We start from the raw sequence: 57,671 nt of genomic DNA on the forward strand, positions 1-57,671 counted from the left end.
ACAATTTTTTTCATGTTGTAGTGCTGGCCGCCACAAATTTTGTTACATAAAATCTCGTACTCGAAATTTGGTTTATTCAATTTTATGCGCATTTCTGCGGTAGTAATGGTTGGCTTAAATTTAAAAAAGGTAGGCAAGCCCGGTACCGCGTTCAATTGTACACGGAAATGTGGCATATAAACGCTATGGATAACATCCTGAGCGTGTATGTTTAACCTGATTGATTTACGCACCGGTATAACCATGGTATCGGCCTGTAAATCGTCGTAACTGTATTTATCCTTAAAGTTGATACCTAATTTATTTATACCGGTTACCAGTTTATAGTTGGTGGCACCTAAACGGGCATCTTTACCGGGGTAACGCAGTTCCCAGGCAAACTGGTGGCCTGTAATATCGATATTGATAGAAGCCGGCTCGCCTTTGGCATCAACGTTATCGGTGATTTTTTGCCAGGTAAAGAAACCGAATATAACCAGTATGGTTAAAACAATAGCCGGGGCAATTGTCCATACTTTTTCAATAGTATTGTTGTGCGGTAAGAAATGGCCGCGGCGTTTTGCATTATAACGGTACCTGAACAGGAAGGTGAACAGCAGGATCTGCGTAATTACAAACACTATCATGGTTAGCACAGTGGTTGTCCAAAACATTTCGTCTATCTTAACACCATGCTCTGATGCAGCATCGGGCAGTATCATGGCGCCGTGAACTTTAAATTCCCAGTACGCGGCGTATCCGCCTGCAATAAGGAATATAAGGCAGCAAATGCCCATTACATTGTTCCAGTTTATAGGCTCTTTACCTTGTATTTGCTGGGTTAGGTCAAATACCCTTAGTATTTTACCAACAATTCCAATAACAAAGCATACGATAAGGAAAAGAAGGATATAGTAACCGGCAGTAGCCAAACCGTTATCCTTAACTGCATCGGCAGCAGGCGATGCGGTAGCCCCGGCTGATTCTGTACCCTGGGCAAAAAGCATGCTTGTGCCCAAAAGCATAAACACAGCTAAAAGCGAAAGTATTTTTTTAGAACTAATTAAATTTTTGAATCCCATTTTATTGGTTATTTGAATTGCTGTATCCGGTTGCAAATTTAACAATTATTATATGTGATGATGCAGGCTCTCTTCTAGGAACGGGTGTTTTTTAGGTATCAGCGAAGTAAACTTGCTTAACTGGGTAAACACTAAATAAGTAAAGGTTCCTGCAAATCCTACAAACACGCCTATTTCTTCAACACCAAAACCTGCGCCTTTAGGGCCAACAGTACCCGGCATTATCATCAGGTAATAATCAAGCCAGTGGCCCACTATCAGTACAATACAGGTCCATTTCATGCGTACTTCTAAACGCTTTGCATCACGCGACATTAACATCAGCAACGGGGCCAGGAAGTTTAGCGTAATATTTACCCAAAACCACCACTTAAATTCGGGCTCCCACCTGATATAAAAGTAAGCCGACTCTTCGGGAATGTTTGCGTACCAGGTAAGGAAGAACTGCCCAAACCATACGTATGTCCAGAAGATAGAAAAACCGAAAATGATCTTACCCAGATCGTGCAGGTGATCTACCGCTAACCAGCCCATATAGCCTTTTTTGCGCACATATATAATAATAAGCGCTATCATGGCAACGCCCATTACGTGTGCCGCGGCAAGGTTGTACCAACCAAACATGGTAGAGAACCAATGCGCTTCTAACGACATGATAACCCCAAAGGCAAATAATGGGAACGTAAAGCCAAACAGTACTAAAAATATAACCGATAGCTTAAAGTTCTTTTTATAATTTACCATGTTACCGGTAGTATCTTCATCGTTAGAGTTTTTAGCTATCGACCAGCCTAAAAAGCTGTACGACCCTAATAAAACGATCAGTAACGCATAAAACGACGGGATGCTTAGGAAAGCAGATTTACCCGCTATTATAGCATCATAATTTTCGCTGCCCATTATGGTAAGGCCGTGTGCGGCCCAGTGTGCATATAAATATGGTACAAGTTCTTTTTTACCGTCTTCACCAACAATTTCGTGGGTTTGGAACAACCCTGCAGTAACTACTATAAGTAAAATAAGGCTTGCAAATGGCAATACTTTAGCCAGCGCCTGCGGCACCCTTAATAAAGCAGCCGACCAGCCAGATTGCGATACGTACTGGTACGCGCTAAAGAATACACCACCAATGCAGATACAAACAAAGTAGTACGACATTAGCAATAAGTTGCTGTATGTACGCTGGATGTGCTCGCCGCCTTCAAATACAAAACCAAAAGCTATAGCTAAAACACCAATTACAATTGCAACCAGGCTAAATGTTTTCAGTTTGCCGGTGAATTCAAATCTTTCTTCAAAACTATTATGAGTTTTCATTAAAATTAATTCTTATAAATTTTGTAAATGGTGTACATACATAACTATCTTCCAGCGTTCTTCGGGTGCAACTTGCGACGCGTAAGAACCCATCGCATTAACACCGTAAGTTATAGTATGATAGATTTTCCCGTCTGTAAGATCTTTCATTGCGCCACCGCGAGACGACTGCCCTTTTGAGTATGACGGCGGCGGCGGGTAACCGTGCTGAACTACCAAACCATCGCCCTGCCCGGTTATGCCATGGCATGGCGAGCAAAAAGTTGTAAATAACGCCTTACCTTCTGCTAAATGTGCAGGGGTTTGTGCAATAAGGCTGGTTACTTCAAGGCCTGCTTTTTCGTAACCATCTTTAGTGTTCGGGTAATCAAAACGTTTAAACCCGATAGGTGTAGTACCGGCCGGCGGCAACTGTGCTGTTTTACCGTCCTTAAAGTTTGGATTGGCCTGGTCAGGGTCAAACGCGGTATGCTCGTACATATTGGGAGCGTATTCCCAACCGGTACTGCGCTTATCCTTACACGATGTAATTACTATCGATGCAGCGATAACGAAAACCGTTGTGCCCAATATTCTAAATTTATTCATAGCTAACATATTTCCTTTCGTTATGCTTTACTTCTACTGCTCCTGCTTGTTTTAATAAATTGGTTATATCCTCATGCGGAACGTTCCCTTTAGCGCTAACCGCTATAACAAAACGGTCGTCGGTTGCGCGCAGGTCCATTACACGCGGGGCGCGGCCCGGGAATAAATGCGTTGCGGCAAAAAAGGTTATCGTCATACCAAAAGCGGTAAATAAAATGGTCCACTCAAAGGTAAAAGGTACAAAGTTTGGTATGGCAAAGCTTGGCTTACCACCTACGTTCATTGGCCAATCGTGTACCAGCATGTAATAGATCATGCTGAATATTACGGTACCGCCAAGGCAACCAAAGCAGAATGCCGCGTAACCTAATCTCGAATCTTTAACACCCATTTTGGCTTCGATACCGTGTATAGGCATCGGTGTGTAAACATCGTAAATAGGGATACTATTTTTCTGCAGATTATCGATACCCTGCATCATATCGTCAGGATCATCAAAAAGGCCTAATATAAATTTAGTGTTGCTCATTTTTATACTTTTTCGTAATCAGCCATGTCTACGCTATCATACTTAGTTAACGACTCTTTGTAATATTGAACTTCGGCCGGTTCAAGGTGGCCTTCGTCAATAAGTTTTTTCTTGGCCTGCTCGCTCGATGATTTTAGCAGTAATTTCACCTCGGCAATTGCAACCGATGGCAACACCCTGATAAATAACAGGAACATGGTAAAGAATATACCGATAGAACCGATGAATACGCTCACATCTACCCAGGTTGGATAAAACATTGCCCAGCTCGACGGAATATAATCGCGATGCAGCGAGGTTACGATGATCACGAAACGCTCGAACCACATCCCAATGTTCACGATGATAGAGAAGCCCCACGAAAGCGCTATATTGGTACGTACCTTTTTAAACCACATTACCTGGGTCATGATAACGTTACAGCCGTACATCATACAACCGGCCCACCAGTATGGCCCTATAAACCTGTTAAGGAAAGTATATTGCTCGTATTCGCTGCCAGAGTACCAGGCGATGAAGAACTCGGTAAGGTACGCCACACCTACAATTGAACCTGTTAACAAGATGATCTTGTTCATCGATTCGATGTGGAACATGGTGATGTAATTTTCTAAACCCAATACTTTACGGGTAACCAGCAACAGTGTTTGCACCATCGCGAAACCAGAGAAGATAGCCCCTGCAACAAAGTACGGAGGGAAAATGGTGGTGTGCCATCCCGGTACCAGCGAGGTGGCAAAGTCAAATGATACAATGGTGTGTACCGATAGTACCAGTGGCGTTGCTATACCTGCAAGTATAAGTGATACGGTCTCGAAACGCTGCCAGGTTTTTAAAGAGCCTGTCCAGCCGAAAGACATGATCGAATAGATACGGCGGCGTAAGCCTGTTGCGCGGTCGCGGATGGCTGCAATATCGGGTAGTAAACCTGTGTACCAGAATAATAATGATACCGAGAAATATGTTGATATCGCGAATACGTCCATCATAAGTGCCGAGTTCCAGTTTACCCATAACGAGCCGTACTGGTTTGGCAGTGGTAAAGTAAAGTAAGCTAACCACGGGCGGCCCATGTGCGCAACAATGTACGTAGCCGCGCAAATTACCGCGAAGATGGTCATCGCTTCGGCCGAGCGGTTGATGGAGTTACGCCAGTTTTGGCGGAACAATAGTAATACAGCAGAGATAAGCGTACCGGCGTGACCAATACCCACCCACCATACGAAACCTGTAATATCCCAGGCCCAGCCAATTGTTTTATTTAAGCCCCATGCGCCTAAGCCAAACCAAAAGGTATAGCTGATAGCTACTACCCATAACAGCGAGCCTAACGAGGCCACTGTAAAGCCTATCCACCAGGCTTTATTGGGTTTATTTTCAACAGGCAACAATATATCGTTAGTAATTTGGGCATAGGTTATATCCTTGCCCGTCATTAACGGTTCCCTGATTATCGATTCGTTGTGAGATGCCATATGTTATATATCTCTTGTATAATTAAGCCTGTAATTCAGATGATGTATTCCTAACTTTTACCTGGTAACCAATACCCGGTTTTACGTTTAGCTCTTCCAGCACGTAGTAGGTACGCTCGCTTTGTAAAGCCTTGTAAACTTCAGATGTTTTATCGTTACGGTTACCAAATACTATAGCGTTTGCCGAGCAGGTTTGCTGGCAGGCAACTTTAACCTCGCCATCCTTAAGCGGGCGTTTTTCTATCTTAGCCTGTAATTTACCTGCCTGGATACGCTGTACGCACATCGAGCATTTTTCCATAACCCCACGGAAACGGGTAGTAACATCGGGGTTAAGCACTAATTGTGTGTGCTCGTTGTTAAGGTAGTTATCAAAGCGCGAATCGTTCCAGTAGTTAAACCAGTTAAAGCGGCGCACTTTGTATGGGCAGTTGTTTGCGCAGTAACGTGTACCAACGCAACGGTTATATGCCATTTGGTTCAATCCTTCGCTGGAGTGTACGGTAGCTAATACCGGGCAAACAGTTTCGCAAGGCGCGTGGTCGCAGTGCTGGCAAAGCATTGGCTGGTGAACCACAGTAACGTTATTAAGATCATCAAGCTTAGCTATCTCTCTTTCTTTGGTTACCGCGTTGCCGTTACCATCATCGTTATAGCTGTAATACCTGTCAATACGTATCCAGTGCATTTCGCGGCGGCGGCCAACTTCGTCTTTACCAACAACAGGGATGTTATTTTCTGCGCTACATGCTACAACGCAAGCGCCGCAACCTGTACATGCATTTAAATCGATAGCCATAACCCAGTCGTAAACAGGGCGCGCGTGTATTTCGTCATCCTTAGATCCTTCCCACAGATCGTATTCTTTGTGCTCGCCATGGCTTCCGCTGTTTACCGATGCATCTTTTTTGTATTCGGTAAAGGTAGCTTCGCGGATGATGTTACGGCCCTCGATAGAGTGGTGCGTTTGTGTTTGCGAAAGCGGGAATATATCACCGGTGCCGTTAAGGTTTGCTATAGCGGCAGTCTGGAATGTTCCGTTACTGAAGGTATAAAAAGGATATGCGTTTTTACCAACGTTGTTACCAACCAAACCGGCTGCTGTACGGCCGTAACCAACAGCTACCGATACGGTACCCGGGGCTTGCCCTGGCTGCGATAAAACCGGTAATGATATTTTGTAACCGTTCGCCTCTATTTCTACCACTTCAAATTCATCAAGGCTTAACCTTTTGATATCTGACGGAGACATGGCGGCGTAATTGTCCCAGGTAACTTTCGATACCGGATCCGGCAGTTCCTGCAACCAGGGGTTGTTGGCCTTTTTACCATCGCGCATACCAACAGACTGGTAAACCTGCAGCTCAAATTTATTATCGCCGGCAACTAATTTAGCGCTTTGGCTTTGTATGGTTTGGGCTACCGCGTTAAGGTCCTGGTTAAAGGTGTATGTACCGGCGGCAACAGGGGCTGCTAAAACAAACCCGGTTTGCAGCAGGGTTTCCCAACCGGCCTGGCCCGATAAGCCGCCTTTGGCCAACAAATTGGTGTTCCAGTTATTTCTAACGTATGTGTAATAATCTTTAACCGCGTTATCGCTCCATACCAGCAGGCTTTGCTCGGCCTGGCGGGTATTGTTAACCGGGTTAATGGTTGGCTGCATAATAGTGTAATAACCCTCAACAGAGCTATCATCGCCCCACGACTCTAAATAGTGATGGTTTGGCGCTACCACATTACAAAGCGTAGTGGTTTCGTCGGCATGGTCAGATAATGACACTTTCAAACGAACATTCTTCAACGCGTCCTTAACAGCATCAGCCGAGTGGTAATCATAAGCAGGGTTGGCATCAAGGAATATCGCCGCGCCTACCGTTCCATTTTTAGCCTGGGTTATAAAGTCAACGATCTCGCCATCGTTACCGGCATACTGGCGCGATGGGTTATCAAGGTTGATAGTAGTACCGTAGCTTCCTAACAAGGAGTTAATGGCATTTACCAATACCTGTGCCGCAACATCGTTTGAACCGCAAACCACAAGGGCTTTGCCTTTTGCTGCTTTAAGTTCGGTTGCTACTAAAAGTATGGCTTTATCTGCGTTGGCAGTTGTTAATTTTTTTGAACCCGGTAACGTTGTGCCCGATAAGGCATTGTAAAGGTTAACCAGTGCCGGGCCTTCTTCTGATGGCTTAATGGCTACACGTACATCTGCGTTTGTACCGGTCATGCTCATGCCGGTTTCAAACTGGATGTGGCGCGACATCTTTTTAGCCTCAAGCGATTTGTTGTTCCTGTTTGATACGTACTGGCGGGTAAATTCCTCGCCCGATATCCAGGTACCCAGGAAATCGGCGCCAAAGCTTACAATGATATCTGCTTTATCAAAATTGTAATGTGGCAATACCGCTTTACCAAAGCTGTTTTGGTTAGCTTTTATAATACCGGTATACGATACCGCATCATAGCTTACGTGTTTTGCAGTAGGGTATTTTAATATAAAATCGGCAATAACCGCCTGGGTAGACGGGCTGTGGATGGTTGATGTAACAATGCTTATTGTTTTACCGCTTGCGGCAATAGCAGCAAGTTCGCTTTTCACAAAGGCATCAACGCTTCCCCAGCTGCTGTCGTTACCGTTTTGCTGCGGGTCTTTAATGCGGCTGGTATCGTAAAGTTCAAGTACCGATGCCTGCGCCTGCGCGCTTAAGCCACCTTTTGATAAAAGATCGTTAGGGTTACCTTCAACCTTAATAGGGCGGCCTTCGCGGGTTTTAACCAGTATCGCGCTGCCATCATAAGTTGATGAGTAGTAGTTGGCAACACCCGGCGTTACCTCTTCGGGCTTTATCAGGTATGGGATCGATTTATGTACGGGTACTTTTTGGCAAGCCGCTAAAGTAACAGCACCTACACCAAAGCCAAGCGCCTTTAAAAAGTCGCGGCGAGGGGTTTTAGCCGATAAGCCACCTCCGCTTAAAACCTCTTCGATAGGAATAGGTTCAGCAAATTCGTGTTTATTTTTCTCAACAAATTCTGGTGTTTTGTTCAGTTCTTCTAAACCTTTCCAGTATTTTTTATTGCTATCCATTTAAGTTATATAAACTGTAATGTTGTGTTCTTTTGAATTATTAATAATGGCACTTGCCGCATTCAATACCGCCTAAAACAGCCGCGGTAACCTTCTCGCCCTTTTTAATTTTATCGTGGGCAGCAAGTATGCTATCGTAGTAAGCGTTACCTTTTCCGTTAACCTCGGTACGTTTGTGGCACTGTATACACCATTTCATGGTAAGCGGCGAGTATTGGTATACTTCCTTCATTTCCTGAACCTGGCCGTGGCAGGTTTGGCATTTAATGTTACCCACCTTAACGTGTTGCGAGTGGTTAAAGTAAGCCAGATCGGGCAGGTTGTGCACGCGCACCCACTGCATTGGCTTAGCTTTAGTGCTATCGTATTTAGCGGTGTTAGGGTCGTAACCTAAAGCATCGTAAATTTTATGGATCTCAGGAGATTCTGTTTTAACCGATTTGTGGCAGTTCATACAAACGTTCAGCGATGGTATCGAAGCGTTTTTAGATTTGAACGCGCCGGTGTGGCAGTACTGGCACTCTAACTTCATTACACCTGCGTGCAGTTCGTGCGAGTATTTAATGGGTTGTACCGGCTGGTAACCCTGGTGAACGTTGGTGTTCCACATGGTTACCCAGCTAAAGCTGCCCATTGCAATGGTACCGCAAAGCACTATAAAAAACACAAGTTTTTTATTCTTAAGCAGCTTTTTTACGGTAGCTAAACGGTTAGCTTTTGCTTCCTCATCGGTAGTTTCTTCTTCTTCCGGCAGTAAGCCTTGTTTGTTTAACAGTAAACGCTCAAGTGTTGCAATAACCTTGTTTAATACCAGGATAACAATGAAAGCGATAAGGATAACACCTATAAGGCTCCATACAACCAGGCTGCTTGGGCCGCTTGGTTCGGTAGGGACTGGAGGTTTTTTACTGGTATCGTCCTGCATTTTTTTCCACTCGGTACGTACGTAAGTTATTACGTTACCTACATCGGCATCGCTAAGCTCTTCAAACGAGGTCATGGTAACCTGGTTAAATTCGTTGAAGATCTTAACCGCTTTCGGGTTTTTAGCAGCAACTAACGCCTGGCTGTTTTGTATCCATTTGGTTAGGTATGCATCATCTGTTTCAGATGTTAACTGCGGGCCTAAGGCCGGGCCGGTTAAACGCGTCTCTATTTTATGGCACGCGGTACACTTGGCCTTAAATATAGCTTCACCTTTTGCTGCATCTGCCTGCGCCTGGGCTGTTAGCCCATAAACAACCAAACCGGCAACCAGTAAAACCGACCTTGAAAACTGTTTAAAAATCAATGAGATATTTCTCATAAAAGGTATTTATGCTAAATAATTTTATATTAAAGTGTTAAACGGACGTAGAGCTGTATGTTTTTGCCACTTTTTCAGGCACAAAAGTATAACTTATTACAGTATCGCTGACAATATAATGACAGCAATATCTAATTTATAATCGTTCTAAATTATTGATAAAAGCCCTTTAAATACCCCTGAAGGCATTTTTTGTATATTATTGATACTTAAGCACAAAAGATATTATTTGTAATACTTTTAAATGCGGGTTATTGTTTTAGCATCCGGGCAAATATCAAACGCCGAAATTAGGAGTTAGCTTAAAAGTACAATAAACTTTTTAAACGGCTGATAACAGGCCCCTATAATTTAGCCACCTGTTACAAAATTACCACCGCGGATATTAACATTTGTACCATAACTTAGCTATTGACCATTATTAAAACCCCCGGCTTTTATGAATATCACAAACAACACCTTTTTACTGCGCCTGGTAGTTGCCGTAATCCTTTTAATGCATAGCATCCCCGGGATGTTTGATAACGGCATTAACAACTTTGGAAAATTATACCTTAACGAAGCTGGCTTTGCCCCTATTGGCCTGCCCCTGGCATGGGCAATAAAACTATCGCATATTGTATGTGCATTTTGTTTTTTGTTTAACCGGTACGTAAAGCCTGCGGCCATTTTAACCATCATCATATTAATTGCCGGGATAGTTATGGTTCATTTGAAGGAAGGATGGTATGTTGTAGGCGGCGGCCGTAACGGCATCGAATTTAATGTGCTGCTGATAGCAGTACTGGTAACCGTGATGTTCCCTGATGGATTTAAAAAGGCAACAGTAGTATAAACACGGTTATTGTATCGCATAAAAAAGCCCATTTCGAAATTTATTCAAAAGGGGCATTTTGGTCTCTATAAGTTAATTATTGCTTTAGTATCCAGGCAAATATCAACGGCACAACTATAGTTGCATCGCTCTCAACAATAAACTTAGGGGTGTTGATATCCAGTTTGCCCCAGGTAATTTTTTCGTTTGGCACCGCGCCCGAGTACGAACCGTATGACGTAGTAGAATCGCTCACCTGGCAAAAGTAGCTCCAGAAAGGGATATCCTGCATTTCCATATCCTGGTAAAGCATAGGTACTACGCATATCGGGAAATCGCCGGCTATACCACCGCCTATCTGGAAAAATCCCACGCCTTTACCTCCCGAATTTTTAGGATACCAGTCGGCCAGCCATGCCATGTATTCGATACCGCTTTTCATGGTGGTGGCCTTTACCTCGCCCTTTATAACGTACGATGCAAAGATGTTACCCATGGTAGAGTCTTCCCAGCCCGGTACAACAATTGGCAGGTTGCGTTCGGCAGCTGCCAGCATCCACGAGTTTTTTGGGTCTATTTCGTAATATTGCTCCAGTTCGCCGCTCAGCAGTATTTTGTACATGAATTCATGCGGGAAGTAACGCTCACCTGCGGTATCAGCATCTTTCCAGATCTTGTAAATATGCTTCTGCAACCTGCGGAAGGCTTCTTCTTCGGGGATACAGGTATCCGTTACGCGGTTGTAATGGTTCTCTAACAGGTCCCACTCGTCCTGCGGACTAAGATCACGATAGTTAGGTACGCGTTTGTAATGCGAGTGCGCTACCAGGTTCATGATATCTTCCTCCAGGTTGGCGCCTGTACACGATATAATATCAATTTTACCCTCGCGGATCATTTCGGCAAGCGAGATGCCTAATTCGGCGGTACTCATGGCACCTGCAATGGTCACCATCATTTTGCCGCCTTCGGTTAAATGCGTTTCGTAACCTTTGGCTGCGTCCATTAATGCCGCTGCATTAAAATGCAGGTAATTTTTCTCGATGAACTGAGATATAGGGCCTCTTGCTGTGCTCATATTGTTTGCTCTTTATTATTCTGCAAAACTAAGTATTTTGCGCACATCAGAATTTTAAATTACAAATTCGGTAAAACAAGCGCTTTAAATTTACCTTTGTTACAAAGCGGAAAGCCAAAAGCAGAAAGCCAAAAGCAAAAATATCCTGGAAAGCTTTCAGCTTTAGTCTTTAAGCTCAAGAAGCTTATTACATGAAAAAATTTATCACTATCATACTACTTTCCGTGCTTATCCAGCCGGTTTTTGGGCAGGTAAAGCTATTGCCAAAATTCATCCGCAAAATGTATTTTGAAAAAGATACCACCAAAAAAGCCAGCTTTGTGGTGCTGCCGGTAATAAGTTCGGCCCCCGAAACAGGACTGGAGGCGGGTGGCTCGGCACTTTATTCTTTTTATACCGATACGGCTGGCAACGATACCCGTGTATCAAACATATTTGCTTACGCCACCCTCACCACCAAAGGCCAGAGCCGTTTAAACCTGAGCACCAGCTACTGGGCACCACATAACAATTATCATTTTACCGGGCAGGCTGGCTATATTAATTTCCCGTTTGATTTTTATGGAATAGGTAACAATACCCGCAAGGCCGATGCCGACCGCCTGGGCCAAAAACGTGTACGGGTAACTTTTACCGGCGAAAAAAAGATAAGCAGCAACATTTACATAGGCCTTGTTGGCGGCGGCTATGATTACCGCTTTAACGACCAGGAAAGCACCGGCATCTTCGCTACCGACCCAGGCATTGAGGGTAAACATGGGGGTACTATCCTGTATGTAGGCCCAACTTTTATATTCGATAGCCGTAACAATAATACCTATACTACCAAAGGCAGCACCTTAACCAGTTATTTTAATATCATGAATGGTGTAGGGGGCAACAGCGGTTACAGTGGCGGTTTCCTGAATGTAGAGTTTACCCAGTTTTTTGCGCTAAGCAAAAAGTTTGTTTTGGGGTTTGATATCCAAAGCCAGAACATGACGGGCAGCCAATCGCCGTTTTACCTGTTGCCCGCCCTGGGCAGCGACGAGATGATGCGCGGCTATTACAACGGCCGTTTCCGCGACCGCAACCTGATAGCCGGACAAACCGAACTACGCTACCGTATGAGCGAACGTTTTGGTATTGTAGGCTTTATAGGCACCGGCGAAGTATTTAACAAAGAGTTTAGCGCCAGCCAGCTAAAGCCAAATTATGGCGGCGGACTGCGTTACTTCTTCGACGTGCAAAAAGGCCTCAGCATCCGCGTAGACTATGGCGTTGGTGAAAAACGCCCCGGCGAAAGCAGGCAAAGCGGTGTATATGTGGGATTAGGGGAAGCGTTTTAGTTTAGCAGCATATAGTTCATAGATCATGGTTCATGGTAGCTGCTGCTATGATTTATAAACCAATCGTTTTATGTTCCCACTATGATCTATGAACCATCAACCATGAACTCCCTTACACTCGTATCTTAAAGTCTTCCTTCGCCTGCCCTGGCTTAAAGAAAACCAGGCCTATCCAGTAAAGGTCAACCGTGGCGGTTACATCGGGATGGGCTTTTATTTGCGCCCAGGCTTGTTTCATGCCCTCGCTCCAGTAAATATCATCAAATATCAGCATGGTGTTTTCGTGCACTTTGGGCAGGCACCATTCAAAATACTTAAGGGTGGCATCGCGCTGGTGGTTGCCGTCGATATATACAAAGTCAAGCTTATCCAGCCCGGCAATTACATTGGGCAGGGTATCGTCAAAGTTGCCGGTAATAACATTAATATCCTTAACCCCTGCCCTGTCAAATACATCTTTAGCAACACCCGCGGTTTGGGGGCAGCCTTCCAGGGTAAAAATTTTGGCATCGGGTGCGGCGGCATGCAGGTACAGGGTGGTTATGCCCAGGCAGGCACCTAATTCTACAATGTTTTTGGGCCTGGTGAATGCCGCAAGCCGATAAAGCAATTTGGCCAGCTTAGGCGGTTTTAAGGCATTCAGCGTAATGGCGCTTATTTTTTTCTGTTTATTGTTGTTTACATGCGAGCCTGCGCCCAGGTCGGTAATGGTGATGTGGCGGTCATCTATCAATAGCTGGTCGCGCTGCTGTTCAATACTATCATATATCGGATAGGGCTTTTTATCATAGATAACCTCATCTACCAAACGGTACACAAACGGCGAGTGCAAACCATGACGGTTTTTTGACTTAAGCCTGTGCAACAGAAAATCCTTTGCGAACGTTAAATTGAACATAGCTGTAAAAATATTAAAACGTTTAGTATTTTAGCATTAGAGAAATGATTAATCCTACAGAAGTTAATTCACTCATTCGTTTACTGGACGACCCCGATACCGAAATATACGGGCACGTTCATCAAAAGCTGCTCTCGTACGGCCCCGAGGCCATCCAATACCTCGAAGATGCTTTTGAACAAGCCTTTGACCCCGTACAGCAGGAACGCATTGCAAACCTGGTGCACGAGATCCAGTTTGGCATCGTAAAAAACGACCTGAAGCTTTGGCATCAGAGCGGTGGCTTCGACCTGCTGCAAGGCATCCTGATCATTAACCGCTACCAATACCCCGACCTGGATGAGCAAAAGGTTATTAACCAGATAGAATCTATTAAACGCGACATCTGGATACAGATGATGAACGAGGCCAGCCCGGTTGAACAGGTTAAGCTGATGAACCACGTATTTTACAGCATCCATGGGTTCAGCGGCAATACCACCAACCACCGCGACCCGCAAAACAGCTACATAAGCCAGGTGCTGGAAACCAAAAAAGGCAACCAGATCTCGCTGGCCATTATTTATTCCATCATAGCCCAAAAGCTGGATATCCCGGTTTACGGGGTTAACCTGCCGCAGCATTTTATACTGGCCTATTTAGATGAAAACCCCGAGACCGAGTTTGAGGGCGGCATCCTGTTTTACATAAACGCTTTTAACAAAGGCTTCATTTTTGGGCGGCGCGATGTGGATATGTTTTTAAAGCAGCTGAACCTGCAGTTTGATAAGCAGTTTTACGAGCCTTGCTCAAACGCCGAAATTATTAAGCGTGTACTGCGCAACCTCATCAGCGCCTATGAGCACTTGGGCTCGGCAGAAAAGGTTGACGAACTGAACGAATTACTGGTGATATTGAACCCTCCAAACTCCTAAAAAGGTGTCTTTTTTTACGAGATCCTTAACGTTAGCAAGGTGATATCATCAATGGGTTTACCTTTTACAACGTGGTTTATATGGCCCATCAGGGCTTCGTTAAACTCATCCGGGTTTAGCTCACCATTCAGCGCCACAAATTCCAGCAGTTTATCCTCGTCCCAATTCTTCAAATTTTGCGAGTCGTAATCCATCAGGCCATCGGTATAATTAAATATCAGGCTGCCCGGCTCAATATCTATTTCGCCCTCGTTTAAAAAAGGTAATTCGTCAAATGCGCCTATCATGGTTGTGCCCAGCTTAAGCGGTACCGCCTCCCCTTCGGAGTATAGTATGGTTGGGTTGTGGCCGGCATTTATGTAATTAAGCTTCCGGGTCTTCTCGTTATACTTGGCCAAAAACAGCGTAATAAAGCGCTCGCCTTTGGTATTATTTATTACAATTTTATTCAGCCGCTCCACAACCGAGGTAAGGTCCTCTTCAATCGCTGCCAAACCGTGCAGGCTGGCCTGGAAATTTGCCATCAGCAAAGCCGCCGATATTCCCTTGCCCGATACATCGGCAATACACCATAAAAATTCATTTTCGTTGAGGCGAAAAAAGTCGAAATAATCGCCGCCTATATCCTGGTGCGGCAGGTATTTGGCGCCAACCTCTACCCCTTCTTCTTTATGTTCCCTTAGGGGGATAAGCATGTTCTGCACTTCAACAGCCAGCTCCATTTCGCGCTGAAAGCGCTCGGCCTGCAAACGCTCGCGGAAAAGCTTCTTATTCTCTAACGCCACCACAATTACGTTGATCAGGGTCTGGATAAAGTTCAGGTCGTTGTTAAGCATATCGCCCGAGGTGTTGAAATCGCCAATAAGCGCGAATGCCAGGGCTTTATTTTTGTGGTATATGGGGATAAAATAATTATATCGGCACAGCACATTATCGGCATGGCCCGTTAGCTCGGCCGGCGATCTTATTTTGTTTAAATGCGCCCAGGTTTGGTTTAGTGTAACAGCGGTTTCTATATCCCCGCCATATTTGGAGATGCAGCTATACGCGCCGTCCTTCTCTATCAAAAAGCGAAACTTGCCAACCTGTAAGTAATTTTTAAGGATAACCTCCAGCATTTGTATCAATGTTGGGGTTGGGGTGTTTTTGTTAATAGCCCTGGTAACTTCCAATAACGAGTTTAACTCCGACTGCCTTTTAAGCAGCAGCCTTATCAATTCGTCTTCGCCAGAACTATCGTTGTTATTTTGCATTGAGTTTTAGGTAGCCTAAAATAGCTAAATATTCTTTTTTTAGTGTAGCACAGTTCCTTTTTTTTGAGCAGATATAAAAATAGGGCACATTTACCTTACAATGCGGCCTTTCCAGGCATATTTACGGGTGTTGCCAATAAGGCCAACGTACACAAAATAAACAATATGTATAGGGATAAGAATTACAAGCAGGCCAACCAGGTTCGATCGCTTAAAAAACGCGGTTATGGGTAACAAAAAACCAACTTCAATCACATATTTTAACAGGAACTGAACTAAAAAAAGCTTTAAATAAAAGATATTATAGAAGCCCAGCCCGGCATTTACCAGCAGCGAAAGGTTAAACAGCCAGATGCAAACCGCCAGCGCCACCACTTTTTTATCTTTATACCGGGTTGATTTTGATGCCCAGCGCCTGCGCTGCTGCAAAAACTCCTGCAGGGTATGCTTGGCATGAGTAAATACTATCGCTTCGCGGCTTTTAAAAAACCCGATTTTTTCAGGATAAACCTCCGCTACCTTTTGCAGCAGCAGTTCGTCATCGCCCGATGCCAGGTCGTCTATCCCTTTAAACCCGCCCACTTCATAAAAAACATCCTTGCGGTAAGCAAAATTGGCCCCGTTACAGGTTGATGCCCGGCCGTTGCCTATAAATGCCGCGCCGATACCTATCAGGTACGAAAACTCCAGCGTTTGCAGGCGCTCAAATAACGATACCTCTTCAAAATAGGTTACCGGCGATGATATCATTACCGCTTGCTGTGTTTCGTAATACCCCACAATCGACGAAAGCCACTGGCTGCCCATACGGCAATCGGCATCGGTACAAACCATTAACTCCCCGGTTGATAATGCAATAGCTTCGGCAATGGCCTTTTTCTTATAGGAGTTTAGCGGCTTATCTTCGTTTAGCTGTAAAAGCTTTACGCCATGCGTGGCATAGCTGCGTATAATGGCGGCGGTATCATCGGTAGAGTGGTCGTCTACAATAATAATTTCGGTTAGGTGTTTAGGGTAATCCTGCCCAATAATATCATCAATGGTATAACGGATGCGCGCTGCCTCGTTACGGGCGGCTATAAGTACGGTTACTTTTGTGTTTAAAGGCGCGTTGCCAGTTGCGGGGCGCTTTAATGCCGCCCAGCCCTTTATTAAGTAGGCAACAACCAGCAGGTACAGGCCTGTTAGCAATAAGGAGATGATACTATGCAGTGCGGTCAAAAAATTTCAGTTTAAAAACAAATACCGAACCTATAATGGCAGGGATAATAAGGTTTATCAGCCATATGGATGATACCGCTGCAATAATAGCTATTTGCTGGTTGGTTACATATAAAAATAAATGCATGGCGGTAAAGCTGCGTACGCCGATGTCAAGCAGGTCTAACGATGGCATGGCCGATTGAATGAACAGGAAAACAAATACAGTCATCATCATGCTGTAAAACGGGATGCCGGGCAGCAGCAGGTGTATCACTAAATAATATTGCAGCGAGAATACAAAAAAGCGTGCCAGGCTGTATCCAAAAACTACCCAAAGCTCGTTGGTATTATACCTGCCCATTATATCGAAAAAGCGGTTGTATTTCCTGAGGAATTTGATGCGGTTAAGCCAGGTAACCAGCCAGCTTATATTGAAATAAAAAAGCAGGAACAGCCCTAAAAAAACAAGGGATAATGCCACTATACCTAAATACAACCACATGTTTACAGGTAAGAAATGATAAATGAACCATAACGAAGCAAGGATACCCACCAGGTTAGTTATCACGTTTTGCGCAAATGCACCCACCGCCATGGCAAAAACCCCGTGTATGCGTTTACGGTTTGGCAGGAACATTACACGGCCGCCATACTCGCCTATTCTATTTGGGGTAAAGATAGCCCAGGTTAGCCCGCAAAAAACGGCTTCTACAGCCACCCATACCGATATAGCGGTTAATTTTTTTGCCAGGTACTGCCATTTCAGGCTTTCTAAAAACCAATTTAAAACCATCAGCAACACCACAGCCGATAAGGTATAAATAACCCGGCCGGTGCTTATAACCGCTGTTAATGATTCAAATTGTTTAAGGCTCTCATTTTTGCCCGAAAACTTGTTGTATATAAATAAAAAAGCTAAAACAAGTATGGTTGCTTTAATAAGGTGCGAGAATATTTTTTTGGCGGAGGCTGTCAATCTTAAAATTTGTACAATGTTACAAAAAGCAAGTTAAAAGCCGGGAAGCAATAAGGCTGTATGCGATAGATATTTTATCCATGCTTGTAAAATGTGATAGCAGTATTGGTAAGTTATGCAAATTACAATATTCAGATGGTTTTGTTTAACATGGGAATTTTTAGATGCAATAAGCGTTATGTATTGCATGTGGCTTAGATCTAAAAAGTATTTTATCTGTTACAATATTCAATTGATCGCGGCAAATCCATACCGAATAGCGATATTTCTAAACTAAAACTGATAACGATGATCTTACAAAAGAATGCCTTTTTGCTGGCCTTAAGTTTTTGTGCTGCAATTACGGCTTGTAACGCGGCAACACCCGTACAGCGCGATACCACGCTGCCCCCTGTAGAAACACAAACCCCCAACAGCACTTATAAACCGGCTTTTAAAGGCCAAACCCGCATAGGCGGTGTAAAAACCAAAACACCGGTTGTGGTAAGCATTATCAACAGCCAGTTAAAAAATCCCTGGGGCATTCATGTACTGCCTGACGGCCGTTTCCTGGTGACCGAAAAAGCCGGCACCATGCGCATTTTAAAGGCAACCGGCGAATTTGACAAACAGATAGCCGGTTTACCTGCCATCTTATTTCGCGGCCAGGGTGGTTTGCTTGATGTTATCATCGACCCTGCATTTGCTGCAAACCGAATGATCTATTGGGGATATGCCGAACAAGCGGAGGGCGGATCCTTACTGGCAATAGCCAAAGGCAGGTTATCGGCAGATGAAAGCAAACTGGAGAACGTAACTGTAATATACCGGGCCAGGCCTGCTTATAAAGGCACTTTACAATATGGTTGCCGCATTGTATTTGATAAACAGGGTAACCTTTTTGTAAGTACCGGCGAACGCAGCGGCAACGATATCCGCATGAAGGCGCAGGACCTGAGCGCGGGCATTGGCAAGATAATTCATATCACCAAAACAGGCAAAGCCGTGGCGGGAGGCCCTTTTGCCGGGAAAGCCAATGCGCTGCCCGAGGTTTATGCATACGGCATCCGCAACCCGGATGGTTTGGCCTGGAACCCGGCAACAGGCGAACTCTGGGAAGCCGAGTTTGGCCCGCGCGGGGGCGACGAGATCAACATTATTAAACCCGGCAATAATTATGGCTGGCCGGTGGTTACCTATGGCATAGAATACAGCGGCGAAAAGGTAGGCGACGGTATACAGCAAAAAGAAGGTGTTACCCAACCCATTTATTATTGGGACCCAACCATATCGCCGGGTGGTATCACTTTTTATACAGGCAATATAGCCGAGTGGAAGAATAACCTTTTTGTTGGCGGCTTAAGCGGCGCGCATATTGCCAGGCTGATAATCAGGAACAATAAAGTGGTAGGCGAAGAGCGTTTGCTGCGCGATAAAAACGAACGCTGGCGAGCCCTTGTAACCGGTAAAGACGGCGCTTTATACGGCCTGACCGATAGTGGGAAATTGTATAGAATAGCGAAGAAATAATTTAGATACCCAAGGCTGATGTTTCATCAGCCTTTTTTGTTGCACATGGTTTTCAAAGCAATCGCCCGGCTCCGGCCGGGTGATGACTATTTGTAGGCCTCTGGCCGCCTGGTTGATAATTTTAAGACTGCGGCGGGACGCCGTGTAATATTGATCGCTCGGCCGGAGCCGGGCGACTGCAATAGAGCCCATCATATATCAAAGGAGTTATCGGGCAGCTTAAATTCCCTCCTTGGGAAAGGGGTGCGATGGCCTGTGTTGTGGCAGGGAGGGGTTTATAAGCTAAGTATATCGCATAAACCCCTCCCTACAGCCTCCCGTAGGGAAGGAATCGCTCAGTCCAACGACTTTAATTTAATCCTGTCTATTCATGGGCTATACCCTTGGGAGGGAATCATATGATTATTTAAACATGAAATGGTGGCAGTATTGTGTCACCATTTAAACCTTTTGATACCTGATTATGAGGCATTTACAAAAAAGCATGCTGCATGCGCAAACGTGAACGTGAACATTTTGGGCGCGTATTGGCCCCAGGTTTGCATGTATGGTTACCCCAATATCTCCTTAATATCCTCTGCCGTAAGCGACTTAATGAAACTGTCTTCGGTGGTGATAAGGGCGCGGGCAACGCTTAGTTTGCGCTGCTGCAGTGCCAGGATCTTTTCTTCAACCGTATCTTTGGTGATGAATTTATAAATGAAAACGTTTTTGGTTTGGCCGATGCGATGCGTACGGTCTATGGCCTGCTGCTCTACCGCCGGGTTCCACCATGGGTCAAGTATAAAAACGTAGTCGGCTTCGGTAAGGTTAAGGCCAACACCCCCCGCTTTTATCGAAATGAGGAACACCCTTGTCCTGGCATCCTCCTGGAACTGCTTAACCACATCGCCCCGGTTTTGGGTACTGCCATCCAGGTAAACGTAAGGGATATCCTCTTTATCAAAATGGTTGCGGTATATGCTAAGCTGTTTTACAAACTGCGAAAAAATAAGCACCTTATGCCCGCCATCCAAAACATTGGTAAGCGTGTGGGTAACATTCTCGAACTTGCCGCTGTCGCCTTCGTATTCCGCATCTATCATGGCCGGGTGGTTGGCTATTTGCCGCAGTTTTATCAGTCCCTGTAACACCTGGATTTGGGTTTTGGCGTAGGTGCCGTCCTCAATACTGCGCAGCAACTCGTTTCGGTATTCCGATTTTACCTTGTCGTACACCTCGGCCTGCTCTTCGCTCATCTTGCAATAAAAAAGGTTCTCGGTTTTGGGCGGCAACTCGGTTGCTACCTGCTCCTTGGTACGGCGCAGTACAAATGGTTTGATGATAGCCTGTAGCTTGCGGGCTTTCTCTTCATCCTTTTTCTTTTCTATCGGCGTTACAAACTCGTTCTGGAAAAACTGCTGCGCGCCCAATAAGCCGGGGTTGATGAACGACATTTGGGTCCACAGATCATTAACCGAGTTTTCTACCGGTGTACCGCTCAGGATCAATTTAAACCTGGATTTTAGCTGCCTTACCGATTGGAACGATTTTGACGACGGGTTTTTGATGTTCTGGCTTTCGTCCAATATCACATAATCAAAAAAGTAGGCCTTAAACATTTCAATATCTATCCGGCTGATGCCATAGGTAGTTATCACCACATCGTAATTGGCAAACACTTCTGCCGATTTGTAGCGGAACGCCCCCGTATGCACCATTAGCCTCAACTGCGGGGCGAACTTTTTGGCCTCGTTTAGCCAGTTATATATCAGCGAGGTGGGCATAATTACCAGCGAGGTAGCCTTGCTACCGGCCTCTTCGGTATCTTCCTTGTGCTTTTGCAGCAAGGCAAGGGTTTGTATGGTTTTACCCAGGCCCATATCATCGGCCAGGCAGCCGCCAAAGTGGTACTCCTTTAAAAAGTGAAACCAGTTGTAACCCGCCTTTTGGTAAGGGCGCAGGTGGCCTACAAAATTAAGCGGCATGGGCACATCTTCGGTTTCTTCAAAATCGGTAAGCTTTTGCAGTTTACGGTTCATGGCCACCTCGGCCATTTCGCCGCCCGACAGGTCGTTCACTAAACCAATGTGGTGCCTGCGCAGTTTCAGGTGGTCGCCGCCCTCGGCAAAATGCAACAGGTTACCATATTGCGAAAACCAGCTTTCGGGGATAACCGCTATCTCGCCGGATGGCAGCACAAATTCTTTTTTATGGTTAAGGATATGGTTTTTTAACTGGATAAAAGGGATCCGGTATGGCCCAAAGTAAACTACGGCGTTAATATCAAACCAGTCGTTATTTTCGCTTATCTCCAGGTCTATTTTAGTATTGCCAAATACATAGCGCTTTTGTCCGTCGGGCTGTTCCAATTCAAAGCCTTTTTCTATCAGTTCGTCGTGGTGCTGGTTAAGCCATTCAAAAACGGGGAAGGAACGGTCGCCACCCTCATCGTGCGCGGCAACCTCCAGGTTCTGGAACAGCGACGATACGGTTTTTAACCCCATCGCTTCCAACTGCTGCAGTTTCCCTTTTTCCCATGCAACCGAGCGCTTAATACGATGAAAGAGATAGTCGTTGCCGGTGCGTTCCATCCGCACCGATACATGCCTGCCATCCCCGTAAGGGAAAATATAACCCGCGTATTTAAAATATAATTGCAGCTGCGAGGTGCCGCCTTCAACATATATTGGTTTTACAAAAGCTGTTGCGTCATACTTTTCGGTGTTGATGGTAAAGCCCTCGGCGTAAACGTTATGCTTCTCTATCAGCGGGGCAACAAATTTTTCGAAGTACGATTGTTCCGATGATTTTGGGATGGATATAAATCGTTTGTTCAAAAAGGGCTGCAGCTTTTTTCCTTCTATCTCCTTATCAAAATAGTAAAGGGTATCGTCAAGCAGCATCCAGGCGGGGTGGTTGCAGATCACCTCGGCATCTTTAAACATAAACTCGATGCGCATGCCCTGGTATTTGATAGTAGGGAAATATCTGATTTCTTCTTCGCTGCGGCGGAAGTGGAATAGCACCGAAGCCGGCTCATCAGCAATATGCAGCTTGCGCCCGGCCGGATAGCCCTCCTTGCTCATCAGGTAGATCTGCTTTTTACCGCTGCCTATTAAAGCCAGGGCCTCTACCAGTTTTTTTTCAATTTTTGGCCGGATGGTATCAAAAAGCTGGTCGTTAAACACCTTGGCAAAAAACTCGAACGGCCGGATAGGTTTCTTGTAGAATTTTTTGATAATGTTCCCCTGTTCGATATCTTCTAAAACTTTAATAAGCTTGCGGTCGGTATCGTCAATACAATGTGCAAACTCTTCGGCCGTGTTACTGAATAAGCGCTGATGGGTAAAAGAAAACTCACCGTTGGGGTTTAGCTGCACAATGTGCGGCTCTATAACGTACGACAGGTAATCGTGCCGGGCAATGGCATAAATAATTTGGCAAGGCTTACTGCTGTCTACGCGTAACATTAAATTCTTAGGTAAAAAATTAATGAAAGCTACATCAGCAAAAAATTCAAACGTAAACAGAATTTATAGCAACTGGAAGGGTTTTTAATAATAATTATCAACACCCCATTATAAACTAATTAGCGCAGGCGCAATTACCCATAAAAATAGTTTGAGCGCCAGGGATTGCTATAGCCGGTTAGCCTGCAACCTTTTACCATTTCATCTATCGGGGGCTACTTTGTATACCGGTTTATAATATCGATGATCACCTTGTTCTCCTGCAACTGCGGCAGGTAATCAAACAGGATATAATGTTTCTCCGGGTCGGATGCCAGGGCCATTTCCAGGTAGTTCAGGGCTTCGTTGTATTCGCCTTTTGCAAACAGGTAAGCTACCATACGATAGTACAGCTCGGCAGCATCCGGGTTATTTTTAATGGCCTGCGATATCACCTCGATGGCATCTTTAAGCCTTTTTTGCTCATATAATATGGATGAATAATCCAGCCAGGCATCCACATCAAGCGGGTTAAGTTCTACCACCTTTTCGTATGCGTTCTCGGCTTCGGTCATGTGGCCCAGCTTGTACTCGGCATCGGCAATGGCAAACCAATAATCGGCGTTGGCAATATCAAGGTCAAGGGCTTTTTTGTAAAAGTGCAAGGCTTCAAAATAGCGCTCTTCAAAATCTAAGGTTACCCCAATACCAAACCAGGCATCGGCCAGCTTAGGGTCCATCTTAACCGATTTTTTATAGAACGACCGCGCCTCGTCCATCTGCTCCAGCTTTTCGTAACACTCGCCTATGGCACAATAAGTATCGGCATTAGGCTGCTCGTATTCAAACGTCTGGCGATATACCTCAATCGCTTCGGCATACTTCTCAAGGTTAACCAGGGCGTTACCTTTGTTAAAGTAGGCCGATGCAAAGCTGTCTTTGATCAGGATGGCGTAATCGTAAGCATCGATAGCTTTTTCGAACAGGCTAAGTTTGGTATAGGCGTTACCCAGGTTATACCAGGCGGCGTAGCTGTAAGGCTCGTTATCAATATACTGCTGGTAAAACTGAACGCTCTCCTCCTGGTTATCCAAAACATCGTAGCAAAAGGCCAGTTCGTACAGGGCGTCCTGGTTTTCCATATTTTGTTTTAAGCAAAGCTTAAGGTAGGTAATGGCGGTATCGTAATCGCCCATGTTTTGGTAAACGTAGGCAATGTGCAGTAGTATCTCGTCTGTTTCTTCGGCCAGGTCAAGCGCCTTTTCGTAATTCTCTAAGGCCTCGGCGTTGCGTTCCATACTCTCGTACAGGTTACCACGAATGATGTAAATATCGGCATCGCTGGCTTCCAGCATGGCGGCCTTATCAAGGGCGGCGAATGCCTCGCTCGCACGATTGGTGACAACCAATAACTGGGCTTGTTTTATCAGGAACACAGCGGCAAACGGGTGCTGGTTACGGGCATACTCTGATACCTGCAGGGCTTTTGCCGGGTCGTTCTTTTCTATGTAGTAGTCTATAATGTTCTCGAACGCCTGCGCGTCAAAAAAGTACTGATCATGATTGCGGATCATCTCTTCGTACCGTTCTACCGAAAACTTTGGATCTTCGGTAAAACCAAATTCAAATTCTTCTTCCATTCAAGTTTATTTGCAGAACACCATATTTACCCGGCGGATGTTTATCCGCAAGGCTTAAACATGAGTTCAAATTACAATAATAAGCATCCTCAATGCAATTAAGTTTTCAACATACAAACATTATTAAACAAGCGTTAATACAAATGGCTGATAATAAATGTAAAGCATTTTAGCCGGCAGGCGATGAGTTGAAGATAATTGCCCTAAAGATTTTTACCTTTGACAAAAGTACCAATTATGAGCTTAGCAATAAAAGATATTCTTGATCATTTACATATAAACGACATTAACGATGCGTTTAGTACTGGCAATCAATGGGGTAGCAGCGCCAATGCTGTTACAAAAGATATTGTATCGCCAACCGATGGTAAAAAAATAGCATCGGTAAAATATGCTACCGCGGATGAGTATAATGCGGTTATTGAAACGGCTAAAAAAGCCTTTAAAACCTGGCGACAAGTGCCGGCCCCAAAACGCGGCGAAATAGTGCGCCAGATAGGCGAATTGCTGCGCGAAAATAAAAAACAGCTGGGTACGCTGGTATCCTACGAAATGGGCAAAAGCCTGCAGGAAGGTTACGGCGAGGTGCAGGAGATGATAGACATATGCGATTTTGCCGTTGGACTTAGCCGCCAGCTATATGGCCTCACCATGCACAGCGAACGCCCCGAGCACCGAATGTACGAGCAGTACCACCCGCTGGGGATAATTGGCATAATATCGGCATTTAACTTCCCGGTTGCGGTATGGAGCTGGAACGCTGCGCTGGCCTGGGTTTGCGGCGATGTTTGCATCTGGAAACCATCCGAAAAAACACCTTTAACGGCCATTGCCTGCCAGCATATAGCGCAGGAAGTTTTTAAACGTAATAATATTGAAGAAGGCGTAAGCTGCCTGGTAATTGGCGACCGCCAGATTGGCGAACTGATGAGCAACGATACGCGTGTGCCGCTGGTATCGGCAACAGGGTCTACCCGTATGGGCAAGGCGGTTAGCGCCGCGGTTGGCGCAAGGCTTGGCAAAAGCCTGTTAGAGCTTGGCGGCAACAATGCCATTATCATCACCGAAAATGCCGACCTGGATATGTCGCTCATAGGCGCGGTATTTGGCGCGGTGGGCACAGCAGGGCAGCGTTGTACCAGCACCCGCAGACTGATCATCCATGAGAGTGTTTACGAGGCGTTTAAACAAAAATTGGTTAGCGCCTATGGCCAGATAAAAATTGGCGACCCGCTGGATGAGAACAACCACATGGGCCCGCTTATTGACCAGGACGCGGTAGCTTTGTATCTCGATTCTATCGAGAAATGCAAGGCCGAAGGTGGCAGGTTTGTTGTTGAAGGCGGTAAGCTGGAAGGCGGGGCCTATTCATCGGGCTGTTATGTGAAGCCCTGTATTGCAGAGGTAGAGAATCACTTTAAAATAGTACAGCACGAAACTTTTGCCCCTATCCTTTATTTAATAAAATACTCGGACCTTGATGAAGCTATCGAACTGCAGAACGGTGTGCCGCAGGGCCTGTCATCGGCTATTATGACCAATAACCTGCGCGAAGCAGAAACTTTCCTTTCATACGCGGGTTCTGATTGCGGCATTGCCAACGTTAACATCGGTACTTCGGGTGCCGAAATAGGCGGCGCCTTTGGGGGCGAAAAAGAAACCGGCGGCGGCCGTGAGAGCGGAAGCGACGCATGGAAAGTATATATGAGGCGCCAAACCAATACTATAAACTATTCTAAAACGTTGCCTTTAGCGCAGGGTATTAAATTCGACTTGTAAGCAATAAGCCCCACCCAAACCCTCCCCGAAAGGGAGGGCTTTTAAAAAAATCAGATTAAAGTCTCCCCTACCGGGGGAGATTTAGAGGGGGCTTTAATGAATAAATTATAAAAACGATTATTAAAATATGTATAAAATTTGCAAAATAATTACGGGCGTTTTGTTAAGCGGCACCCTACTGGTAAACTTTAACACAACAGCACAGGTAGCCCCCAAACCATCGGCCGAGCCGCCAAAAAACTGGCACCTGTTAGACCTTAAAACAGACGGCTACTTTGGCATTAGTTTAAACCAGGCTTACTTATTTGTAAAAGGGAAAAAAAGCAAAACGGTTGTGGTTGCCACTATCGATAGCGGCATTGATACCGCACAGGCCGATCTTAAACCCGTGCTATGGGTAAACACTAAAGAGATCCCCGGTAACGGTATCGACGATGATAAGAATGGTTATATTGATGATATACACGGCTGGAACTTTTTGGGCGGGCCCGGCGGCAAATGCGATTTTACCGAAACCACCGAAGAGATACGGGAATATAACAGGCTAAAAGCTAAGTACATCGACCGTGCATCGGCACCGTCAGGCAGCGAAAAGGAGTTTGCCTACTGGGAAAAAGTGAAGCTTACACACGATGCTACGGTAAATAAAGCTAAAACCGAAACAGGGCAGCTGCAGCCGGTAATGAACGCTTTAATGGCTACCAGCGGTTATTTAAAAAAAGCGCTTAACTTAAAATCGGGTGCATCCTTTAAAAAAGCCGATCTGTTAAAAATAGCTACAGCCACCGATACAGTAAGCAGAAGTAAGGCGGTTTGGCTTTCGGTTTTTGAGCAGGAGGGCGACAATAAAAACAATGCGGAGATCATTAGTGAGCTAAGTGAATACCTTGCAAAATTAAATAACGACCTTAACCCCGACCTTGACGCCCGTAAACGTATTGTAGGCGATGACCCGGATGTAAACGATGGCAAACCCTATGGCAGCAATCTGCTAAAATTTCCGGATGCAGAGCATGGCACAGGCGTAGCAGGCCTTATAGGCGCTGTGCGCGGTAACAAATATGGCATTGACGGCGTTGCCGACAATGTAAGGATAATGGCCCTTAAAGCCGTGCCCAATGGCGACGAGTACGATAAAGACGTGGCAAACGCCATACATTACGCGGTTGATAACGGCGCGAAGATCATTAACATGAGCTTTGGTAAAAAATTATCGCCGCATAAGGCCTGGGTTGACGAAGCCTTTAAATACGCTGCTTCAAAAAATGTGCTGCTGGTGCAGGCATCCGGTAACGACAATGAGGACGTGGATGCCAAACCGGAGTTCCCTAATGATATGTTTGAGGATGGTTCTGGGGTTGATGCGGATAATGTGATCAACGTTGGTGCATCGGGCGACAGGCTGGGCGTTAACCTTGCCGGCGATTTCAGCAACTACGGTAAAAAAAATGTGGATGTATTTGCACCCGGCGTTAAGGTAACATCTGTAAATATGGATGCCGAATTTAACACTGCCGATGGTACCAGCTTTGCCTCGCCAATTACCACAGGTATAGCCGCGCTGGTTTTAGAGTATTATCCAAACCTGAGCGCTAAGCAGCTTAAACAGGTATTAATGGAATCGGCAACACCGCTAAATGGTACCCTGGTTTTAAAACCCGGCAGCCAGACCGAAAAGGTTGATTTTACAACCCTATCTAAAACAGGTGGTATTGTAAATGCATACCGTGCATTGGTAGCGGCATCAAAACTAAAAGGCGAAGGGATATAATTAATTCTGTTTTATATTATAAAAGCCGGGCTGTTCAGTCCGGCTTTTATATTTTTAGCCTGATACTGGGTTACTAATAACAATTCAAATTGCTATTTTAATGCTTTATTTCTAAACCTGTATGAACCGCTTTTTTACACGGCTGATTTTTGCTTCCGCGCTATTGCTTTGCGGGCATATTTGTATTGGTCAAAATATTGGCCGGCTTGTAAATTATCAATTGCAGCATTATCCGCACGAAAAGATCTACATTCATTACGATAAAAGCAGTTATGTGAGCGGCGATACCGTTTGGTTTAAAGCTTATCTTTTTACAGGTTCGCAGCGGTCTCGTGCCGGTAAAAACTTTTATATGGAGCTGCTTGACGAGAATGGCAAATTATTAAACCGCTTAACCGCACCCATATTTGAATCTACCGCGTCGGGCAATATGGTATTGCCAACCGATACAGCCATACACGCCATTTATTGCCGGGCCTATACCGAGGCTATGCTAAAAAGTGATAGCAGCTTTGTTTATATGAAACAACTATCGGTAGTAAACCTGATTAAACTGCCGCCGGTTAATGCCCCGGCCCCGGTTATACATTTTTTGCCAGAGGGCGGCGATTGGATAAACGGATTGCCCTGCTTAATGGCTTTTAAGGTTACAGATGCAAACGGGATGCCCGTTACGGCCGGCGGGGTTATCAGGAATAATGGCAACGTTGTTGCAGAGTTTTCTACCGTGCACGATGGGATGGGCACTTTCGTGATGATCCCGCAACCCAACCAGGCGTACACTGCCATTTGGAAGACGGCAGACGGAACGGAACATACTACCCCATTACCGCCTGCAAAGCCAGGCGGTATATCCCTGCACATTGCCGATGTTGCAGAGGGAAAGAAATATTTGATCTTCCGCACCGGAAACGCGGCAGGTGCTGATAAACAGTTAACACTTGTGGCGCATTGCAGCGGCAATATAGCGTACATGGTGAAAATAGACCTGTCGGGTGCCGAAATGGCTAATGGCGTTATACCGGTTAAGGATATTCCGTCAGGTATTTTAAATATCACTGTTTTCGATAAAAATTCGGCCCCTGTAGCCGAGCGGATAACTTTTGTAAACAACCACGATTATAGCTTTAAAGCAGATACTGTATTTACAAGTATTAACAAGCAAAACCGCAGGCTAAACCAGATTACATTATCAGTTAAAGATAGTATCCGGTCTAATTATTCCGTATCTGTTACCGATGCCGATGTTGATACCCCATTGGCAAACAGGGATAACATCATCACACATTTGCTGTTAACCGGCGATCTGCGGGGCAAAATAGTTAACCCATATTATTACTTTACCGATACTACTCCTAAGGCGGCCCAGGAGTTAGACCTTGTGATGCTTACCCACGGATGGAGAAAATACAACTGGGGAACCGATACCACTCAAAAACTTACCGACACCATACCGGATCACCGTTTTTTAAGCATCAGCGGTAAAGTAAGCGGTATTAAGGCAAATGGATTTAAAACCGGCACTTACGCAACCATATTTGTTGAAACGCCGGACAAAAGCACAGTGATGTTACCTTTGCAGGTAAGCGAGAATGCCGGCTTTTTCAGGGATGGCCTTATTTATTACGGCGATGCTAAACTGTATTTTAAGTTTCAGGACAAAAATCTTGCGTCGGATAAAGTAAAGTTATCGGTTGATAATGGCCTGGTGAAAAAGTACATCTACCCTTTTATAAAACCCGCACCGGATACGGCGCTTGCTGCAGGCACCCAACCCGTACAGTTATCGCAGCGTGTGCAGGAGTATATGCTGCAGCTTAAAAATACCCGGCAGCTTAAAGAAGTAAGCATAAGCGGCAAGGCTGTAACTAAGAATGAAAAGGTGGATAAAGTTTATACCTCCGGCGTATTTAAAGATGGCATTTCGACCAATATTTTGGTTGGCGACGACCCGAAGGCTACAAACTATGTTTCATTATTCCAATACCTGCAGGGCAAAGTACCCGGAATGACAATTAGTAACCCGCTGGGTAATGAACCATCCGTACTTTGGCGTAATGATGGTGTTGCTTTCTTCCTGAACAATTTTGCCTCCAGCGCTGGTGATATACGCAATACTCCTATGATGGACATTGACTACATTAAAATATACGATCCATCGATGGGTGGTGCATTTGGCGCGTTTGGCGGTGTGATATCGGTTTACACCAAACGTGGCAAAGGCTTTGTTTATAACGATAAAAACAATAAAACGCTGCCCTTAGCCGGGTATACACCTGTAACGGATTTTTTTAGTCCCGATTATGCAACGGCTGTAACCGTTACAGGCAAACCAGACCTGCGTACCACCTTATACTGGGAACCTAATATTATATTGGATAAAGAAAAACAAGAGCACCTGATCAAATTTTACAATAATGATATCAGCCGCCGGTTTAAAATTGTGATAGAAGGGATGAACTTTGACGGTAAGCTGGTGCACCTGGAAAAAATACTGTAAAACAAAGCCGCTGCCATGTTAATTAAACAAGGCGGCGGTTAGATGCTTCGCTATCGCTCAGCATGACAATTTTTAAAGACTAAAATATCGCCTCTGCGATCCTCTTTGTTGGACCCGGATTACCCATGGTGTAAAAATGCAGTACCGGTGCGCCGAATTTTACCAGCTCTTTACACTGCTCTATCATCCACTCGATACCGATATCCTTTACATTCTTTTCGTCTTTGCAATCATGGATGGCATCGCTTAATGTTTCGGGGATATCGATATGGAATGTCTTAGAAAGATTAACCAGTTGCTTTGATGTTGTGATCGGTTTCAGGCCCGGTATTATCGGCACGTTAATCCCCTCGGCACGGCAGTTATTCACAAAATCGAAATACTTCTGGTTATCAAAAAACATCTGGGTTACGATGAAGCCCGCGCCCATATCAACCTTTTGTTTAAGGTATTTAAAGTCGGTTTTTAGATTAGGGGCTTCGAAGTGTTTTTCAGGATACCCGGCAACGCCAATACAGAAATCCGTTTTTAGGATACCTTCGTAATGCTCGTGCAGGTAAACGCCGTTGTTCATGTTCACTACCTGCTGCAGCAGATCGGTAGCATAGCAATGGCCGTTGGGCGTAGGTACGAATGAAGCATCACCTCGGCGGGCGTCACCACGTAACACCAATACGTTATCGATACCAAGAAATTGCAGGTCTATCAGGCCGTTCTCGGTTTCGTCCTTGGTAAAACCACCACAAAGCAAATGCGGAACGGTATCTACCTTGTATTTATTCATGATAGCCGCGCAAATGGCGATAGTGCCCGGCCGTTTGCGGTAAGCAAGTTTCTCCAGCAAGCCGGTTTCATGCTCCTTATAAATATAATCCTCGCGCAACGATGTTACATCAATAAACGGCGGCTTAAACTCCATTAGCGGGTCTATCGCATCATAGATCCCCTGGATGCTCTGGCCTTTTAAAGGCGGTATCAATTCGAAGGAAAAAAGCGTTTTGCCGTTGGCGTTTGCTATATGTTCGGTTATCTTCATAATAGTATCAAGTAGTTAGTATCAAGTATCAAGACCTGATTATTTATTCAGGCTTTTTTGCAAGCCATGTATCATCTTCTGTATATCTGTAAGTAATTGAGTAATGTCTTCAAGTTGTTTAGCATCAATATAACCGAACTCTTTTGCTATTATACATTGCGTTTCGAGTTCAAAGCTGAACCCAAGGAAATATTCAAGAATTGGTGTAATTCTTTATTTGATTTGCGTCCGCAACCTTCTGCAATGTTTGAAGGAATGGAAACTGCAGCCCGTGTCATTTGAGATATCAATCCGTAACGCTCATCACCCGGGAAATTTCTGGTTATAGAAAAGATAGATTTGCTTACTTCTATCCCTGCTCTCCATACTTTTAATTCTTTAAAATTGTGCATGCTGCGGTCTTGATACTTGATACTAATTACTTGATACTTTTTTAATAATTCAAATTCGGCCCCAGCCATCTTTCAATCGTATCAATCGATAAGTTTTTACGTACTGCGTAATCCTCTACCTGGTCTTTACTTATTTTATTTAATCCAAAATACCTTGCCTGCGGGTGTGCGAAATAAAACCCGCTAACCGATGCTGCCGGTGTCATGGCCATGCTTTCGGTAAGGTGCATATGGGCATTGTCTTCGGCTTTAAGCAAATCGAATAACGTTGGTTTCTCGGTGTGATCCGGGCAGGCCGGGTAACCGGGCGCCGGGCGAATGCCCTGATACTCCTCTTTGATCAGATCGTCGGTATCCAGGTGCTCATCTTTTGAGTAGCCCCAGTATTCCTTGCGTACCAGCTCGTGCATTTTTTCGGCGAAGGCCTCGGCAAAGCGGTCGGCAATTGCCTTGGCCATAATGCTGTTGTAATCATCATGGTCTGCCTCAAAACCTGCCACCAGTTCGTCGCAGCCGATACCCGATGTTACGGCAAAGCCGCCAAAGTAATCGGCCACGCCGCTATCTTTTGGTGCGATGAAGTCCGACAGCGCATAATACGGCTCACCTTTAACCTTTTCGTTCTGCTGGCGAAGCGTGTGGATCCGCGCAAGCAAATGCTGGCGGGTATCATCGGTATATAATTCGATATCGTCGCCTACGCTGTTGGCCGGCCAAAAACCGATAACGCCATTAGCACGCAATAACTTTTCGTCTACTATCTTTTTCATTAATGCCTGCGCATCGTCAAAAAGCTTTTTAGCTTCGTCGCCCACAAATTTATCGGCGAAGATCTTTGGATAGCTGCCGCGCAGTTCCCAGGTATGGAAAAATGGTGTCCAGTCGATATACGGCACCAGTTCTTCCAGCGGGAATGCTTCAAAAACCTTTGTGCCCGTAAATGTTGGCGCAGGCGCAACAGTATCTAAATTTATCTGGAATTTTTGTTCGCGGGCCTGCTCAATACTTACAAAACGCTTATCGCTTTTTTTGTTAGCATGTGCCTCGCGGGCTTTGGTGTATTCGTCTTTTATGCCTTGTATGTAACCGTCGCGGGTATCGCGGTTCATCAGGCTGCTGCAAACGGTTACGCTACGCGATGCATCCAAAACATGTATGGCACCTCCAGAATAATGAGGCGCAACTTTTACCGCCGCGTGGATGCGCGAGGTTGTTGCCCCGCCAATAATTAGCGGAATGGTAAAACCTTCGCGTTCCATCTCTTTGGCAAAATGCACCATTTCGTCAAGCGAGGGAGTAATTAAACCGCTTAGGCCTATAATATCAACTTCGTGCTTTTTAGCTTCTTCAATTATTTTTTGGGCGGGCACCATCACTCCAAGGTCTATCACCTCGAAGTTGTTACACGCCAGTACCACGCCAACTATGTTTTTACCAATGTCGTGCACATCACCTTTTACGGTGGCCATTAAAACCTTGCCTGCATTGGCGCGGCTTCCGCTGCTGTCTTCACCCGCATCAATTACACGCTGTTTTTCCAGTTCGATAAATGGCAACAGATAAGCCACCGCCTTTTTCATTACACGGGCCGATTTTACCACCTGCGGCAAAAACATTTTACCGGCGCCAAACAGGTCGCCTACTACGTTCATGCCGTCCATCAGCGGGCCTTCAATTACTTCTAAAGGTTTGGCAAATTTTTGGCGGGCTTCTTCCACATCATCATCCAGGTATTCAATAATACCTTTAACCAATGCGTGTGATAAACGTTCTTCCACCGGCCCATTACGCCATGCCTCGTCCCGTACTATCTCTTTCCCTTTACTTTTGATGGTATCGGCAAACTCAACCAGGCGCTCGGTGGCGTCGTCTCGACGGTTCAGCAAAACATCTTCAACCAGTTCCAGCAGGTTTTTGGGGATCTCCTGGTAAACCTCCAGCATCCCGGCGTTTACAATGCCCATGTCCAGCCCGGCTTTAATAGCATGGTACAGGAAAGCCGAGTGCATGGCCTCGCGCACCACGTTATTACCACGGAACGAGAACGATATATTACTTACCCCGCCGCTTACTTTAGCGTAGGGCAGGTTTTGTTTTATCCAGCGGGTAGCCTCAATAAAGTCTACCGCGTAGTTGTTGTGTTCTTCCAACCCCGTGGCTACGGTCAAAATATTCGGATCGAAGATGATATCCTGCGGCGGAAAACCCACTTCATCAACCAATATTCTATAACAGCGGCCACAGATCTCTTTACGGCGTTCCAGTGAATCGGCCTGGCCGGTTTCGTCAAATGCCATTACTACGGCGGCAGCACCGTAGCTTAATATCTTACGGGCGTATTCTTTAAATTTTTCTTCACCCTCTTTCAGCGAGATAGAGTTTACGATGCCTTTCCCCTGCAAACATTTCAAACCTGCTTCAATAACCGTCCATTTAGACGAGTCTATCATGATGGGCAGCTTGGCAATATCCGGCTCGCTGGCAACCAGGTTCAGGAATTTCACCATCACCGCTTCCGAGTCGATCATACCCTCATCCATGTTAATGTCGATAACCTGCGCGCCACCTTCTACCTGCTGCAAGGCAACGGTAAGGGCAGCCTCGTAATCTTCGGCAAGGATGAGTTTAGAGAATTTTGGCGACCCGGTAATGTTGGTACGCTCGCCTATGTTTACAAAGTTTGTTTCGGGGGTAAGGGTTACGGCTTCCAGTCCGCTTAAGCGTAAATAAGGCTCAATTTCTGGCAGTTGCCTTGGGGGATATTTTGCGGCCTTATCGGCAATGCATTTGATATGTTCGGGGGTAGTGCCGCAACAACCACCAACAATATTTACCAGCCCGGCTTTTATAAAATCATCAACCTGGTGGGCTGTTTCGTGCGGGGTTTCGTCGTAAGCGCCAAATTCATTCGGTAAACCGGCGTTTGGATAGGCGGAGATAAATACACCCGCCTTGTCAGAAAGCTCCTCTAAGTGCGGCCTCATTTCCTTTGCGCCCAAAGCACAGTTTAAACCTACGGATAGCAGGTTGGCGTGACTGATAGAGTTCCAGAAAGCTTCAACCGTTTGCCCCGATAGTGTACGGCCAGATGCATCGGTAATGGTGCCCGAAATCATAATGCCGCCTGTATCGCGGAACGCAGGATAATCTTTACCATCAGCCTTGCATTCCTCCTTGTAGCGTTGAATAGCAAACAATGCCGCTTTAGCGTTCAGGGTATCAAATATGGTTTCGACCAATAGCAGGTCCGAGCCTCCATCAACCAACCCTCGTACCTGCTCGTAATAGGCATCGGCCAGGTCATCAAAGGTAACGGCGCGATAACCGGGGTCGTTTACATCGGGCGATAATGAGGCGGTACGGTTTGTAGGACCAACAGCGCCAGCTACAAACCGGGGTTTTGATGAGTTGCGTTTGGTATATTCGTCGGCTACTTCGCGGGCAATACGGGCACCTTCATAGCTTAGTTCGTAATCAAGTTCTTCGAGGTGATAATCGGCCAGGGATATGCGTTGCGTGCTGAAGGTATTGGTCTCGATGATATCCGCCCCTGCATCCAGGTACTCGGCATGGATAGCTTTGATCACATCCGGTCGGGTAATGTTCAGCAGGTCGTTATTGCCTTTAAGATCAGATGCATGGTCACGGAAACGCTCCCCACGGAAATCCTCCTCGGTGAGCTCATACCGTTGGATCATGGTACCCATAGCCCCGTCAATAACCAATATGCGCTTTTGTAGTTCTTTTCTAATATCCATTGTTCGGTATCAAGTAGCGAGTATCAAGTATCAAGTATCAAGTACCGAAACCCCGATACGTGAGCATAATATCCGGCACAAGAAAAAAGTCTTGATACTTGATACTAATTACATGATACTAAAAAAACTTATTTCGAAAAGTCGGGTGTTAAATTGACTTTCACTTATCTGTCCCCGGTTATTCTTTTAACCGGAGTAGAATGTAGCACCTTGTTAAGTAACAGGTTGCTAAGACATCGCAGGGTCTAATCCCTCCGTCTTTCTCCATAAGCGTTACAAATATGAATAATAATGTTGTAAAGTGCAAGCGTATAAATTACACCAAGTTTGGCTGAAGCCAAAATGACCTGCCTGGCTATCCGTCGGTTAAAACCGACGGCAATGATTCAATTTTAAGTCGAGTTCATTGCCGTCCATTTATGGGACGAATAACAAAAATGACAATCTCGGCTTTAGCCGAAATCTAAGCAAATAAAAAAAGCCGCCTGTAGATAACAAGCGGCTTTCAGTTTCTTAGGATATTGGATTATCTCCTGTTGCCGCCAAATATGCGCAGCAGTAATAAAAACAGGTTAATAAAATCAAGATAAAGGGTTAACGCACCCATAATGGCAGTTTTTTTACCGGCAGCATCGCCATATTCAATACCTGCGCCAATGCGTTTTAGCTTTTGCACATCATAAGCGGTTAGGCCTACAAATACCGCAACAAATAAATAACTTATCAGCAGGTCGAAACTGCTGCTGCGGAAAACTAACAGGTTTAAGAATGTAGCAACTAAACCCCCTACCAGCAACATGATCAGGATAGAACCAAATTTGGTAAGATCCTGTTGCGTGGTGTAACCACCAACTGCCATAACACCGAATACAATTGACGATGTTGCAAACGCGCTTGCTATCAATTCCGGCGGGTAATTGTAAAATATAGAGCTTAGACTGATACCCATTAGTGCTGAAAATACCATAAACATTAAGCCAACGCCTATCAGACTTAATCTATTTAGTCCTGGTCTGAAAAGGAATACGATAATTAGCGGGGAAATCATAACTACCGTTCCCCAGATATTATTGGCTCCTGTTTCCGGATTACGAATAAGAGATGAAAGGTCTTTATTATACGCAAAATAGTATGCACATGCGGCTGATAGAGCCAACGCTGCAAACATCCAAACAAATACATTCGCAATAAACCTGCGGGATGCCTCAGCATTTTCAATATGGCTTACGCTCTCATAAACGTAATCAGTAGTTTTAGTTTCCATTTATTTTTTAGAAATTATTTGTACGAATATAGTAAAAACGTTGTAATGGTTATAAAAGTTGTAAGGGTTGTAAAGCTTACAATAGGATGAATTAGTTTAACCGTTTCTGCAATTGTTCTTCTACTTTTTTAAATACCTGCAAGGGTTTTAGCGAGCGCCAGTTCAAATCATCGAGCTGGCCGCCAAAGTTGATGTAGTAATCGATATTGGCGTTCTTAAACTCGCGGATAACATGCTCCTGGAAATTTACACCGGCTATCCAGCCATCCTCTACTTCTTGGAACCACTCCTCGTAGTAGCTATCGTCCGAAAAATGGAAGTTAAGCACATTCTCGCCAATAAGGATAAATTGGGTGATGCCCTGGTCAACCATCAGGTCTAACAGTTCGCGCTTCATCAGCATAATATCGTTATTAATTGCATCGTTCCACTCGCCAATAAATTCGATGATGCTGTACCCTCGGTCGTAATCTACATACAGCACTTTCAGGTACAGGGTGTTGGAGCCAAAAGAATCCCACTGTGGGTGCAGCAAATAATTATAGATCTGCTTATCAAATTCAAACTCGTTATACTGGGTAGCATAAAAGGGCGAAAATTCATCCTCTGATGCTACATAATCATCCCGCCAGCGGTAATATGGTTCTATTTCGTGCATTAAGCCCCCTCCAAACCTCCCCCAACAGGGGAGGCTTAAAATTCTTTTTTATTTCTTTAAACTTTCAACTGCTTTTCTAACGCTGCCATACTCTTTCAATAGGGCGGCTGCTTCACTTTCGGGGAGGCCGGTTTCGGCCATTACCATGTTGGTACCGCGCTGTATCAGCTTATCATTTGATAACTGCATATCCACCATTTTATTACCCTTTACCCTGCCCAGTTGTATCATTACACTTGTGCTCAGCATATTTAAAACCAGCTTTTGCGCGGTACCGGCTTTCATGCGGGTACTGCCTGTAACAAACTCGGGGCCGGTAACTACTTCTACCGGGTATTGCGCTGTTGCGGCTACCGGGCTGCCTGCGTTACAAACAATGCACCCCGTGGCAATGCCATGTTCATTAGCGGTTTTTAACCCGCCTATCACATAGGGCGTAGTGCCCGATGCAGCTATGCCCACCACTACATCCTTTTCGTTGATATCAAACTCTTGCAGGTCTTTCCATGCCTGTGTGGTATTATCTTCGGCAAATTCAACAGCTTTGCGTATGGCGGTATCGCCGCCCGCGATGATACCCACCACCCAATCGAACGGAACACCAAAAGTTGGAGGGCATTCCGAAGCATCAACCACGCCCAACCTGCCGCTGGTGCCCGCGCCTATGTAAAATAAGCGGCCGCCTTTTCGCATACGTTCGGTAGTGATCTTTGCCAGCGCTTCTATCTGCGGCAGGGCTTTCTCCACCGCTAATGGCACGGTTTTATCTTCGTTATTGATATTTTGAAGGAGCTCTATCAACGGCATGCTTTCCAGGCCGTTGTATTTAGAGTCTGTTTCGGTGCTTCTTTCCATTTTAAATATAAATTTAGCCTCTCCCCGGCCCTCTCCGAAGGAGAGGGTGCTAAATATATTTTAAAGTCCTCTCCTTCGGAGAGGATTTAGGAGAGGCTAATATTTTAACAAAATTGAATAAAAAACATCAAAGCAACGACGGTGATATAAATTATAAGCAATAGATGCTAATTATTAGATTTGCGTGGCTAACATATAGATGAAAAGAACTGCGGGAATAATTTTCAGGACATTAATATTAATTTTGATAGGCATAGCTATCGGCATATTTATCACCGATGGCGATATGGGCGGGCGCAGGCTTGGCCTTAACTTCTCCGGCCCTGATAAGATATCGCGTGTTTTATATCTGGTGAACAGTAAATACGTCGATTCGGTTAATACCGATAGCGTTGAGGGCGTTACGGTAAATGATATGCTGCAAAATTTGGACCCGCACTCGGTTTACCTGCCGGCACAACAGGCCCGTACTATTAACGAACGGCTGGAAGGGGGTTTTAACGGCATCGGCTTAGAGTACCAACTACTGCGCGATACGCTTATAATAACCCAGGTTAATGCCGATGGCCCCGCTGCAAAGGCAGGCGTAGTTACCGGCGACAGGGTTATTAATGTGGATGGGAAACCATTTTCGGGCACCAAACTAAATGTAACACGCATCAGCAAAACCTTCAGGGGCGAAAAGGATACCCGCATTGTACTGGGCATATCAAGAAGCGGCAGGCCCATTAAAGATTTTGCCATAAAACGCGGCAGGGTTATACTAAGCAGCCTGGATGCCGCTTACACTGTTAGCGGTGCGGGATATATCAAAATAAGCAAGTTTGCATCAACCACAGATAATGATTTTAAGGAGGCCCTAAAAAAATTGAAAGCTGATGGTATGCAAAAGCTGGTGCTTGACCTTCGCGGAAATGGTGGCGGCTATTTAAATACGGCAACAGCCCTGGCCGATGAGTTTTTACCAAAAGGCAAACTGATAGTGTACACCCAGGGCAGCCACGAACCACGAACCGATTATTTTGCGACAGACTCGGGAAATTACGAGAAGGGTAACCTTACCGTAATTATAGATGAATATTCGGCATCGGCGAGTGAGATACTTGCAGGCGCGCTGCAGGACCTGGACAGGGCCACTATTGTAGGCCGCCGGTCGTTTGGCAAGGGCTTGGTACAACAGCAGTTTCCGTTTGGGGATGGCACGGCTATCAATTTAACCGTGGCAAGGTATTATACCCCCTCGGGGCGTTCGATACAAAAATCATATAAGAATGGGGTAGCCAGCTATCGTAACGAGTTAGCCAACCGCGTACGTAAAGGCGAATTATTAAATGCAGGGAGTAATTTAAGTGATAGCGCATTTGTGGGCGGAGCAGCTTATCATACCACTAAAGGCCGTAAAGTTTTTAGCCGGGGCGGCATCATGCCCGACATTTTTGTACCTGCCGATACCACCCAAAACACACAATTGATAGAGGACCTTGCCGATAACCAGCTTTTTACCGCGTATGTAATTGACCGGTTGCAGCCTATGATGAACAAATATGCTACCGCCGATAACTTTATCGACCAATACAATATCAGCGACGAAGGCCTGAATAATTTTATAGCCTACACCTCAAAAACGGTAAAGGAGATAAATTATGCCGACCTACAGTTGTCAAAAGAGGTTATTAAAACATTGATAAAGGCCAATGCAGCCCGTTTTAAATGGGGCAATAACGCTTATTACCGCGTTTTAAACACCAATGACGCCACGTTTAAGACAGCACTGCAACAATAATTAAAAACTCATTCCCGTACCCGTAGGGAAAAACGTGTTAACGCTAACCGGCAGCTTGCCCCTGGGCTTCATCAAACCTGTTATTACTTTTACTGCCGAGCGCTGCATGGCATCATCCTTTTGATAGCCTTCTATAAGGCCCGCGCTTTTTTCAATACCGGGCAAGCCTGCTATGGTGTAGGGGTTAGCAAATACGCTGGTTACTACATTTGGCCTTGCGGCCAGGGCGGCTATCAGGTATTTAACATCGCTGCTGTAATCAAGCTTACTTGCGGGGCGGGTACGGGTATCATGGATGCTCACAAAAACCTGGTCGAAACCTTTTAAGGTTTGCAGCATGCGGTTCATATCCGTAAGCGATGTGTTTTTACCTACTAAAAATATCATGCTGTTGGCATACCATTTAGATAGCTCCAGTTGAAAAACCGTTGGCCTGTCAACCCCGATACTGATTATAGCGGTTTTTTTGAACGGGTCCTGCCGCAGGGTGCGGCTATCTCCTTTCAGCACGGTTATCGCGGCATCGCTTAGCTGCTGGAACAATTCGGCCGCGGCCGGGCGGTTAATATCCTTTATGATGTTCACAGAGTTAGCAGGCTTATAGTTGCTTAAACCGGCCCAGTATTTAGCGGCAAGCAGCTTTTTCACCTTCGCCTCAAATTCCTCTTTGGTTATTTTTTTCTTACGGATGGCTTTATTGATCAGCTTAGCGCCGTTTACCGAATTAACGGATAGTTCTATCAGATCGTTCCCGGCCAGGAACGCCCTTACATCGGCCTCGCCGTTCGGAAAATCTTTTACCACGCCCTGCATTTCCATCGCATCGGAAGCCACTATGCCTTTAAAGCCAAGCGAATCCTTAAGTTCGCCGGTTACTATAGGCCTTGATAATGTTGATGGCAGGTTTTTGGTGGTGTCCAAGGCTGGGATGTTCATATGGGCTATCATCACACCGCTTATGCCTGCGGCAATTGCCTCGCGGAAAGGATACTCCTCCAAAGAATCTAAACGCGCACGGGTGAAGGGCAGCAGCGGCAAAGCAAAGTGCGAATCAACATTGGTATCGCCGTGGCCGGGGAAGTGCTTGGCAAAAACAATTAGGCCGGCATCCTGCATCCCGGTAAAATAGGCAATGCCTTTGCGGGCCACATTGTACTTATTATCCCCAAACGACCGGTAGTTGATAACCGGGTTATTGGGATTGTTATTTACATCCATATCGGGCGCAAAATTAATGTGCATGCCCAGCCGCTTAAAGTCGTAAGCTACCATTTGCCCCATTTTGTAAATAAGGGTGTTATCCTGTACGGCGCCTAAAGTCATTTGGTAGGGGTATGATGTCGACGAATCTAACCGCATGCCCAAGCCCCACTCGCCATCCATGGCAATAAGTAAGGGCACTTTTGATAGCTTTTGATAAACATTAATAAGGTTGGCATGCCTTACCGGCCCTCCCTGAAAAAACACCAGGCCGCCTATATGCTCGTCCTGTATCACCTTGGCAACAGAATCTTCATAGGCCTTGCCCTTATTGGTATGTGCCCTTACGTAAAACAACTGCCCTATACGTTCCTTCCGGCTCATCTTTTTATAAACAGAATCAACCCAGTTGTTTTGTTCGCTTAACGATTTAATAAAGCTTGTTTTTTGCGCGAAACTGCTTTGTACAAAAAAGCTAACAATAAAAAGCAGGAAAAAGGAGCGGTAGATTTTTTGTTTCATTATATCCAAATGTAGCTTAAATCTAAATTTTAGCTAATTGTTTTACCCACAAAAGATAATATTAAAAAATCGCGAATAAACCTTGCTGCAAATTTCCACTCTATTAAGATATAAAATTAACCGGCATACAATATTATGGGGAAACTTGTAATATCGGTTGCCATAAAATAAAACAAACCGATGAAAAAAATTCTGTTTATGGCCATATGCCTGCTTACCGTGGCAGGTACAGTAAGTGCACAGCGTTACGACCGCCGTTACCCGCCGCGCAGGGTAGTAAGGCGCCCTCCCCCGGTGCAGGAAAGGTACCAAAGGCGGGGCGATGATTTTTACCGGCCTAAGGTTGGGATAGCAGGTGGTGTAAACTTTTCAAACACTGTTGATGCCTATAACTCTGACTTTAGCACCAGCACCATCGCGGGCTTGCACTTAGGGCTTACGTTTGATATCCCTGTTGCCTACCCCTTATCCTTTGCGCCCGAAATTTTGTTTTCGCAAAAAGGTTACCGTGCACAAACAGCCGATGGCGAGTTTAAGCAGCGTACCAATTATGTCGATATCCCTTTGCTGGCCAAATTCAGGCTGGTGCCGGGTTTCAACTTTGTAGTAGGTCCGCAATTAAGTTTTCTTACATCAACTAAAAACATTTACGATAATGGTTTTAATACGGTGTATGAAAGCGATTATAATGATCGCGGCGACAAAAGCTATTTATCGGGTGTTATTGGCGTAGGTATCGATCTTAACCGCAATGTTGAGCTGCGCGGAAGGTACACTATCGACCTTGATAAAAACCGATCGAACAGCGGCGCGATACCCGATTACCGCAACCAGGTATTTCAACTGGGCTTAGGCTTTAAGTTCCAGTAAAAGAATTTGCTATTAATTAAAAACGCCACCTGTTGATTAACGGGTGGCGTTTTTGCTATTTAAAAATCTGCTTAAACCAGCGTTTAGCTTTATACTTTGGCTTATTGTATTTTTTCCAGCGGGCAGCGATATTAAAATCATCATTTAAAGTGTAAACATCGGCTTGCTTTTGAGGCAAAACATATAAAGGATGCGTGATCTCGCCGAGTTCCTGCACGGGCAGGTTTGCATTTTTATTATTGATGTCATGGGTGTGGGTAGAGCTTTCGCCAAAGCCTATGTTGGTAATAAGGTTTACATTGGGTATAACCGCAAGGCCGTTGTTGAAGAAGTTTAAAAAACCTAACTGGTAATCCCAGGTATCAATAAGCCCGGCCTTTAACTGCTTAAAAATACTTACCCAGGTCTCAACAATAAATTTATCCTCAAAAATATTAGCAAGCTGCGGCCCGGCATCGCTCAGTTGATAGTTGCTTAGTTCTTTATCATAATCTTTCCAAACCCTTCGCCAGCCCGCCCAGCCCCATACATGCGACAGGTTGGAGAAGTAATAACTGTCTTCTCCCCATTTTTTGCCATGCTGCAGATTGCACCCGCAAATGTGCCTGATGCGTTCATCGTGCCGGTATTTTTCCAGCATGGTATCACAAAACCTAAAAAAATCGCTCGCCGGCAGGCAGTCGTCTTCCAGGATAATGCCTTCTTCCTCCTGCTCAAAAAACCAGGTAATGGCCGATGATACCGCCTCTTTGCAACCCATGTTGCTTTCCCTGAAAAGTGTTTTCACTTCGCATGGCCAATCAATTTGTGTTGTAATATTTCGCGCCTGTTCGCATAACGGCTGTTCTCCCGGTTTATTGGCCCGCGGGCCATCGGCAGCAATGTACAACCGGGTGGGGCGGGTTTGCCTTATTTGGGCAAAAACCCTTTCAGTAGTATCGGGCCGGTTAAAAATAATGAATAAAACTGCCGATGATGTTTGGTAAGAAGCGGTAGCCGGGTTATTCATATGCAAATATTGTGGTTTTAAGTTGATGCTGGATTGTTATCCGGCTTTATTTTTTTGCCGACCGCTGTTTTCTTGACTCCCAAAAGCGGCAGAAAAGATATCCCCCACCTTTATAATGCTCGGTCATTAAATACTTGGCGTCGCCCTGGTAATGCAGGGTTGCAAACCTGATGAGCCGGCCCGTTTGCAATTGCTTGCAATAAGGAAGGTTATTTTGCCAATAGATCTTTTTCCGGCCGTTCTCCATTTCATAGCCGTCGGAGTTGTTGATGGATACATCAACGGCCAGTTCGTTATTGATAAGATCCACCTTCAGGGTCTCATTCGGATGATCGCGGAAGTAAAGGTGAAAAAGGCTCATATCGCATATACCGCCCATCAGTTCGGGATCATTAACAAAAGGCTCGTAGATGTGCTCCAGTTCTTTTGTAGCTTCCTCGTCAGTATAGGCATGCATCAGGTACCTGCAAAAGCTGCTTATTGCATTAAGGTTTTTAAAGTAAGTAAAGGCGGGCATACCCATATCAGGGCAGGTATTTGCGATAGAACAACCTTTAAAAAGGGATACCATTTCGGTTACGTTTTGAAACAGCAATACATCCGAATCGAGGTATATAAAGCTTTCGATATTGTTTTCGCGGCAAAAGGCCTCGATATAAAACCAGCGCAAAAAGCAGTTTAGCTCATACACCTCGCCATTGGTGGTGCGGTGTACATATACATCAGAAAAAGCGGTTACAGCGCTTTGGTATTTGCTTGCCAAAACATGGGTAACAAAAGCATACCGGTTATTCCGTTTATCGCCCAGCAAATAAACAATAGAATCCGGGTTAAAATATTTGGCCTGTTTAAGGCTGTATTTTAAATACTTAGAGTTACCGTTATGAAAAAATATGATAGGTATTGCCATACTGTTAACGCGTTCCGCTGTTTCAATTTGCAAAGATGTTTATTTAAAAGTGCAAAAAAGTGCATATTTAAAAATGCAAAGCAAGATAACCGGCGGCGACACTACCTATTTATTTACAGCGCGGATACTTAACAAGTATGATATAAAGTATTACCGCTGCAACCAAACCGGTTTTATACAAACCGAAGAGCCATACTGGCTGGAAGAGGCTTACTCATCGGCCATAACCAAGCTGGATGTGGGCCTGCCTTATCGTAATATTTATTTAACCGATAAGATCAGCAGGATATTACTACCCAACTTTAATTATAAAGGCATTTTTTTAGACTACGCCGGTGGTTACGGCTTGTTTACACGATTGATGCGCGATAAGGGTTTTAATTTTTACCATACCGACCAATACTGCCAAAACCTGTTTGCGGAGTATTTTGATCTGAAGGACCTGCCCGCCAATACCCATTTTGAAGCGGTAACGGCTTTCGAAGTATTTGAGCATTTGCCCGACCCGGTGCCACAGATAAAACAAATGCTTGAGTTTTCGGACAATCTGATTTTCAGCACTGAGTTACAGCCCGCCACCATAAACAGCGTGGACGACTGGCCATATTTCGCGACCGAAACGGGGCAGCACATCGCCTTTTATAACGAAGCATCCTTAAAAGCCATAGCCGACCAACTGGGTTACCACTTTTACACCGATGGTAGCTTTGTACATTTATTTACCAAAACAAAATTTAACATCAACCCGCTTGTACTGCCAAAAGAGGGCTACCTGCTGCGCAAAGCACGGCGGCTGATACAAAAAGCTGAAAGAAAGATGGGCATGCCCGACGGACTGCTTCTGCGCGACTGGCAATACATCCGGGATAAGCTTAACGCTAAAAGTTAGATACGCCCGGTCAATCCGCCTGGAAGGTTTGCATATCGATAAGCTTGCGGTATAACCCGTTATGGCTGATCAGTTCCGGGTGCGAGCCCTGTTCAATTACCCTTCCGCTCTCCAGCACCACAATGATATCCGCATTTTGGATTGTACTTAAACGGTGGGCTATAATTAAGGATGTACGGTTTTTCATCAGGTTGTTTAGTGCATCCTGCACCAGTTTTTCCGATTCGGTATCCAGTGCTGATGTGGCCTCGTCAAGCAGCATAATGGGCGGGTTATTTAACACCGCGCGTGCTATACATATGCGCTGCCTTTGTCCGCCGGATAGTTTTGCCCCGCGGTCGCCTACGTTGGTATCATAGCCATTTTCTGTTTCCAGGATAAAATTATGGGCATTGGCAATACGTGCCGCGGCCTCCACATCGGCAGGTTTGGCATCGGGTTTACCAAAACAGATGTTGTTGTAAATAGAATCGTTAAACAAAACAGACTCCTGGTTTACCACACCCATCAGGCTCCTTAACGACCTGGCAGTTATGCCTTTAATATCGTGCCCATCAACTGTAATGCGTCCTTGCAGCGGATCCATAAAACGGGGGATAAGGTCCATCATGGTTGATTTACCACCACCCGAAGGCCCAACCAATGCCACGGTCTTCCCTTTAGGGATTTCCAGCTTAACATGCGACAGTACCGGTTTCTCCTGGTAAGCAAATGACACATCTTCAAAACGGATAGCATCATCAAAGCCAGCAATATCAATGGCGTTCGGCGCGTCGGTCACCAATGGTTTTTCATCTATCAGGCTCAATACCCTTTCGCCCGCGGCAATGCCCGAGTGGATGCTGCTGAACGAATCGGAAATGGCTTTGGCCGGGCGCATAACCTGCGAGAACAGCGCGATGAAAGTAACGAACTCCGGCGGCGACAATGCCGAGGTTTTATTTAACACCAGGTGCCCTCCGTATAAAACAATACAGGCAACCATAGTCACCCCAAAAAACTCTGATACGGGCGATGCAAGCTGCTGCCTGCGGGCCATTGATTTGGTGATGCGCGAGTAATTCTGATTTTCCCTGTCGAACCGTTTTTTAATAAACTCGGTGGCGTTAAATGCTTTGATAATCTTGATGCCCGATAGTGCTTCGTCGAGGTAGCTGATCATGTTGCCATACGTTTGCTGCGAGGCTATCGCCTGCTGCTTTAACCGTTTTACAATACGCGATATCACAAACGCCGAAACCGGGATAACCAGGAATGAATACAAAGTAAGGCTGGGCGAGATGAGGAACAGCAGTACCAAAAAAGCTATCAATGTTAAAGGTTCTTTAAACACTACCTGCAAGGTCCCTGTAACCGAGAACTGTACCACCTGCACATCTGATGCTACCTTTGATATGATGTCGCCTTTACGCTCGTTACTAAAAAAACCCATATGCAGGCTCATCACGTTATCAAATAAAGTACGTCGCAGGTTTAAAAGGGTATGCACACGCAGGTTTTCCATAGTACGCTGCGACAGGTAACGAAAAAGGTTGCCCAGCAACGCCGATACTACAATGGTACCGCACACAAATTGGAGCGCGCCCCAGGTACCGTAAGTATTTGTAGCGTATTGCACATAATATTTAAAAGTGGCCATCAGGTCGAGCAAGGCCGGTTTTTTGCCAAGTTCCACATAAGCGCCGTCTTTATTAAAAAGCGTTTGCAGCAGCGGGGCCAGCAAAGCGAGGTTAAGCGTGCTGAATATGATAGAGAATATGGTTGTTATGATATAAGGTATCGCGAATTTCTCAATAGGCCTTGCAAACGATAAAAGCCGGAGGTAAGTTTTCATTTAAAAAATTAAGATACAAAATTATATAAAATTGCCCATGTAAACCTAAAGGCTTTTTAATAACGTACTGTAAACCTGTATGGCATTATCAATACACTTATCAAAGGTATAAGTCTGCAGGTTTTGCTGCCCTTTGCTGATAAGGTTTTGGCGGGCAGCATCATCATATAGCACCTTTTCTATAGCGGCAGATATGGATGCTTCATCCGCAGGGTCGAAGTACAGGGCGGCATCGCCGGCCACTTCCGGGAAGCAGGTTGTATTACTGCAAACCACCGGGCAGTTATTGGCAAACGCTTCCAAAAGCGGGAAACCGAACCCCTCCTGTAACGAGGGGAAGGCAAACAGCCGGGCCTGGCAGTACATTTGTTTCAGTTCGCTATCGGTTGCGCTTACCTGGTGGCATTGGCTGCTGATATTTAAATCGGCAAAGAGCTCCTTTTCGGCATTTGTAAAAGCCCCGCCGCCTGCGCAAACCAGGTGCAGTTCTTTGTCGTGGTTTAATAGCTTACTTATCGCCTTAACAAAAAATATAAAGTTTTTATAATGCCAGCGCTCGCCTACAAATAGGATATACTTATCCGGTAGGGTTAAGCCGGCATCAGCTGAAGCCGTGTTAGGGATGTAGCCATGATGCACCACCGTTATTTTATGTTCAGCATGCGGATAGTATTTAATAAGATCCTGCTTGGTATGTTGCGATATGGCTATAATGGCATCCGCGCTTGCTATAAGCTGCTTCTTTTGGGCAATTACCTCCGCTGCATCGCCGAATAACTGCGGCAGGGATTCGTGGATCATATCGTGAACGGTAACAACAAACGGCCTTTTAATATACTTTAAAAAGTATGGGTCGTAATAAGTGGGATGAAAGATATCAAAGTTGTTCTGCCGCAAATTCCATTCGCAAAAACGGCGGTTCCATCGTATTATGCGGTTGCGGTGCCCATGGAATAAAAATTTGCCAGCGGCATTGTTAAATGGCAGGTGCAGGTCTTTTATATACTCGTTTTCGGAATATAGGCCGCATATTTTACTGCTGATGCCCGGCCTGGTATTTAAGCCCGCGTTTAAACCGGCAAAGTACCTGGAGATACCCCCATAGCGCTGCAACGAAAACTTTTGATGATCAAACAGTATCTTCATTTACGGTTAATAAAAGTTGCTTCCCGGCTTGCTTTGTTCTTTGCGGCGCTTATATAAAAAGCGCAGGTACATTAACCAGCCCATGCTTTGCTTTATCAGTTGTGGCTTTTCCCGCTTAAACAGGTCATCGCTGGTTGTAGCCGAAAAGCCTGTTAAATTATACCAAACTACTTTTATGGAGTAATATTGTTTTTTGATAGAGCTATCGCCCCAGCATTGAATGTTAAGCGCATAATCTGCATAAACCTTATACCTGCTGCTGTAGCTGTACGTTCTAAAAACCTTTGCCGGGTAAAATAATGTTTGATGGTTAAGGCAGTACTTCGCCAGTCGGTATGCCGAAAACGCGCCCTCCAGCATGTCACCGTCAGATTCCACATCGCCATAATAAAGAGTATCTTCATCTTTAAGCAAGGTGGCCATTTGGCTAAAGCCGGGCAGCAGCCTATCGTCGGCGCCCATAAAGTATAGCCATTTGCCGGTGGCTTTTTTTGTGCCCTTGTTCATGGCGTCGTAAATGCCGTTATCCGGCTCGCTTACCAGGCAGGATATGTACTTTTCAAACTCTTTTAAAATAGCGGGTGTGCCATCGGTACTGCCGCCGTCAATAACAATAAGTTCCAGGTTTTTTTCCTGCTGATCGATAACAGAAAGCAGGCAATCTTTTAGCACATCTGCCGAATTAAACACAGGTATAATAATGCTGATAAGTGGTGCCGTAACCCGGTTCTGTTTGTTATTCTCCATTAGTAGTGTTTGTAAAATTAAAGTATTTTTGCCCAAACACCAACCATGGCTGTAAGCATAGATGTTATTATACCGTCATTCAGATTAAACCCGGCCACCTTGCTGCCGATACTTAACCTGTACAGACCTGTTAATACCATTAAATTTTATCTCGTTGCAGATAACCCATCGATAAAACCTGATGCTGCTATTTTAAACCTGATAGATAACATAACCGTTTTTCTGTTAATAAACGAAACTAATAAAGGGGCATCAGAAACGCGGAACCGGGGCATTGAAGCCGGCCAGGGCGACTGGATCTTGTTCCTGGACGATGATATTGATGTGCCTGCTGATCTCCTATCCGTTTACTACAATGCCATAACCGCGCGCCCCGATGAAACAGGTTTTATTGGCGTGGTAAACATGCCACCCGAACCAACTCTGTTTGCCAAAGCGGTAAGCGCCAATGGCTCGATGGGGATATTTACCGTAGCACAGCAAAAACCTGACTTTGCCTGGGGCGCTACCGCCAACATTATGGTGAACCGCGAAGCTGTTGGCAATGTACGTTTTGCTGATGCTTATCCCAAAACAGGTGGCGGCGAAGAGGTGGAGTTTTTTTTAAGGGTGAGAGAAAAAAATAATTTCCGGAATTATAATAGCCTGCCGGCCGCAGCGGTTATACACCCATGGTGGGGCAATGGCAAAACCGACTTTTTACGCTTTTACCGTTATGGCAAAGGCAACAGCTACCTGGCGCAACGCAACCCAGCTTACCGCTGGTACGACTTTTTGAACACACCCGAAACGTTATTAATTACCGTTATTACACTGGTATGTACAATGCATCAGCGCCTGCACCTGGCAGTTTTCTTTTTCTTTATTACCACTATTATAATTGAATATATAGTGAACATTGTACGGGTGCACCGCAGCACAAAAAAATATCGCCGCTGTTAGCGGCATATGTAATGCTGCTGCGCAATGTTTATGAAAGCGGCATATTGCTTGGTAATCTATCGCGCGGGCGTTTGCAGGGGATTGGCGAGCGTTTTAATTATGAGGGGGGTACCAGGCAGCAGCACTTTCGCCTTAATCGCTTTAAAATAATAAAGCTGCTGCTTTATGCCATTAGCTTATATATTATATACCGATTTGCTTACACTTCGGCATAGCCGCTATCGCAATACGTAAGTTTTTCATCAACGGTGCGGCGGTATATTACCTCGTTTGAGCGATAACTGGACCGCGAGTTTTGCTTGTGGAACAGGTGGTACATAATAGCCACCATTTTCACACGTTTTTTATACACTCCTGAGTTGATAAGGCGGGCAGCAAACTCATAATCCTCCCAGCCCCACCCTTCAAAATTATTGTAATAGCCATTTACCTTAATATAATCCTCGCGCCAAAATGCCAGGTTACACCCTTTTACATTAAATGGATCGAGCGGCTTGGTATCATAAAACTTTGCAAGCGGTGGTATACGGTACGAATTAAACCGTGTGTATAGTCCTCCTGATAAAGGGTTAAGATCAACATCTTTATTCTTTATCAGTTCGTTAGTTTTTACTTCGCTGATCATAGCACGGCTACCCTGCACAAAAAAGCCCTTTTGGGCCTGCTTAATATGGTCGGCAATAAAGCGCCGGTCTAAAACAATATCACCGTCAATCTCTATAATGTAATCGGTCTCGGCCATTTTAACAGCCATATTCAACACCTCGCTTTTACGGAAACCATTATCCTCGTGCCAGGCGTGCTTAACCGGGATGTCAAATTTTTCGCGGTAGCTGTCTATCAGTTGCCGGGTATCCTCCCCCGATCCGTCATCAGCTATTAAGATCTCATCTGGCATTTGCGTTTGCTGCAATACGCTTAAAAATACCAGTTCGAGCGCACCGGGCCAGTTGTAAGTTGATATTAAAAGGGCTATAGTGAAATTACGTTCTGCCATGTAAGTGCTTATACTATTTTACAATTTTATAATTCCTGTATTCGCTAACCCGCCAGCCGGTAAGGTCTTCAATTTTTTGCAGCAGCTTTCTTCTAAAGTTCATTTTTTTTCGCAGTTCTTCGGCATCTACCTCTATTTTCCAGTTGGTGGCGGCTATGCGCTTTTTCATTACCGCCGGGTGTTCGCCTGTAAAAGGCAATAAACGGTCGGCATTTTTATAATCAAACTCAAAAGTTTCGGGCAGGTTTTGTTCCAACCATGCATCATCATGATAAAACCGGTTAAAGTTGCGCACTTTGTTTTTTAAGCCTGCGGGTGGTTTCACCCATCCATAATGATAAATATAGGCATCTATCAGTTTTACCCCTATTTTATGGTTATCTGCCCACCTAAACCCCTGCGCGTCGCGGTACGAGCGAATGTTTTTATTGTTCCTTAAGATCCTGATCTCGCGGCGGTACCACCTGCGCGAGTGCCCGTAAAAATCATATGACCCATAAAAATGCAGGTATTTAAAAAGCAGCCCCTCTACCTTGTTATCGGCAAGGTTGTCTTCCATCTCCTTTTTTATTACCGGCAGGTATTTTTCGTGTACCACTTCATCGCCCTGTATGTAAAAAGCCCAGTCGCTATCATCCGAGATGGCATTAAACGCTTTATCTGTTTCGTCGGCAAAAACCTTGCCCCCATCGCGTATATCGGTATCCCAAACGGTGCGGATCATCCTTATTTTTGGCGAACCGATATCGTTTATCAGCTTTTCGGTTTCATCTTCGCTATCGCCAAGCGCCACAATAAACTCATCGCATATTGGCAGTATAGATGTTATAGCCTCTACAATGGGGTAGTCGTTTTTGAATGCATTACGGATAAACGTGAAGCCCGAAACTTTCATATTGGTACAACTAAATATTGCTGCAAATATAATTATCTAAGCCTGCTCATTTAATATTATTATGCCATGATTAATTATCACGTATTTTTGTTTCTTTATAGCCGCAGAAAATGGCCGTTACCACGCAACATATTAAACCCCATTGCACCGATTTCAGATCGGTTGCGCGTGCGCTAACCGTTGTTGAAAATAACCTTGCCGGCGCTGCTCAACTTTTAAAAGGCCTTACCTTTAATACACAAACACCTGTTATAGGTATAACAGGCCCGCCGGGCGCGGGCAAAAGCACGCTGGTAAATGCCATCATTAATAACCTGGTACAGGGAGGTAAAAAAGTAGCTGTGCTGGCTATAGACCCAACCTCGCCATTTAATTTCGGGGCGTTGCTGGGCGACAGGATCCGCATGGCATCGCACTTTAACCATCCGGATGTTTTTATCAGGTCGCTGGCGACGCGGGGGTCGCTGGGCGGGCTATCTGCAAAAACTATTGAAATGACAGATGTGCTTAAGGCATCGGGCTTTGACAATATCATTGTAGAAACGGTTGGCGTGGGGCAGTCGGAAGTAGAGATTGCAGGCCTTGCCGATATTACTTTTGTAATGTTGGTACCCGAGGCAGGCGACGAGATCCAGAACATTAAATCGGGCCTGATGGAAATTGCCGACGCCTTTATTATTAACAAGGCCGACAGGGACGGCGCGGAACTATTTATCAACAACCTTAAAAAAATATTACAGCAAAGTAAAGATGGCAAGCTGCCCATATTTAAAACCGTCGCTTCCAAAAACGAGGGGATAGATGCTGTAACAAGCTTTATATTGTCCAACCCCAAAACAAACAACACCCGCCGCGAACTGCTGCTCACCCAAAAAGTTTACAACATCATCCAGCAAAATAAAATGGCAGGGATTGATAAGCAAAAACTACAGCAGGATATTGCCAAGGCCTTAAAGGAGGATACATTTAATATATATCAATTCGCAGAAACATACGCAGCCCCCCCCGCCCCCTGAAGGGGGAGCTTTTGAAAAGCAAAAGGCGAAACGTATCGGACGTTTCGCCTTTTTAACTAATATAAAATTCTACTCCTCCTTCAGGGCGGGGGGGGGCTTCGCTTCTAATTCATCAATTCTTCAATCTCCTCTGCCTCAATAGGGATATGGGCCATCAAATCGCGGTTGCCATCTTTAGTGATCAGGATATTGTTTTCTAAACGGATGCCCAATCCTTCTTCGGGGATATAAATGCCCGGCTCGCAGGTTAAGATGTTACCAACTTCAAACGGTTTGTAGCGGCTTGCGTAATCGTGCACATCCAAACCCAAATGGTGCGATGTGCCGTGCATAAAATACTTTTTATATAACGGGGCTTTGGGGTCCTGCTTATCAACCTCGTGTTTTTTTAATAATCCCAGGTCAATCAGTTCACCGGTCATTATATTTCCTACCTCGTCGTGGTAATCGTTCCATACGGTGCCGGCCACTATCATTTTAGTAGCGGCGCGCAGTACACGCAGTACGGCATCGTATACATCGCGCTGGCGTTTGGTAAAGCGCCCGTTCACCGGGATAGAGCGGCTCATATCGGCATTGTAGTTGGCGTATTCGGCAGCCCAGTCAAACAGTATTACGTCGCCATCCTTACAAACCTGGTTGTTATCAATATAATGCAAAACAATAGCATTTTTTCCTGACGCTATTATAGGGCTATAGGCATGGCCGGTTGCGCGCTGGCGCAAAAATTCGTGCGTTATTTCGGCTTCAATCTCATACTCGGTTACGCCGGGCTGTACAAATTTTAGTACGCGCGTAAATGCATCCCTGGTAATATCACATGCTTTTTGGGTAAGCGCTATCTCAATTTCTGATTTTACCACACGCAGGTCGCGCAGTACCGGTGCCGACCGTTCGTAATGGTGCAGCGGATACTTTTGGCGAAGGGTTTCCAGTAACCTCAGGTCGCGATAGGGCACAGTATGCACGTAACGGTCGTTTTCGTTGGTATTGATATATATATTATCGGCATAATTTATTATGCTGTGTAAAATGCCGTCGTATTCGTGCAGCCAGTAAATTTGCTGAATGCCCGATGCCGCGCGTGCCTCTTCTTTGGTATACTTGTGTCCTTCCCAAACAGCTATATGTTCGTTGGTTTGTCTTAAAAAAAGTACTTCTTTGTATTGCTGATTAGGACAATCGGGGTACAATAGCAGGATACTTTGCTCCTGATCTATACCTGTGAGGTAGTAAAAATCGGGATTTTGCTTAAAAATGAACGATTGATCACCATTTCTCGGAAATTCATCATTTGAGTGAAATATAGCAATTGAGTTGGATTTTATTCTCGAAACGAAATTTTTTCTATTAATTGTAAATAACTGTTCGCTAACAGGTAGATATTTCATAAATTATAAAATATTAAATTATACAAAAACAAATTATTTATGTTGTTTGTAGTAGATATTATGAATTTTGGAACAAGATTTGGTATTTGTTTCAAACATAATTACTAATTTTGAAAAAAATCACAATTAAATCGTTTAATCTTAAAACTATGAATTATTCTACATTAAAGAAATCAGTAGCATTATCATGTGCTTCTTTGCTGGTTGCTGGGATGGTTAGCGCACAGACAGACTCTGCCGCAACTACTACCACTACCACCACAGACACTATGATGTCTTCTACAGCAACCACTGCCAAGGTATTTGGCGGGAGAGGTCAGTACAAAACCTGGAGTATAGGTTTAAATGTTGGCGCAACATCACAGGTTCTTGCAACCGGTGGCAGCAACGACTTCAGGAACAAAGTAATTGAATTAGGTTACGGCCTGTCTATAAGGGATCAACTGGGCCACAACTTTGGCTTACAGTTAGATGTACGCGGTGGTAAAGTTTCCGGTAATAACAGCAGCCTTGGTAACAATGGCAACTATTCAACTAAATTCTGGCAAGCTACTTTAAGTGGTGTTGTTAACGTTGCAACTATCGACTTTATCCGTCGTAAAAACTCTGTTAACTTCTTCTTAACCGCTGGTGCTGGTTTAGCTATGTACAACCCAACTGGTGTAACTGCACAAGGCGTACCTTTTGATTACAAAAACGGCGCTGCAGGCGGTAACGCAGGTACCGGTAGCTACGTTAGAGAATATGTAGTGCCAATTGGTGCTGGTGTTAAATTCCGTTTAAGCGACGCGGTTGCCTTAAACTTCGGTTACACCGAGAACTTTATTGATGGTGATAACTTTGATGGTGTTAAATCTCCGTCAAACTCTAAAGATCACTACTCATACGGATACGGTGGTTTAGAATTCACTTTGGGTTCAAAATCAAAACCAAGCTTAGAGTGGGTTAACCCTGTAGCTATGATGTATGACGAATTATATGATGCAGCTTTACGCCAGGAAGTTGAAGCTCTTAAAGGCCGTGTAACTAACGTTGAAAACGCAGTTACTGATCTTAAGAAAGATTCTGATGGTGATGGTGTATCTGATCAATTCGACAAATGCCCTAACACTCCTGCCGGTAGCGTAGTTGACGGTTCTGGTTGCGTTATCGTATTCCCGGCTGCCGCTGCTGCTGCTGATACTATGACTGGTACTGCTTACTCAAACATCCAGTTTGAATTTGACAGCTCGGTGTTAAGGACTTCATCTTACCCAGTGTTAGATGCTACTTCAGCTGACTTACGTTCATCTGGTAAAACTGTTGAGATCGATGGTTACGCTTCATCTGAAGGTACTGCTGCTCACAACTTGTCTTTATCACGTGACCGTGCAAACTCTGTAAAAACTTACTTAGTTAACTCAGGTGTTTCTGCATCAAAATTGAAGATCAAAGCTTACGGTGAAACTAACCCGATAGCTGATAATTCAACTGAAGAAGGACGCGTTGCTAACCGTCGCGTTGCTTTCAAACAAAGATAATATCCAAATAAATATTATTAAGAAGCCCTCCGAATAACTCGGAGGGCTTTCTTTTTTTTACTAAATTTGTGTTATGTACTTTTTTAGAAAAAAAGACCCCAACAGGCCTACCAGCTTTAATCTTAAAGTAATGCATATAATTAATGCCATTGCCATAAGCATGTTTTTGGCCGGCATAATCTGGAAGCTTGTGCAGTGGTTCATCCTAAAAAAGTAATATCTAAACACAACGCCACCATGAAAACCATCATCAATACCAGCAACGCCCCCGCGCCAATAGGCCCTTACAGCCAGGCTGTTGCAGCCAACGGTTTATTATTTGTTTCGGGCCAGGTACCCATTAACCCAAAAACCGGCGAGATCGTTACCACCGGGATAGCCGATGAAGCAAAAATGGTGATGGAAAACCTTAAAGCCATATTGGATGAGGCTGGGATAGGTTTTGACAGCATTATTAAAACAAACATCTTTTTAACCGATATGCAAACCTTTTCGCAGGTGAACGATGTTTATGGCTCTTATTTTACCGCCGATTTCCCCGCGCGCGAAACGGTGCAGGTTTCGGCGCTTCCAAAAGGTGTTAATGTAGAGATCTCTGTAATTGCCTTAAAACCCTGATCAGGTATAAAAATTGAATAATCAGCAGTTTCAAACACCCATTGAATATTTAAAAGGTGTAGGCCTGTCCCGTGCGGATGTGCTTAAAAAGGAATTGCAGATATACAATTTTGAAGACCTTTTAAAGCATTTCCCTTATAAATATATTGACCGTACCCGGTTTTATAAAGTACGGGAGATACAGCCCGATATGCCCTATGTGCAGGTGCTGGCCCGTTTAACCCAAAAAGAAATTATTGGCGAAAAGCGCACCAAACGTTTGATTGCCCAGGCACACGATGATACCGGCACTATTGAACTGGTATGGTTCCAGGGGATAAAATGGGTGGAGAAGATGCTGGTACCCGGCAAGGTTTACGTATTGTTTGGCAAGCCCGGCTTTTTCAATAATAAAGCCCAGATGGCGCACCCCGAAATGGAACTATACATCCCCGGCGCGCAGCAAAAAGGAAACTTAACCCTGCAGCCTGCTTACAACTCAACCGAAAAATTAAAGCAGTTTACCTTAGATAGCAAAGGCCTGCAAAAACTGATTGCCGGCCTGTTGGAACAAACCGCAAAAGATATCCACGAAAATTTACCGGATTATATCCGCAACCGTTATAAACTTGCGGGCAGGCAGGAAAGTTACCGCAACATCCATTTCCCTAACGATGCCAACCAGCTAAACGAAGCCCGTTACCGTTTAAAATTTGAAGAGCTGTTTTTTTTGCAGCTAAAACTGCTGCGTAACAAACTGCTGCGCACCCAAAAGTTCAAAGGCAATATCTTTGAATCGGTAGGCGATTACTTTAATGAGTTTTATCACCACAAACTGCCGTTTGCTTTAACCAATTCGCAAAAGCGGGTTTTAAAAGAGATAAGGCTGGATACCCAGCGTGGTGTACAAATGAACCGCCTGCTGCAGGGTGATGTGGGCAGCGGTAAAACAGTAGTTGCTTTAATGAGTATGCTGATAGCT

At 45.0% G+C, this 57,671-nt stretch carries 45 protein-coding genes, 1 pseudogene and 1 riboswitch (2 of these 47 running past the window's edge); of the genes and pseudogenes, 17 read left to right on the forward strand and 29 right to left on the reverse strand.

Annotated features, from left to right (window positions below):
* The 7 genes in view from EWM62_RS16600 to EWM62_RS16630 are tightly spaced (at most 48 nt apart) and all read right to left on the reverse strand, a layout consistent with a single transcriptional unit that may run on beyond the window.
* Positions 1–1,061, reverse strand: the 5' portion of a protein-coding gene (locus EWM62_RS16600; protein WP_129877797.1) for a cytochrome c oxidase subunit II. 139 nt of this gene lie to the left of the window's left edge; only the first 1,061 of its 1,200 coding nucleotides appear in the window; it begins with the start codon at positions 1,059–1,061; the stop codon falls past the left edge of the window.
* A 48-nt stretch (positions 1,062–1,109) separates the two neighbouring features.
* Positions 1,110–2,378 (reverse strand): quinol:cytochrome C oxidoreductase, encoded by a 1,269-nt coding sequence (locus EWM62_RS16605; RefSeq protein ID WP_129877798.1) that lies wholly within the window; start codon positions 2,376–2,378, stop codon positions 1,110–1,112.
* A gap of 12 nt (positions 2,379–2,390) precedes the next feature.
* The gene (locus tag EWM62_RS16610; protein ID WP_317127823.1) at positions 2,391–2,966 is read right to left on the reverse strand and encodes a c-type cytochrome; all 576 of its coding nucleotides are present in this window, start codon (positions 2,964–2,966) and stop codon (positions 2,391–2,393) included.
* Positions 2,959–3,495 (reverse strand): DUF3341 domain-containing protein, encoded by a 537-nt coding sequence (locus tag EWM62_RS16615; RefSeq protein WP_129877800.1) that lies wholly within the window; start codon positions 3,493–3,495, stop codon positions 2,959–2,961. Before EWM62_RS16615 ends, EWM62_RS16610 begins: the two co-directional genes overlap by 8 nt.
* A 2-nt stretch (positions 3,496–3,497) precedes the next feature.
* Complete coding sequence (nrfD, locus tag EWM62_RS16620) at positions 3,498–4,970, reverse strand: NrfD/PsrC family molybdoenzyme membrane anchor subunit (protein ID WP_129877801.1); 1,473 nt, start codon at positions 4,968–4,970, stop codon at positions 3,498–3,500.
* A gap of 22 nt (positions 4,971–4,992) precedes the next feature.
* The gene (locus EWM62_RS16625) at positions 4,993–8,058 is read right to left on the reverse strand and encodes a TAT-variant-translocated molybdopterin oxidoreductase (protein ID WP_129877802.1); all 3,066 of its coding nucleotides are present in this window, start codon (positions 8,056–8,058) and stop codon (positions 4,993–4,995) included.
* Positions 8,059–8,098: 40 nt separating this feature from the next.
* Positions 8,099–9,364, reverse strand: a complete 1,266-nt coding sequence (locus tag EWM62_RS16630; RefSeq protein ID WP_129877803.1) for a cytochrome c3 family protein — start codon at positions 9,362–9,364, stop codon at positions 8,099–8,101.
* Positions 9,365–9,803: 439 nt separating this feature from the next.
* Between EWM62_RS16630 and EWM62_RS16635 the strand changes: the two genes are divergently transcribed.
* Complete coding sequence (locus tag EWM62_RS16635) at positions 9,804–10,199, forward strand: DoxX family membrane protein (RefSeq protein ID WP_129877804.1); 396 nt, start codon at positions 9,804–9,806, stop codon at positions 10,197–10,199.
* A 76-nt stretch (positions 10,200–10,275) separates the two neighbouring features.
* On the opposite strand, the gene EWM62_RS16640 is transcribed toward EWM62_RS16635, so the two are convergent.
* Positions 10,276–11,256 carry a deoxyhypusine synthase family protein gene (locus tag EWM62_RS16640; RefSeq protein WP_129877805.1) on the reverse strand — a complete coding sequence of 327 codons (981 nt, stop codon included), beginning with the start codon at positions 11,254–11,256 and terminating at the stop codon, positions 10,276–10,278.
* A gap of 191 nt (positions 11,257–11,447) precedes the next feature.
* Between EWM62_RS16640 and EWM62_RS16645 the strand changes: the two genes are divergently transcribed.
* Positions 11,448–12,584, forward strand: a complete 1,137-nt coding sequence (locus tag EWM62_RS16645; RefSeq protein ID WP_129877806.1) for a BamA/TamA family outer membrane protein — start codon at positions 11,448–11,450, stop codon at positions 12,582–12,584.
* A gap of 112 nt (positions 12,585–12,696) precedes the next feature.
* On the opposite strand, the gene EWM62_RS16650 is transcribed toward EWM62_RS16645, so the two are convergent.
* Positions 12,697–13,482, reverse strand: coding sequence for an O-methyltransferase (locus EWM62_RS16650; RefSeq protein WP_129877807.1), 786 nt, complete (start codon positions 13,480–13,482; stop codon positions 12,697–12,699).
* Positions 13,483–13,526: 44 nt separating this feature from the next.
* Here EWM62_RS16650 and EWM62_RS16655 point away from each other — a divergent pair, with 44 nt between their 5' ends.
* Positions 13,527–14,396, forward strand: a complete 870-nt coding sequence (locus EWM62_RS16655; protein ID WP_129877808.1) for a transglutaminase family protein — start codon at positions 13,527–13,529, stop codon at positions 14,394–14,396.
* Between the two features lie 14 nt (positions 14,397–14,410).
* Here the strand turns inward: EWM62_RS16655 and EWM62_RS16660 are convergent, their stop codons facing one another.
* From EWM62_RS16660 to EWM62_RS16670, 3 genes are all read right to left on the reverse strand, one after another.
* Positions 14,411–15,649, reverse strand: coding sequence for a PP2C family protein-serine/threonine phosphatase (locus EWM62_RS16660; protein WP_129877809.1), 1,239 nt, complete (start codon positions 15,647–15,649; stop codon positions 14,411–14,413).
* Positions 15,650–15,739: 90 nt separating this feature from the next.
* Positions 15,740–16,870 (reverse strand): glycosyltransferase family 2 protein, encoded by a 1,131-nt coding sequence (locus tag EWM62_RS16665; RefSeq protein ID WP_129877810.1) that lies wholly within the window; start codon positions 16,868–16,870, stop codon positions 15,740–15,742.
* Complete coding sequence (locus EWM62_RS16670; RefSeq protein ID WP_129877811.1) at positions 16,854–17,828, reverse strand: lysylphosphatidylglycerol synthase domain-containing protein; 975 nt, start codon at positions 17,826–17,828, stop codon at positions 16,854–16,856. Before EWM62_RS16670 ends, EWM62_RS16665 begins: the two co-directional genes overlap by 17 nt.
* Positions 17,829–18,116: 288 nt before the next feature.
* Between EWM62_RS16670 and EWM62_RS16675 the strand changes: the two genes are divergently transcribed.
* Positions 18,117–19,337: a PQQ-dependent sugar dehydrogenase gene (locus EWM62_RS16675; RefSeq protein ID WP_129877812.1), complete on the forward strand. Its 1,221-nt coding sequence runs from the start codon at positions 18,117–18,119 to the stop codon at positions 19,335–19,337.
* 551 nt (positions 19,338–19,888) lie between these two features.
* On the opposite strand, the gene EWM62_RS16680 is transcribed toward EWM62_RS16675, so the two are convergent.
* A complete protein-coding gene (locus EWM62_RS16680) occupies positions 19,889–22,789 on the reverse strand; it encodes a DEAD/DEAH box helicase (RefSeq protein ID WP_129877813.1) in 2,901 nt (966 codons plus the stop codon).
* A gap of 215 nt (positions 22,790–23,004) precedes the next feature.
* The gene (locus EWM62_RS16685; protein WP_129877814.1) at positions 23,005–24,408 is read right to left on the reverse strand and encodes a tetratricopeptide repeat protein; all 1,404 of its coding nucleotides are present in this window, start codon (positions 24,406–24,408) and stop codon (positions 23,005–23,007) included.
* Between the two features lie 237 nt (positions 24,409–24,645).
* Between EWM62_RS16685 and amaB the strand changes: the two genes are divergently transcribed.
* The 3 genes from amaB (at position 24,646) to EWM62_RS16700 (ending at position 30,458) form a co-directional block, all read left to right on the forward strand.
* Positions 24,646–26,187 (forward strand): L-piperidine-6-carboxylate dehydrogenase, encoded by a 1,542-nt coding sequence (gene amaB / locus EWM62_RS16690; protein ID WP_129877815.1) that lies wholly within the window; start codon positions 24,646–24,648, stop codon positions 26,185–26,187.
* 127 nt (positions 26,188–26,314) lie between these two features.
* On the forward strand, positions 26,315–27,958 hold the full coding sequence (locus EWM62_RS16695) for a S8 family serine peptidase (RefSeq protein ID WP_129877816.1): 1,644 nt from the start codon (positions 26,315–26,317) through the stop codon (positions 27,956–27,958).
* Between the two features lie 121 nt (positions 27,959–28,079).
* The gene (locus EWM62_RS16700; RefSeq protein WP_129877817.1) at positions 28,080–30,458 is read left to right on the forward strand and encodes a hypothetical protein; all 2,379 of its coding nucleotides are present in this window, start codon (positions 28,080–28,082) and stop codon (positions 30,456–30,458) included.
* 79 nt (positions 30,459–30,537) lie between these two features.
* Here the strand turns inward: EWM62_RS16700 and metF are convergent, their stop codons facing one another.
* The 6 genes and pseudogenes from metF to murQ form a co-directional block, all read right to left on the reverse strand.
* Positions 30,538–31,494: a methylenetetrahydrofolate reductase [NAD(P)H] gene (gene metF, locus EWM62_RS16705; RefSeq protein ID WP_129877818.1), complete on the reverse strand. Its 957-nt coding sequence runs from the start codon at positions 31,492–31,494 to the stop codon at positions 30,538–30,540.
* Between the two features lie 39 nt (positions 31,495–31,533).
* A pseudogene (locus tag EWM62_RS19610) lies at positions 31,534–31,955 on the reverse strand (four helix bundle protein).
* Positions 31,928–35,644: a methionine synthase gene (metH, locus tag EWM62_RS16715; RefSeq protein WP_129877819.1), complete on the reverse strand. Its 3,717-nt coding sequence runs from the start codon at positions 35,642–35,644 to the stop codon at positions 31,928–31,930. The pseudogene EWM62_RS19610 and the gene metH overlap by 28 nt, the downstream one beginning before the upstream one ends.
* A 161-nt stretch (positions 35,645–35,805) precedes the next feature.
* A riboswitch (SAM riboswitch) is annotated at positions 35,806–35,917 on the reverse strand.
* Between the two features lie 253 nt (positions 35,918–36,170).
* Positions 36,171–36,908, reverse strand: coding sequence for a Bax inhibitor-1/YccA family protein (locus tag EWM62_RS16720; protein ID WP_129877820.1), 738 nt, complete (start codon positions 36,906–36,908; stop codon positions 36,171–36,173).
* Positions 36,909–36,999: 91 nt separating this feature from the next.
* Positions 37,000–37,566 carry a hypothetical protein gene (locus EWM62_RS16725; protein ID WP_129877821.1) on the reverse strand — a complete coding sequence of 189 codons (567 nt, stop codon included), beginning with the start codon at positions 37,564–37,566 and terminating at the stop codon, positions 37,000–37,002.
* 48 nt (positions 37,567–37,614) lie between these two features.
* A complete protein-coding gene (gene murQ, locus EWM62_RS16730) occupies positions 37,615–38,421 on the reverse strand; it encodes an N-acetylmuramic acid 6-phosphate etherase (RefSeq protein WP_129877822.1) in 807 nt (268 codons plus the stop codon).
* A 199-nt stretch (positions 38,422–38,620) separates the two neighbouring features.
* Here murQ and EWM62_RS16735 point away from each other — a divergent pair, with 199 nt between their 5' ends.
* On the forward strand, positions 38,621–40,204 hold the full coding sequence (locus tag EWM62_RS16735) for a S41 family peptidase (RefSeq protein ID WP_129877823.1): 1,584 nt from the start codon (positions 38,621–38,623) through the stop codon (positions 40,202–40,204).
* Here EWM62_RS16735 and EWM62_RS16740 read toward each other — a convergent pair whose 3' ends face one another.
* The gene (locus EWM62_RS16740) at positions 40,205–41,926 is read right to left on the reverse strand and encodes a glycoside hydrolase family 3 protein (RefSeq protein ID WP_129877824.1); all 1,722 of its coding nucleotides are present in this window, start codon (positions 41,924–41,926) and stop codon (positions 40,205–40,207) included.
* A gap of 180 nt (positions 41,927–42,106) precedes the next feature.
* On the opposite strand from EWM62_RS16740, the gene EWM62_RS16745 reads away from it, so the two are divergent.
* A complete protein-coding gene (locus EWM62_RS16745; protein WP_238989378.1) occupies positions 42,107–42,796 on the forward strand; it encodes a porin family protein in 690 nt (229 codons plus the stop codon).
* A gap of 55 nt (positions 42,797–42,851) precedes the next feature.
* On the opposite strand, the gene EWM62_RS16750 is transcribed toward EWM62_RS16745, so the two are convergent.
* Entirely contained in the window at positions 42,852–43,805 is a 954-nt protein-coding gene (locus tag EWM62_RS16750; protein ID WP_129877825.1) for a nucleotide-diphospho-sugar transferase, read from the reverse strand.
* Between the two features lie 46 nt (positions 43,806–43,851).
* Complete coding sequence (locus EWM62_RS16755; RefSeq protein ID WP_129877826.1) at positions 43,852–44,715, reverse strand: hypothetical protein; 864 nt, start codon at positions 44,713–44,715, stop codon at positions 43,852–43,854.
* A 73-nt stretch (positions 44,716–44,788) separates the two neighbouring features.
* On the opposite strand from EWM62_RS16755, the gene EWM62_RS16760 reads away from it, so the two are divergent.
* A complete protein-coding gene (locus tag EWM62_RS16760) occupies positions 44,789–45,604 on the forward strand; it encodes a class I SAM-dependent methyltransferase (RefSeq protein WP_162499861.1) in 816 nt (271 codons plus the stop codon).
* Positions 45,605–45,614: 10 nt separating this feature from the next.
* Here EWM62_RS16760 and EWM62_RS16765 read toward each other — a convergent pair whose 3' ends face one another.
* Genes EWM62_RS16765 through EWM62_RS16775 form a run of 3 tightly spaced genes read right to left on the reverse strand, consistent with a single transcriptional unit; the run spans position 45,615 to position 49,331 of the window.
* Positions 45,615–47,438, reverse strand: coding sequence for an ABC transporter ATP-binding protein (locus EWM62_RS16765; protein WP_129877828.1), 1,824 nt, complete (start codon positions 47,436–47,438; stop codon positions 45,615–45,617).
* 45 nt (positions 47,439–47,483) lie between these two features.
* Positions 47,484–48,584 carry a glycosyltransferase family 4 protein gene (locus EWM62_RS16770; RefSeq protein ID WP_129877829.1) on the reverse strand — a complete coding sequence of 367 codons (1,101 nt, stop codon included), beginning with the start codon at positions 48,582–48,584 and terminating at the stop codon, positions 47,484–47,486.
* A 6-nt stretch (positions 48,585–48,590) separates the two neighbouring features.
* The gene (locus EWM62_RS16775) at positions 48,591–49,331 is read right to left on the reverse strand and encodes a glycosyltransferase family 2 protein (RefSeq protein WP_129877830.1); all 741 of its coding nucleotides are present in this window, start codon (positions 49,329–49,331) and stop codon (positions 48,591–48,593) included.
* Positions 49,332–49,376: 45 nt separating this feature from the next.
* Between EWM62_RS16775 and EWM62_RS16780 the strand changes: the two genes are divergently transcribed.
* Together EWM62_RS16780 and EWM62_RS19365 are read left to right on the forward strand one after the other, a co-directional pair.
* Positions 49,377–50,273 carry a glycosyltransferase family 2 protein gene (locus EWM62_RS16780; protein WP_129877831.1) on the forward strand — a complete coding sequence of 299 codons (897 nt, stop codon included), beginning with the start codon at positions 49,377–49,379 and terminating at the stop codon, positions 50,271–50,273.
* 11 nt (positions 50,274–50,284) lie between these two features.
* Positions 50,285–50,488 carry a hypothetical protein gene (locus EWM62_RS19365; RefSeq protein WP_162499862.1) on the forward strand — a complete coding sequence of 68 codons (204 nt, stop codon included), beginning with the start codon at positions 50,285–50,287 and terminating at the stop codon, positions 50,486–50,488.
* Here the strand turns inward: EWM62_RS19365 and EWM62_RS16785 are convergent.
* Both EWM62_RS16785 and EWM62_RS16790 read right to left on the reverse strand, forming a co-directional pair.
* Positions 50,473–51,270: a glycosyltransferase family 2 protein gene (locus EWM62_RS16785; RefSeq protein ID WP_129877832.1), complete on the reverse strand. Its 798-nt coding sequence runs from the start codon at positions 51,268–51,270 to the stop codon at positions 50,473–50,475. The genes EWM62_RS19365 and EWM62_RS16785 overlap by 16 nt on opposite strands.
* A 13-nt stretch (positions 51,271–51,283) precedes the next feature.
* Positions 51,284–52,165, reverse strand: coding sequence for a glycosyltransferase family protein (locus EWM62_RS16790; protein ID WP_129877833.1), 882 nt, complete (start codon positions 52,163–52,165; stop codon positions 51,284–51,286).
* Positions 52,166–52,275: 110 nt separating this feature from the next.
* Here EWM62_RS16790 and meaB point away from each other — a divergent pair, with 110 nt between their 5' ends.
* Positions 52,276–53,181 (forward strand): methylmalonyl Co-A mutase-associated GTPase MeaB, encoded by a 906-nt coding sequence (meaB, locus tag EWM62_RS16795; protein ID WP_129877834.1) that lies wholly within the window; start codon positions 52,276–52,278, stop codon positions 53,179–53,181.
* Positions 53,182–53,285: 104 nt separating this feature from the next.
* Here meaB and EWM62_RS16800 read toward each other — a convergent pair whose 3' ends face one another.
* Positions 53,286–54,572 (reverse strand): aminopeptidase P family protein, encoded by a 1,287-nt coding sequence (locus EWM62_RS16800; protein ID WP_129877835.1) that lies wholly within the window; start codon positions 54,570–54,572, stop codon positions 53,286–53,288.
* Between the two features lie 212 nt (positions 54,573–54,784).
* On the opposite strand from EWM62_RS16800, the gene EWM62_RS16805 reads away from it, so the two are divergent.
* From EWM62_RS16805 to recG, 4 genes are all read left to right on the forward strand, one after another.
* Entirely contained in the window at positions 54,785–56,092 is a 1,308-nt protein-coding gene (locus EWM62_RS16805) for an OmpA family protein (protein ID WP_317127824.1), read from the forward strand.
* Positions 56,093–56,165: 73 nt separating this feature from the next.
* The gene (locus EWM62_RS19515; protein ID WP_203235071.1) at positions 56,166–56,309 is read left to right on the forward strand and encodes a DUF6728 family protein; all 144 of its coding nucleotides are present in this window, start codon (positions 56,166–56,168) and stop codon (positions 56,307–56,309) included.
* Positions 56,310–56,329: 20 nt separating this feature from the next.
* A complete protein-coding gene (locus tag EWM62_RS16810) occupies positions 56,330–56,710 on the forward strand; it encodes a RidA family protein (protein WP_129877836.1) in 381 nt (126 codons plus the stop codon).
* A gap of 13 nt (positions 56,711–56,723) precedes the next feature.
* Positions 56,724–57,671, forward strand: the 5' portion of a protein-coding gene (gene recG, locus EWM62_RS16815) for an ATP-dependent DNA helicase RecG (protein WP_129877837.1). It continues 1,158 nt past the right edge of the window; the window shows 948 of its 2,106 coding nt (coding positions 1–948); its start codon is at positions 56,724–56,726; its stop codon lies beyond the right edge, outside the window.

It is taken from the genome of Mucilaginibacter terrigena, assembly GCF_004168255.1.
Lineage (GTDB): Bacteria > Bacteroidota > Bacteroidia > Sphingobacteriales > Sphingobacteriaceae > Mucilaginibacter > Mucilaginibacter terrigena.

What these genes read in the sequence shown, in the direction of transcription:
- EWM62_RS16650 (WP_129877807.1), bottom strand. Translation starts at nt 13,482, where the DNA reads ATGTTCAATTTAACGTTCGCAAAGGATTTTCTGTTGCACAGGCTTAAG.
- EWM62_RS16625 (WP_129877802.1), bottom strand. Translation starts at nt 8,058, where the DNA reads ATGGATAGCAATAAAAAATACTGGAAAGGTTTAGAAGAACTGAACAAA.
- EWM62_RS16615 (WP_129877800.1), bottom strand. Translation starts at nt 3,495, where the DNA reads ATGAGCAACACTAAATTTATATTAGGCCTTTTTGATGATCCTGACGAT.
- EWM62_RS16735 (WP_129877823.1), top strand. Translation starts at nt 38,621, where the DNA reads ATGAAAAGAACTGCGGGAATAATTTTCAGGACATTAATATTAATTTTG.
- EWM62_RS16810 (WP_129877836.1), top strand. Translation starts at nt 56,330, where the DNA reads ATGAAAACCATCATCAATACCAGCAACGCCCCCGCGCCAATAGGCCCT.
- EWM62_RS16790 (WP_129877833.1), bottom strand. Translation starts at nt 52,165, where the DNA reads ATGAAAGTTTCGGGCTTCACGTTTATCCGTAATGCATTCAAAAACGAC.
- EWM62_RS16775 (WP_129877830.1), bottom strand. Translation starts at nt 49,331, where the DNA reads ATGGAGAATAACAAACAGAACCGGGTTACGGCACCACTTATCAGCATT.
- EWM62_RS16750 (WP_129877825.1), bottom strand. Translation starts at nt 43,805, where the DNA reads ATGAATAACCCGGCTACCGCTTCTTACCAAACATCATCGGCAGTTTTA.
- EWM62_RS16765 (WP_129877828.1), bottom strand. Translation starts at nt 47,438, where the DNA reads ATGAAAACTTACCTCCGGCTTTTATCGTTTGCAAGGCCTATTGAGAAA.
- EWM62_RS16740 (WP_129877824.1), bottom strand. Translation starts at nt 41,926, where the DNA reads ATGAAACAAAAAATCTACCGCTCCTTTTTCCTGCTTTTTATTGTTAGC.
- EWM62_RS16610 (WP_317127823.1), bottom strand. Translation starts at nt 2,966, where the DNA reads ATGAATAAATTTAGAATATTGGGCACAACGGTTTTCGTTATCGCTGCA.
- EWM62_RS16785 (WP_129877832.1), bottom strand. Translation starts at nt 51,270, where the DNA reads ATGGCAGAACGTAATTTCACTATAGCCCTTTTAATATCAACTTACAAC.
- EWM62_RS16645 (WP_129877806.1), top strand. Translation starts at nt 11,448, where the DNA reads ATGAAAAAATTTATCACTATCATACTACTTTCCGTGCTTATCCAGCCG.
- EWM62_RS16800 (WP_129877835.1), bottom strand. Translation starts at nt 54,572, where the DNA reads ATGAAATATCTACCTGTTAGCGAACAGTTATTTACAATTAATAGAAAA.
- EWM62_RS16755 (WP_129877826.1), bottom strand. Translation starts at nt 44,715, where the DNA reads ATGGCAATACCTATCATATTTTTTCATAACGGTAACTCTAAGTATTTA.
- amaB (WP_129877815.1), top strand. Translation starts at nt 24,646, where the DNA reads ATGAGCTTAGCAATAAAAGATATTCTTGATCATTTACATATAAACGAC.
- EWM62_RS19515 (WP_203235071.1), top strand. Translation starts at nt 56,166, where the DNA reads ATGTACTTTTTTAGAAAAAAAGACCCCAACAGGCCTACCAGCTTTAAT.
- EWM62_RS16805 (WP_317127824.1), top strand. Translation starts at nt 54,785, where the DNA reads ATGGTTAGCGCACAGACAGACTCTGCCGCAACTACTACCACTACCACC.
- EWM62_RS16720 (WP_129877820.1), bottom strand. Translation starts at nt 36,908, where the DNA reads ATGGAAACTAAAACTACTGATTACGTTTATGAGAGCGTAAGCCATATT.
- EWM62_RS19365 (WP_162499862.1), top strand. Translation starts at nt 50,285, where the DNA reads ATGCTGCTGCGCAATGTTTATGAAAGCGGCATATTGCTTGGTAATCTA.
- EWM62_RS16770 (WP_129877829.1), bottom strand. Translation starts at nt 48,584, where the DNA reads ATGAAGATACTGTTTGATCATCAAAAGTTTTCGTTGCAGCGCTATGGG.
- meaB (WP_129877834.1), top strand. Translation starts at nt 52,276, where the DNA reads ATGGCCGTTACCACGCAACATATTAAACCCCATTGCACCGATTTCAGA.
- EWM62_RS16700 (WP_129877817.1), top strand. Translation starts at nt 28,080, where the DNA reads ATGAACCGCTTTTTTACACGGCTGATTTTTGCTTCCGCGCTATTGCTT.
- EWM62_RS16680 (WP_129877813.1), bottom strand. Translation starts at nt 22,789, where the DNA reads ATGTTACGCGTAGACAGCAGTAAGCCTTGCCAAATTATTTATGCCATT.
- metF (WP_129877818.1), bottom strand. Translation starts at nt 31,494, where the DNA reads ATGAAGATAACCGAACATATAGCAAACGCCAACGGCAAAACGCTTTTT.
- EWM62_RS16635 (WP_129877804.1), top strand. Translation starts at nt 9,804, where the DNA reads ATGAATATCACAAACAACACCTTTTTACTGCGCCTGGTAGTTGCCGTA.
- EWM62_RS16695 (WP_129877816.1), top strand. Translation starts at nt 26,315, where the DNA reads ATGTATAAAATTTGCAAAATAATTACGGGCGTTTTGTTAAGCGGCACC.
- EWM62_RS16655 (WP_129877808.1), top strand. Translation starts at nt 13,527, where the DNA reads ATGATTAATCCTACAGAAGTTAATTCACTCATTCGTTTACTGGACGAC.
- EWM62_RS16660 (WP_129877809.1), bottom strand. Translation starts at nt 15,649, where the DNA reads ATGCAAAATAACAACGATAGTTCTGGCGAAGACGAATTGATAAGGCTG.
- EWM62_RS16630 (WP_129877803.1), bottom strand. Translation starts at nt 9,364, where the DNA reads ATGAGAAATATCTCATTGATTTTTAAACAGTTTTCAAGGTCGGTTTTA.
- EWM62_RS16760 (WP_162499861.1), top strand. Translation starts at nt 44,789, where the DNA reads ATGCAAAGCAAGATAACCGGCGGCGACACTACCTATTTATTTACAGCG.
- nrfD (WP_129877801.1), bottom strand. Translation starts at nt 4,970, where the DNA reads ATGGCATCTCACAACGAATCGATAATCAGGGAACCGTTAATGACGGGC.
- EWM62_RS16675 (WP_129877812.1), top strand. Translation starts at nt 18,117, where the DNA reads ATGATCTTACAAAAGAATGCCTTTTTGCTGGCCTTAAGTTTTTGTGCT.
- EWM62_RS16685 (WP_129877814.1), bottom strand. Translation starts at nt 24,408, where the DNA reads ATGGAAGAAGAATTTGAATTTGGTTTTACCGAAGATCCAAAGTTTTCG.
- EWM62_RS16725 (WP_129877821.1), bottom strand. Translation starts at nt 37,566, where the DNA reads ATGCACGAAATAGAACCATATTACCGCTGGCGGGATGATTATGTAGCA.
- EWM62_RS16780 (WP_129877831.1), top strand. Translation starts at nt 49,377, where the DNA reads ATGGCTGTAAGCATAGATGTTATTATACCGTCATTCAGATTAAACCCG.
- EWM62_RS16640 (WP_129877805.1), bottom strand. Translation starts at nt 11,256, where the DNA reads ATGAGCACAGCAAGAGGCCCTATATCTCAGTTCATCGAGAAAAATTAC.
- murQ (WP_129877822.1), bottom strand. Translation starts at nt 38,421, where the DNA reads ATGGAAAGAAGCACCGAAACAGACTCTAAATACAACGGCCTGGAAAGC.
- EWM62_RS16745 (WP_238989378.1), top strand. Translation starts at nt 42,107, where the DNA reads ATGAAAAAAATTCTGTTTATGGCCATATGCCTGCTTACCGTGGCAGGT.
- metH (WP_129877819.1), bottom strand. Translation starts at nt 35,644, where the DNA reads ATGGATATTAGAAAAGAACTACAAAAGCGCATATTGGTTATTGACGGG.
- EWM62_RS16605 (WP_129877798.1), bottom strand. Translation starts at nt 2,378, where the DNA reads ATGAAAACTCATAATAGTTTTGAAGAAAGATTTGAATTCACCGGCAAA.